The sequence below is a fragment of the Microbacterium sp. EST19A genome, assembly GCF_019969685.1.
Taxonomy (GTDB): Bacteria; Actinomycetota; Actinomycetes; order Actinomycetales; family Microbacteriaceae; genus Microbacterium.
In genome coordinates, this window is sequence record NZ_JAHXYZ010000006.1 from 1 (window position 1) to 56443 (window position 56443).

Consider the following 56443-nt stretch of genomic DNA (forward strand, 5'->3'; position numbering starts at 1 on the left):
GTTTCGGCGGCCATAGCGTGAGGGAAACGCCCGGTTACATTCCGAACCCGGAAGCTAAGCCTCACAGCGCCGATGGTACTGCAGGGGGGACCCTGTGGGAGAGTAGGACACCGCCGGACTTCTTTTAGACAAGAAAGCCACCCAATGCTGGGTGGCTTTCTTGCGTTAACAGCCGATATCGCCGCGCGAGGCAGCGAGTGCGTCAGCGCCGGATGGGCAGCCGGAGCGTCACGAGCGTGCCGGACCCCTCGACGGAGCGGATTGACACGTCACCGCCGTGCTGACGCATCACCGTCGCGACGAGCGTCAACCCGATCCCCGACCCGGCGACGTCTCGGGCGTTCTGTGCTCGCGCCAGCTCATCGAAGACCTGAGACACCTCGTTCGCCGGAATACCTCGGCCGGCATCCGCGACATCGATCACCGCCCACCCGTCCTGTTCGCGCAGGCGCACCTCGATGGGGCCTGCACTAGAGTACTTCGCGGCGTTCCCGAGCACGTTGTCGATCGCCAGTGACAGCAGATCGACGTCCGCGGTGAGCGGCGGAACGGCCCACGGCACTCGCGTGACAGAGAACTCGAGCCGCGCCCCTGCAGCGGGGTCCTGTTGGCGCAGCGCCGTGATGGCTTCGGCGATCAGGTGCTCGACGTCGACGAGCTCGAGCTCGAGCGGCCGGGTCTCCAGATCGGCGAGCTTCCGAAGGTCGCGCACGAGCGTGCTGAGCTTCGTCGCCTGCGCGTCGACGGTGCGCCAGGCCGGACTCTGCCCACTGTCCGGCGCGGCGACCGCCGTGGCGCGGATGGCCGTGAGCGGGTTCTTCAGCTCATGGTCGAGCCTGGCCAGGAAGCGCTGGTGGCGGGTCCGTTCCTGCAGCGCGGCAGCTTTCCCTGCCGCCTCCACGGCCGCCGCTTCACGCCGACGCGATCGCGCGCCGGCCGCTCGCCACAGCAGCAGCGCACCGGGGATGGCCGAGACCAGGGCGCCCGCGATCAGCACCGCGCCGGGGAGCGCCAGTTCCATCGCGAGCACGCGGTGGTCGCCGGCGATCACCATCCCGCCCGCGGCCAGGGCGCACAGTCCGACCGGCGCGGCGGCCAGCACGCCGAGTGCGACGCTCCGCCGATCGCTCACCCCGCCACCACCGGTGCGAGGAAGCGGTACCCGAGGCTCTGGACCGTCTCGATGAACTGCACCTCGGCGACGTTGTCGCCCAGGACGCGACGCAACTCCGCGATGCGATGATCCACGGCGCGACTCGACGAGGCGAAGTCGAATCCCCACAGCGCGGACAGCAGTCGGTCCCGCGAGTGGACCTCTTCCGGATGAAGCATCAGATACTCCAGCAGCATCAGGGCCTTCGGCGTCACCGTCAGCTCATTCTCGCCGCGCCACACGCGGCGTGCGGTGCGATCGAGCGTCAGATCGAGCGAACGGAGCCGTTCGGCAGCCCGGAGCGGCACGGCCCCCCTCGCTGTGCGCCGGAGCACGGCCCGGATGCGGGAGATGAGCTCGTGCGGATCGAACGGCTTGTTCAGATAGTCGTCGGCACCCTCATCGAGCGCGGCGCTGCGCTCCCATGATTCGCCGACCTGGGTGAGCAGGATGATGGGAAGCCAGAGCTGGCGCGCCCGAACGCGTCGCACGAACTCGCGGCCGTCGACGTGCGGCATCAGGACGTCGCAGACCACGAGATCGGGCACCTCTCGCTCCACCTCGCCGAGGCCCGCGCGGCCGTCCGCAGCCACGCGGACGTCGAAGCCGCTGCGACCGAGGAAGGCCGCCAGCGCGACGGTGATCGCCTCGTCGTCGTCGACGATGAGGATCTTCGGCCGCTCGCCGGCATCCATCCGCGTCAGCCTCGCCTCAGGACGTTGGCCGTGCCGGTATCCGTGACCTGTGGGGTCTCGCCGGTCCAGTAGATCTCGTTCGCGCTTCCGCTCACTCGCACCTCGCCGAGCGTGCCCGCGTAGATGACCGTCCCGGATCCGCTCAGCAGGATCGTCGTGACGTCGTCGACGATCACGGCACCGGCGTCGAGGTCGATCCGCACCTCCGCGCACGCTCCCTCGATGCGGATGATCGAGCCGTCCTGCTGGAGCGGACCGGTCGGGCACGGCATCGTCGTCGTCACGGAGTCCAGCAGACGCTGGCGGTGCTCGGCATGTTCGGCATCCAGCCCGTCGTGTTCCGTCGCCTCGGGCGTCTTCGTGGGCGGCCGCTCGGCGGCAGGTGTCTCGGCGGCGGGTGTCTCGGTGTCGGTCGAGCCGCTCGTCGCGCCGGGACTCTCTGCGGCGGGATCGATGATCCGCACGGTGCATCCGCTGAGGAGGACGGCGAGGATGATCGCCGCGGCCGCAGTGGCGGATGGACGGGGAGTGCGCATGTGTCTCATCCTCTCGTGTCAGAGAGCGGCCGGGATGAAGATCTCGACGCGGCGGTTGAGCTGTCGGCCGGCCGGGTTGTCGGCGCCGTCGATCTCGTTCGCCGCCACGGGACGGCTCTCACCATATCCTTCGGCGGAGAGGTCGGTGCGGACCCCGCGATCCTCCAAGCCCTTCACGACGGCGTCGGCCCGATCCTCCGACAGCGACAGGTTGTACGAGTCGGAGCCGATCGAGTCGGTGTGCCCGGAGACGGACGCCTGGGCGACATCGAGCGATGTGAGCACGTCGGCGACGGCATCGAGTGTCGCTCCGGCATCCGCGCGGATGTCGCTGCGATCGAAGTCGAAGAGAACCCCGTCCTGGAAGGTGAGCGTCGTTCCGCAGGACTCGAGCGGCGCGAGCGTTCGGAGAGGCGGGAACACGCCGAGGACCGGGACGACGGGCAGCGGTTCGGCATCCACCCGTTCACCGTCGACCTGCGCCGTGCCGTCACCGAAGTTCTGAATGGTGATGTCCTCGCTGCGGTAGTTGCCGGATCCGTCGCCGAAGTTCTGGATGCTGACCTCGCCGTTCTCGAAGGTGCCCGACCCGTCGCCGAAGTTCTGGATGGTCGCGGTCTGGTCCGCGTAGTTGCCGGATCCGTCGCCGAAGATCTGCACCGTCTTCGTCGCGTCGGCGTAGTTGCCGGATCCGTCGCCGAAGTTCTGGATCGTCACCACGCCGTCGCTGTAGGTGCCGGACCCGTCGCCGAAGTTCTGGATGGTGACGCCGTTGATCGTCGAGTTGCCCGATCCGTCGCCGAAGTTCTGCACGGTCCCGTCGGGGCCGGTGAAGGATCCGGAGCCATCGCCGTACAGCAGCGCGGTGCCGTTCCCCGAGATGACGGTCCCGGTCGCATCGCAGTGCGCGGGCGATGCCGTGACACCGGGGATGTCGGCCAGTGCGGCGTTCACCTCGATCGCGAACGCCGACGCCGAGGAGTCGAGGAGCGACAGGTCGGGGAGCACGAACAGCGGAATCGGCGGGAACTGTCCCACGTCGTATCCCGGCACCGTGGCCACGTCGGCGACGGGCACTGCCGACGCCGTCGCCGGTGCCTTCGCGGTCTGCTCCGGTGTGACGGCGGACCCGCTCGCACACCCGGTGAGGACGACGGATGCCGCCAGGCCGAGGACGAGGCCGCGGCGGACCTGTCGGGCGCTCAGGGCGGTTCGTGGGATGCTCATGACTCGAGCGTATCCAGCCGTTGTCGCGGGGGTGTCGCAGCGATGTCGCAGCTCTGCGACATGTGCGCTCATCGCTTCAGCCGGGACTCCAGGACCGCCGCCGTGTCGATCACGGCATCCGCCAGGTCGCGCTCCTGGACTCCGTCGCCCGCCCAGGTCACCGCGACCGCGGCGACCGGCCACCCCGCATGGTCCTTCACGACCGATCCGACGGACCGGAGCCCGTCGGCGACCTCGCTGTCTTCCGTGGCGTAGCCGCGCGACCGTACCTCGCGGAGCAGCTCGCGCAGCTCCGACGGGCGGCGAGGCCCGAGACCCGTGCGATCCGGGAACGCCGAGGCGTGGGGGTACAGCGCACGCACCTGCTCACGGGGGAGTGCCGCGAGCATGGCCCGTCCGCTCGCCGTGAGGTGCGCGGGGAGCCGCACGCCGACGTCGGTCACCAGCGCCTGCCGCCGCGGTGCGCGCTCCTCGACGATGTAGAGGACATCGCCGCCGCTCATCACCGCGAGGTGCGCGCTCTCCCCGAGCCGATCGGAGAGGGCGGCGACCAGAGGGCGCCCCAGCCGGGCGAGTGGCTGTTGCCGCGCGTACCCGCCGGCGAGTTCGAACGCCGACGTGCCGAGCCCCCAGCGCTGCTCCTCCCGGAAGTGGAGCACGAACCCGTGCGCCGAGAGTGTCGTCAGCAGGTGATAGACCGTCGACCGAGGGAGCGCGAGCTCACGGGCGATCGCCGACGCCGCGACCGGCGCCGGCCTCCCGGCGAGGTAGCTCAGGATGCGCAGCGTGTTCTCCGCCGCAGGCACCTGCGGTTCGCCGCGCCCTCCGGCCTCCGAGTTGTCTGGGATCACAGACACAGCCTGTCATGATCCGGTGTCGACGGCGACCCCGCGGGTGTGGAATCGGAACATGGTCGATCTCGCTCCCGTTCTCGTCGGTACATCGCCGCTGACTCCCGCCGAGGTGGTCGCCGTCGCACGGCACGGCGCTCCCGTCGTCCTCGACACCGAAGCGCTCACCCGCGTCGCCGCGACCCGACAGGTGATCGACGGGCTCGCCGCCGACCCGCACCCGCACTACGGAGTGTCCACCGGATTCGGGGCCCTGGCGACCACGTTCATCGCTCCGGATCGGCGGCTGCAGCTGCAGGCCAGCCTCATCCGCTCGCATGCCGCCGGGACCGGCGCCGAGGTCGAGGTCGAGGTCACTCGCGGGCTCCAGCTCCTGCGTCTGCAGACCCTGGCGTCCGGCCGCACGGGCGTGCGACCGATCGTCGTCGAGACCTACGCGGCGATGCTCAACAACGGCATCACCCCCGTCGTGCGCGAGTACGGCTCGCTCGGATGCTCCGGCGACCTCGCGCCCCTCGCGCACATCGCCCTCGCCGCCATGGGCGAGGGGGAGGTCCGCGACGCTGAGGCTTCTCTTCTTCCTGCCGCGGAGGCGCTCGCCGCCGCGGGGATCGAGCCTCTCACGCTCGTCGAGAAGGAGGGGCTCGCGCTGATCAACGGCACCGACGGCATGCTCGGGATGCTCGTCCTGGCACTGCACGATCTCGACACCCTGCTCCTCACCGCCGACGTCGCCGCCGCCATGTCGGTCGAGTCGCAGCTGGGCACCGATGCCGTCTTCGCCGCCGACCTGATGGCCCTGCGCCCGCAGACCGGGCAGACCGAGTCCGCGGCGAACCTGCGGGCTTTCCTCGCCTCCTCGCCGATGGTCGCCAGCCACAAGGGGCCGGATGACGGTCGCGTGCAGGACGCGTACTCGCTGCGGTGCTCGCCGCAGGTGCACGGCACCGCGCGCGACACGATGGCCCACGCGGGCATGATCGCCGGACGCGAACTCGCCAGCGTCATCGACAACCCGGTGATCACGATCGACGGCCGCATCGAGTCGAACGGCAACTTCCACGGAGCGCCGGTGGCTGCCGTGCTCGACTTCCTCGCCATCTCGGTCGCCGACGTCGCCTCGGTGTCGGAGCGCCGGACCGACCGGGCACTCGACCCCGCTCGCAGCCACGGCCTGCCGCCCTTCCTGGCGGACGAGGTCGGCGTCGATTCCGGCCTCATGATCGCGCAGTACGCAGCGGCGGGAATCGTGTCCGAGCTCAAGCGCCTCGCCGTGCCGGCATCCGTCGACTCGATCCCGTCCTCCGCGATGCAGGAAGACCACGTCTCGATGGGCTGGGCGGCGGCACGCAAGCTCCGCCGTGCGATCGACGGACTCGGTCGCGTGCTGGCGATCGAGATCCTCACCGCAGCCCGCGCGCTCGATCTGCGCGCCCCGCTGCAGGCGGGACCCGCCACCGGCGCCGTGCGCGACCTCGTGCGCACCGTCGTCGCCGGCCCCGGACCCGATCGGTTCCTCTCGCCCGAGATGGAAGCCGTCACCGCACTCGTCCAGTCGGGCGACGTCGCCCGCATCGCGAAGGAGCACATTCATGGCTGACAACACCGCATCAGGACCCCGCGTCGTCCGCGCCGCTCGAGGCGACCAGCGCACCGCGAAGAGCTGGGGCGCGGAAGCGGCCAAGCGGATGCTGATGAACAATCTCGATCCCGAGGTCGCCGAGCACCCCGAGGATCTCGTCGTCTACGGCGGCACGGGAAAGGCCGCCCGGAGCTGGGAGGCGTACGACGCGATCGTGCGCACCCTCGACGAGCTCGAGCCCGACGAGACGCTGCTCGTGCAGTCCGGCAAGCCCGTCGGCGTCTTCCGCACCCACGAGTGGGCGCCGCGAGTGCTCATCGCCAACTCGAACCTCGTCGGGGACTGGGCGACGTGGCCGGAGTTCCGCAAGCTCGAGGAGCTCGGGCTGATCATGTACGGCCAGATGACCGCCGGATCCTGGATCTACATCGGCACTCAGGGGATCCTCCAGGGGACGTACGAGACCTTCGCCGCCGTCGCCCGCTCGCTCGGACGGGACTCGCTGCGGGGCACCCTCACGCTCACCGGTGGGGCCGGAGGGATGGGCGGGGCGCAGCCGCTCGCCGTCACCATGAACGACGGGGTGGTCCTCATCGTCGACGTCGACGAGTCACGGCTCGCGCGGCGGGTCGATCACGGCTACCTCGACGAGTACACGACCGACCTCGACGCGGCTGTCGCGCGTGTGCTCGCGGCGAAGGATGCCGGTGAGGCCCTCTCGGTCGGCGTGGTCGGCAACGCGGCGGAGGTCTTCCCCGAGCTGCTGCGCCGTGGTGTGCCGATCGACATCGTCACCGATCAGACCAGCGCGCACGATCCGCTGGCGTACCTGCCGCTCGGCATCGCCGTCGCCGACTGGAAGGCCGAAGCCGAGCGCGACCCGGAGGACTTCACCCGCCGCTCCCGCGAATCCATGGCCGCGCACGTCGCTGCGATGGTGGCCTTCCAGGATGCCGGTGCTGCGGTCTTCGATTACGGCAACTCCATCCGTCGTGAGGCCGAGCTGGGCGGCTTCGAGCGGGCCTTCGAGTTCCCCGGCTTCGTGCCCGCGTACATCCGCCCGCAGTTCGAGGAAGGGCGCGGACCGTTCCGCTGGGCCGCGCTCTCCGGCGACCCCGAGGACATCTACAAGACCGACCGGGCGATCGCCGAGCTGTTCCCCGAGGATGCCGCCCTGCACCGCTGGCTGGAGAAGGCGGCGGAGAAGGTGCACTTCGAGGGCCTGCCCGCGCGCATCTGCTGGCTCGGCTACAAGGAGCGCCACCTCGCCGGCCTGAAGTTCAACGAGATGGTGGCATCCGGCGAGCTGTCCGCCCCGATCGTGATCGGTCGTGACCACCTCGACTCCGGTTCCGTGGCGTCGCCGTATCGCGAGACCGAGGCCATGAAGGACGGCTCCGACGCGATCGCGGACTGGCCCCTGCTGAACGCGCTGCTGAACACGTCGTCCGGTGCCTCCTGGGTGTCGCTGCACCACGGCGGCGGCGTCGGCATCGGCCGCTCCATCCACGCGGGGCAGGTCTCCGTCGCCGACGGCAGCGATCTCGCGGCCGAGAAGCTGGAGCGGGTGCTCACGAACGACCCCGGCACCGGCGTGATGCGTCACGTGGATGCCGGCTACGAACACGCCCGTGACGTGGCCCGTGATCGCGGTCTCAAGATCCCGATGCTCTGAGACACTGCTGCCATGACGACGCTCCTCACGAACATCGCCGAGCTGACGACCAACGATCCGTCGCACACCGGCGACCCGACGGGCACCCTGCTCGACGCGGCAGTGCTGATCGACGACGGACGCGTCGCGTGGGTCGGACCGGCCGGTGAAGCCCCGGACGCCGACGAGGTCATCGACGCGGGTCGACGAGCGGTGATCCCGGGCTTCGTCGACAGCCACAGCCACCTCGTGTTCGGTGGCGACCGCGCCCCGGAGTTCGAGGCGCGGATGGCGGGGCAGAAGTATGCCGCGGGCGGCATCCGCTCGACTGTCGCCGCCACTCGCGCGGCGAGCGACGACGACCTGCGGGCCCGGTTGCGCGGATTCCTCGACGAGATGGTCGCGCAGGGCACCACGACCGTCGAGATCAAGAGCGGGTACGGCCTGAGCGTCGCCGACGAGGAGCGACTGGTGCGCCTGGCTTCCGAGGTGACACCCGAGGTGACGTTCCTCGGCGCGCATGTCGTTCCCGCCGAGTACGCCGACCGCGCCGACGACTACGTCGACCTCGTGGTCGGTCCGATGCTCGACGCCTGCGCTCCGCACGCGAGGTGGATCGACGTGTTCTGCGAGACGGGCGCCTTCACGGTGCCGCAGTCGCGCCGAGTGCTCGAAGCCGGCATCGCCCGGGGGCTCGCGCCCCGCTTGCACGCGAGCCAGCTGGGCCCGGGCGACGGCGTGGGCCTGGCAGTCGAGCTCGGAGCGGCATCCGTCGACCACGGCACGTACCTGACCGACGACGACGTCACGGCGCTCGCCGCATCCGACACCGTGCTCACGCTGCTGCCCGGCGTGGAGTTCTCGACCCGGCAGCCCTACCCGGACGCGCGTCGGCTGATCGACGCCGGCGTGACGGTCGCACTCGCCTGCGACACGAACCCGGGATCGAGCTTCACCTCGTCGATGCCGTTCTGCATCGCGATCGCCGTGCGTGACATGGGGATGACGCCGGCCGAGGCGGTCTGGGCGGCGACGGCCGGCGGGGCCGCGGCGCTCCGCCGCGACGATGTCGGGATCATCGCACCGGGCGCCCGTGCCGATCTCGTGCTGCTCGATGCGCCCACCCGCATCCACCTCGCCTACCGCCCGGGGGTGCCGCTCGTCCGCAGCGTCTGGAAGGACGGCGTTCTCGTCGTCTGAGCGTCGCGGGGCGTCATGCCAGAGCCTGCGCGCAGACGACGGCGGCGGCGGCCGACCAGGCCTGCGGGCGGCACGCGGCGGGGTAGGGGACCGGCCGTCCGCCGGGAATGCGCGCGTCACCCGCGTGGAGCTCGGGCACCCGGTAGTCGAAACCCTCTGCGACATCGAGCAGCTGTCGTGCGATCGCCCTGGCGTCGTCGTCGAGCCCCGAACGGAGCATGCCGTGCACGGCGATCGCGGTGTCGTGGGTCCAGACGCTTCCGCCGTGGTAGCTGAGCGGCCAGTAGCCGGCGGCTCCCGTCGACATCGTGCGGATGCCGTATCCGCTCGACATGCTGTCGCCGGCGAGCAGGTCGGCGCAGACGCGCTCCTCCTCGGGGTCGAGGATGCCGGTGCCGAAGAGGTGCCCGATGTTGCTGGTCAGAGTGTCGACGGCGGCGCCGTGCGCGTCGAGGGCGATCGCCGGGTAGCGGCCCTCCGCGGTCGTCACCCAGAAGGCATGCCGGAAGCGAGCGCGCAGGTCGGCCGCCCAGGCGCGCAGCTCCTCGGCCCCGGATTCGCCGAGCCTGTCGAGCAGGTCGGCGCCGCGCACGGCGGCCTCGTAGGCGTAGGCCTGCACCTCGCTCAGGGCGATCGGCCCTTCGGCCAACCGTCCGTCGCGCCACTGGATCGAGTCGCCGGAGTCCTTCCAGCCCTGATTCGCGAGGCCGTGTCCGGATTCGTCGGCGTAGTCGATGAAGCCGCTGCCCGACGCGTCGCCGTGCTCGATCATCCAGTCGAGGGCACCGCGGAGAGCGGGAAGGAAGCCGCGGAGCTCGTCATCGGGCATCCCCGCGTCGTGCGCGTCGGCGAGCAGGCAGACCCAGAGCGGCGTCGCATCGACCGTGCCGTAGTAGAGCGGCGGGAGATGCACGCCCTCGCCCGGAAGGATCAACGCGCCGCTGCGGAGTTCATGGGGGATCTTGCCGGGCGCCTCCGCCGTCGACGCGTCATGCTTCGTGCCCTGCAGTCGCCCGAGCACCCGCAGCGTCGAGGCGGCGATGCCGGGGTCGGCGGCGAGTCCGAGCCGAGCCGCCCAGATCGAGTCCCGGCCGAACAGCGTGAAGAACCAGGGCGCTCCCGCGGCGTAGAACGCGTCATCCGGGTGCTCCGGTGTCGCCAGGCGCAGCGCGGCGAGGTCGGCCGAGGCGCGGGCGAGCCAGCGTGCGGCGCGCGGGTCCGCGGCATCCGGGAGCAGGACAGCGGCGGGCTGCGCGGGCGCGGTCACCACGAGGGTCGTGTCGGCGAGCTCGAGCGACCAGCCGACCGTCTCCGCACCGCGCGCCGCGAGATCGAGCTCCCACCGCAGCGTCAGCCGCTCGTCGTCCGAGCTGACGTCCGCTCCGGGGGCGACCAGTGTGAAGGAGGCGTCGCCGGCTCGGCAGGTGCGTCCGTCCCACGTCCACTCCGCGTCCGCGCTCAGGCCGGCCTTCACCAGCTGCATCGGCGCGAAATCCGGCGTGAGATGCACGGTGATCCCGACGGCCGTCGTGCCGCGGAGATGACTGGACACGCGGATCCGCTCCGTGAACGAGCCCGCCGCGACCTCGCGGTCGCGGTCCAGGCGCACCTTCGGGTCCGCCGACGCGTCGTCCAGGCCGCGCAGCACATCCGTGAAGACCACCCGCTGCGGGCTCGGAGACGACCAGCCGATCGACTCGAGCCTCGTCGCGTCGACGGTCACCTCCAGCGCACGGATCTGACGGACGTCGCCGTGGTAGATGCCGTGGATGGGATCTGCTCCCATCGCGCCGGTGTCGTCCGACCACACCTGGGTCGGCGCCTCGAGCACGATCACGGCAGCGTCCAGCAGCGGCTGGAGAGGTGCGGTGGTGGTCATTCCTTGACGGCTCCTTCGGTGGAATTCATGATGCGGCGCTGGAAGACGAAGAACATCACCGCGACGGGGATCGTCATGATGAGCGCGGCGGCCAGCTTGAGAGGATACTGCGTGCCCTGGCTCAGCTGTCCGCTGGCCAGAGAGGCGACGCCCTTGGTCAGCGTGGTCAGCGCCGGGTCGTTCGTCGACACGATGAAGTGACTGAGCTCGTTCCACGATCCCTGGAACGACAGGATGATGATCGTCACCAGCGCGGGCGTGGCCATCGGCAGCACCACGGACCAGAAGATGCGGAAGGTTCCGGCTCCGTCGATCCGCGCCTGCTCCTCCACCGATTCCGGGATCGACTCGAAGAAGTTCTTCATGATGAAGACGCCGGCGGCGTCGACGAGCAGGGGCAGGATCATCCCCGCGTAGGAGTTGAACATCCCGAGCTGGTTGATCACGAGGAACTTCGGGATGAGCAGCACGACCGTCGGAACCGACATGACCGCGACGAGTGCCGCGAACACGACGCCGCGGCCGCGGAAGCGGAGCCGGGCGAGCGCGTAGCCGGCGAGCGAGTTGAAGAACACCCGGCCGATCGTGACGAACACGGTCACGATCGCGCTGTTGACGAACCAGGAGGGGAAGTCCGAACGGGCGAACAGTCGTTCGTAGGCCGCGAAGCTCCACACCTCGGGGATCAGCGAGATGCCCGAGCTCGCCGCCTCCTCATCGGTCTTGAAGCTCGTGGCGACCTGCACCAGGAACGGGTAGATGTAGATCACCGCGAGGATGATCAGCACCGCGTAAAGCACGATCTGCCACGTGAGCTGCTTGGGGGAGAGTCTCATGATGCCTTCCCCTTCCCGGCGATCTCGTAGGCACGGATGCGGCGGCGCGACACGGGCTTGTCACGGAGCACCCAGCGCTGCAGGAGGGTGAAGACCACGATGATGACGAACAGGATGAAGGCGATCGCCGCACCCTGACCCCACTCCTGGTTCTGGAAGGCGGTCTGGTACGACAGGTACGCGGGGGTGAGGGTGGTCTTGCTCGGCGCACCCCGGGTACCGGTGTAGATCTGATCGAAGACCTGCCAGCATCCGATCAGACCGAGGGTGAGGACGGTGAACAGGGTCGGTCGCAGCTGCGGAAGCGTGATGCGCCAGAACCGCTGCCATCCGTTCGCGCCGTCCATCATCGCGGCCTCGTCGACGTCGCCGCCGAGGTTCTGCAGACCCGCGAGGAAGATGAGCATGAACGTGCCCGAGGTCGTGAACACGGCCATGAAGATGAAGGCGCTCATCGCGACGGAGGGTCCGGCGAGCCAGTCCCACCAGGAGATGCCCAGCGCGCCCGACTGCGTCAGCGCGGCGGGACCGCTGTCGACGCCGAACACCCCGAGGAACAGCTGGAGGACGCCGCGGGGGTCGTTGAACCAGTTCGGGCCGTTGATCCCGAACCACGAGAGCACGTCGTTGACAGCGCCGCTCGCGGAGAAGAGGAACAGCCAGAGCACCGTGATGGCGACCGAACTGGTGACCGAGGGGAAGTAGTACGCGGTGCGGAAGAAGCCGCGGCCGCGCAGCATGGCCCGGTTGACGAGCACTGCGAGGAAGAGCGCCAGCGCCGTCTGCAGGGGGACCACGAGCAGCACGTACCAGGCGTTGTTGCGCAGCGCCGTGCCGAAGTCCTTGGTCGCGAGACCGCCGTCGGCGAGCACGGCCGAGTAGTTCTCGCCGCCGACGAACGACACCGATCCCGACAGCGGGCTGCCGCGACCGGCCCAGTCCGACATGCTGACCCACAGCGCCATGAGCACCGGGACCAGGAGGAAGACGCCGAGGATGGCGATCACCGGGGCGGTGAACAGCCACCCGGCGGCGGCCTCGCCGCGGCGGAGCCCGGAGGCACCCCCGCGACGAGGCGTCGACCGCTGGGCCATGACTACTCGACGATCGCTTCGAGGTTGGTCTGCACCGATCCGAGGATCGTGGCCGGGTCGCCGCTCTTCAGCGTCTCGAGCTGGGCGTTGAAGTCCGCGATCACGTCGGTCGCGCCGTCCTGGTTCGGCGGGAACTGGGCGTACTCGGCGCCGGCGAGGAACGGAGCGAGATCCGGGTTGTCCGCGGTCCACGCCTCCGATGCGGACTGGATCGACGGCATGGGTCCGAACGCCGTCGAGAACGCGAGCTGGCTGTCGGCGCTGGTCAGGTACTCGACGAGGTCGAGTGCGGCCTGCTGGTTGGGGCTGTCGGCGGCCATTCCCCAGCAGTTCGTGAACTGCAGGGTGCCCTTGCCGCCGGGGCCTTCGGGGAGCTCCGCGACCGTGTAGCCGACCGAGCTGTAGTCGTTCGACATCGCACCGGTGATCCAGTTGCCCTCGATCACCATCGCGGCCGCGCCCTTGCCGAGGGCCTCGCCGCCCCATCCGGCGCCCACATCCTTCGCGAAGGCGAAGGTGCCGTCCTCGAGGTGCGACTTCACGTACGCGAGCGCTTCCACGTTCGCGTCGTCGTCGGCGACCGCGGTGCCGTCGGAGACCAGGCCTCCGCCGGCTTCCGCCATGAACGTGCCGATGCGCTGGTACTCCGCGCCGAAGGCGAGGCCGACGTGGTCTGCGGTCGTCAGCGTCTGGGCGACGGCGGCGAGGTCGTCCCACGTCTTCGGGATGTCGGCGTCGGTCAGGCCGGCATCCGTCCACATCTGCGTGTTGATCACGAGCGCGAGCGTCGAGAAGTCCTTCGGGGCGCAGTAGAACGTGTCGTCGATCGTGAAGTTCTCGACGAGGGAGGGGTAGAAGTCGTCCTTGTTCGACAGCTGGTCGCCGTAGGCCTGGAGAGAGCCGTTGGAGGCGAACCCGGCGATCTGGTCCGTGGACAGGTAGAACAGGTCGGCCGGCTCGCCCGCAGCGAATCCCTGCGAGAGCTCCTGCCCGAGGTCGCTCGCGACCTGGAGGGAGACGTCGGTGCCGGATTCCTCGGACCACGCGTCCACCGCGGCCTGCACCGCCTCGGTCTCAGCATCACCGGATGAGCCGATGAGGACGGTGAGCCCGTCATCGGAGGACGTGAGGCCTTCCGAATCGGTCGCTGCGTCGTCATCGCCGGAGAATCCGGAGCCGCAGCCTGCGAGGACGAGCGTGCTGGCCAGCAGCACGGCCCCCGTGCCGAGGACTGCCCGAGTGGTGTGCCGTGTCATGGTCTCTCTCCTTTGATGAGTCATTGAGTCCGACGAGTCGTCGAGGCGTAATTTGAACGATCAAACTCTGCGTGGAATAGGCTAAGCGGGAGGTGCGGGACTGTCAAGCCCGCCACAGACGAGCGGGTGCGAGGAGGTGCCGTGGCGAAGGCTCCGACCGTCGAGGATGTCGCCGAGCGCGCAGGCGTCTCTCGGCAGACCGTCTCGAACGTGCTCAACACCCCGGACATCGTGCGACCCGCGACCAGGGAGCGCGTGCTCACCGCGATCCGCGAGCTGGGATATCGGCGTCATGCCGCGGCGCGCCAACTGCGTCTGCGCCGCAGCTCGACGATCGGCATCCGTCTGGATCCCTACCTCGGCGGCGTCTCCGGCGTCGTGCTCGATCGCTTCGTGCACGCGATCACCGAGCGCGCGAGCGAGCGCGGGATGCGGATGCTCGTCTACGCGGCCCGCACCCCGGAGGAGGAGATCACCCGTCTCTCGGAGCTCTGGGAGGGATCGGAGATCGACGCGGCCATCCTCACCGGCACGATCCGCGACGACGCGCGCGTGCACAGCCTCGACGAAGCGGGCCTGCCGTTCATCTCGTTCGGGCGGCCGTGGGGAGAGGACGACATCGCCGACCCCCGCCACCTCTGGGTCGACGTGGACGGTGCCGCGGGGACCCGCGCCGCGACCGAGCATGCGCTGACCTTCGGGTCGAACGTCGCCTTCCTCGGCTGGCCGGCCGGGTCGGGAACCGGCGACGACCGGGAGCGGGGCTGGCGAGAGGCGATGGATGCCGCGGGCGTGCACGGCCCACGCCTGATCGCCGAGGAAGGCGTGCCGTTCGCGCGGGCGAGCGTCGACGCCGCGCTCACGGTCGGCGACGCGCCGGACGCCGTCGTGTGCGCCAGCGATTCCCTCGCGGTCGGTGCACTGCTCGCCGTGAACGCCGCCGGACGACGGCTTCCGGTGATCGGCTTCGACAACACCCCGACCGCGGCGGCCCTGGGGTTCTCCAGCGTCGAGCAGCGTCCCGAAGACGTCGCCACGGCGATCCTCGAACTGCTCATGGGGCCGACGGGGGAGATCGTCGCACCGCGCCGGCTGCAGGCCGGGACGGCGCACGCCCTGATCACTCCGGAGCTGGTCGTCCGCTGACGGAGCGGGAGGCGAGACCCGCCAGCAGCTCGAGCACGCACAGTGCCGCGAGGCGGATCGTCCGGTCGTCCTCCGCGTCGGCAGTGGCATCCACCTCGGCGAGGTCCGCGCTCACGACGCGGTTGTCCGAGGCGACGGCCCGCGTCAGGGCGCGCAGCTCCCATGCCTGAAGTCCGCCGGGCACGCTCGCCGGACACCCCGGTGCCACGGAGCGGTCGCACACGTCGACGTCGATGTCGAGATGGACGCGAGGGTCGGCACCCGCACCGGCGATCTCGAGGGCTTCGGCCACCACATCATCGATGCCCCGGCGACGCAGCTCGTCGAGCGTGATGACACGGATGCCCCAGTCCGAGGCGCGCTGGGCGTAGGCGGCGGAGTTCGCGAAGTCGGCGATGCCGATCTGCACGATCCGCGCGGGGTCGATCCGTGACGTGTCGAGCGTCGAGGCAGCAGGCGCGTCTTCCACGAGCCGGCGCACCGGCGTGCCGTTGGAGATGCCGTCGCGCAGGTCGAAGTGCGCGTCGAAGGTGATCAGTCCGGTCGCCTCGGCACCGAGCGCCACCGGGTAGGTGAGGGAGTTGTCGCCGCCGAGGGCCACCACGAGGCCGGCCGCATCGGCGAGTTCGCGGACGCGCGCGATCACCTCCGCCTCGCCGGCATCGCCGTCGGGCTCCTCGACGTCACCGGCATCCGCGAGCCGCAGCAGGGCGTTCAGATCGCGGATCGGGGGGCCCATCAGCGTGGTGCCGTAGCGGGAAAGGGCATCGCGGATCGCCGCGGGCGTCGCGTGTGCTCCGGTCGGAGACAGCGAGGTGCGCCAGGTCGGCACGCCGAGGATCACGGCGTCGGCCGCACCGTCGAAGGCAGGCCAGGCGCCGGCGCGCGGCCAGAGAGGATCGTGCGACAAGGCCATGTCAGACTCCGGGGATCAGGGCGTGGGCGATGGTGAAGATCGCGAGACCCGCGAGGGCGCCGACGAAGGTGCCGTTCAGGCGGATGTACTGCAGGTCGCGGCCCACCATGAGCTCGATCTTCTCGGTCGTCTCGGCCGGATCCCAGCGCTCGACCGTGTCGGTGATGATCGAGGCGATGTCGTGACGGTAGCGGTCGACGAGGAATACCGCGGCATCCGAGACCCAGGTGTCGACACGGTGCTGCAGCGCGGCATCCGTCGTCAGGCGCTGGCCGACCTCCTGCAGCGCCTGCACCGCGCGCCGTCGCAGCCCGCTCTGGGGATCGGCGAGGGCGGTGAGCAGACCGTTCTTCGCGGTGTTCCACGCCTCGGCGGCGAGGGCTCCGACCCGCGGACTGTCGAACAGCGACGCCTTCGCGTTCTCGAGCTTCGCCCGGGTGTCGGGATCGTTCTGCAGGTTGTCGGCGAGCCGTGAGAGGTACCCGTCGATCGCGATCCGGGCCGGATGCCGCGGGTCGGCCTGCACGGCGTGGATGAACTTGATCGCCTCGTTGTAGACCGTGTCGTCGACGAAACGATGGGCGAGCTTGGGCACCCAGCCGGGCAGGCGACGCGAGACCAGGCCGGAGAAGGACTCCGCGTTGGCTTCGAGCCACCGTCCGATGTTGTCCACCGCGAGGTCGACGGCTCCGTGATGTGCGTCGGCCTCGACGATCTTCTCCAGCCACACGCCCGCAGGAGGACCCCATTCCGGTTCGACGAGGTGCTCCCGGGCGAGGTCGGTGATGAGGTCGCGGACATCGTCGTCGCTCAGCGCGTTGAGCACGGCCGTCGCGATCGTCGCGCCTTCGGCGCCGACCCGCTCGGCGTGCGCCTCGTCGCGCAGCCATTCGCCGGCGCGCAGCGCGATGGCGGTGCTCGAGAGCTTGGTGCGCACGACGTCGGCCGCGAGGAAGTTGGTCTCGACGAACTCGCCGAGTGTGCGGCCGATCTCGTCCTTGCGGCTCGGGATGATCGCGGTGTGCGGGATCGGGATTCCCAGCGGATGCCGGAAAAGCGCGGTGACGGCGAACCAGTCTGCGAGCGCGCCGACCATCCCGCCCTCGGCCGCGGCGCGGACATACGAGAGCCACGGCTGCCGCTCCTGGAACATGAACGCGATGACGAACGCGATCGCCATGAAGATCAGGGCCCCGAGCGCCACCGCCTTCATCCGGCGCAGCGCGCGCAGTCGGACCTGGTCGGAGGGAGACAGCATCGCCATCGGTGTTCGCGGCATGACGCCATCCTCGCACGCTGATGCGACGGCCCGGCCGACATCCGTGGCCGCCCGTCTCGCCGGCCAGACAGGTCGATCCTCGGCGTGCGGCGCGGAGTACCCTCGGGAGGGTGATCGAAGACATCAAGAAGCGTGCTCTGCACCGCACCAGCATCCTCGAGGGGCAGATGCGCGGTGTCGCGCGGATGATCGAGAACGAGGAGTACTGCATGGACATCATCACGCAGTCCCGCGCGATCCAGCGCTCCCTGGAGTCCCTGAACCGGCTGCTGCTCGAGAACCATCTGCGCACCCACGTGACCGACATGTTCGAGGCGGGCGGCGAGGAACGCGACAAAGCGGTGGTCGAACTGCTGAAGGCGTTCGACTTCGACCGCAAGTAGACACGACGCAGCGCCCCGACGAAGACGTCGGGGCGCTGCGCTGCGGCTCACCTGCTGCCGTCGAAGACCTCGCCCTCCATCGCGTCGTACCCCTCGGTCTGCGGGTCGCCGTGCGATCCGCCGGACAGCGCGTACTCCTCCTCGGGCGAGAGCACCAGGCGGTGGCGGAAGAAGAGCCCGAAGCCGAGCAGAATCACGACGTACACGATCGCGATCGCGATGATCGCCGGACCGAACGTCGGGTTGAGCAGGAAACCGACGAAGATGAGCGCGGCGATGACGAGCGCGACGGCCGCCCCGGGGATGCCCCACGGGCTGCGGTAAGGACGGTCGACGTTCGGGTACTTCCTGCGCAGGATCATGAACGAGACGAGCTGGAGGCCGTACGCGAGCACCGCGCCCCAGACCGCGATGTTCAGCACGATCGCACCCGCCACGGATCCGGCGCCTTCCGCATCGACGGCGGCGAGCACGTCGAGGACGATGAGGGCGATGAAGCCGACGGCCGCACCGACGACGAGCGCCACCCAGGGCGTCTGCCGCTTGCCGGTGAGGGAGAGGAACCGCGGGTAGTAGCCGGCGCGGGAGAGCGAGTACATGTTGCGGCCGTACGCGAACATGATGCCCTGCAGCGAGGCGAGAAGGCCGATCAGCGCGAACAGGGCGAGCACGGCGGCGAGCTGGTCGCCGACGATCGCGCGGAAGCCGTCGAGCAGAGGCTCGCCGGCGGTGCCCGTGGCCTCGGCGCCGATCACGCCGGTGTTGAGGAACAGCACCAGGAGTCCGGTCACGATGAGCGTGCCGCGAGCCCAGAATCCGGCCTTCGGGATGTCGCGGGTCGGGTTGTGCGACTCCTCGGCGGCGAGCGGAAGCTCTTCGATGCCCAGGAAGAACCACATCGCGAAGGGAAGGGCGAACAGGATCGGCAGCACGCCGTGCGGCAGGAAGGTCGTCTGACCCTCGTCGGGGACGATGTCCCACAGGGCGCCCCAGCTGAAGGCGCCGGAGAAGAGAGCCATCACGGAGAACACCAGGATGATGCCGATCGAGATGATCGACACGACGATCGCGAAGCGGAAGGAGATCGCCGCTCCGGCGGAGTTCAGGGCGATGAAGACCACGTAGAGGATCAGATACCAGAGCCATCCCGGCAGCTCGAGGCCCAGCAGCTCGCTGGTGATGCCGTTCGCATACGACGCCGAGAAGTAGACGATCACCGCCGTCGTCGCCACGTACTCGATCGTCTCCGCGGCTCCGGTGACGAGGCCGCCCCACGGGCCCATCGCGGATCGGGCGAAGGAGTAGGCGCCACCGGTGTGCGGCATCATCGCGGCCATCTCGCCGATCGCGAAGATCATCCCGTAGTACATCAGCACGAGGATCGCGAACGCGATCAGCATGCCGCCGAAGCCGGCGAAGTCGATGCCGAAGTTCCAGCCGGAGAAGTCGCCGGAGATGACGGCGGCGACCGCGAGACCCCACAGGCCCCAGACGCCCGCCGATCTCTTCAGGGTGCGTTTCTCGAAGTACTCGCTCCCGGCACGTGTATAGGTCGCCCCAGCGACCTTGCGGGACCCACTGCTCTGCTCAGACATCCGCTCTCCGTTCGCATGCATACCGGCGCCGGGTGCACCTTGCGGATGATTGTGACAGTCAATGGTGGTTTCGTCTACCTTTAGACGTCGAGGTGATCTACTCTGAGGGCGAAGCCGGTCGGTCGATCGCTTCACCACGACGACGGGAGCGAGAAGATGTCGGGAAACCTGAGCATCGAGCAGCTGGATGCCGGCATCGCCGCCGGCGAGATCGACACGGTGATCGTGGCCTTCGCCGATGCGCAAGGACGACTGGTCGGCAAACGGGTCTCCGCGCGCCTGTTCCAGGAGGACATCCTGCATCACGGCGCCGAGGCCTGCGACTACCTGCTGTCGGTCGATGTCGACATGAACACGGTCGACGGCTACGCGATGTCCGGTTGGAACCGCGGCTACGGCGACATGGTGCTGCGGCCGGATGTCGTCACGCTCCGCCGGATGCCGTGGCTCGAGGGCACCGTCCTGATCATGGCCGACCTGGTCTGGCAGAACGGCGAACCGGTCGGACCGTCACCGCGCGCGATCCTCGACCGGCAGCGCGATCGCCTCGCGGAGCGGGGCTGGACCGCGTTCTCGGGCACCGAGCTCGAGTTCATCGTGTTCGAGAACACGTACCGCGACGCCTGGGCCCGCAAGTACGAGGGCCTGACGCCGGCGACCGACTACAACGTCGACTACAACCTGCAGGCCTCGACCCGCATGGAGCCCCTGCTGCGCGACATCCGCAACGGGATGGACGGCGCGGGCATGTACTGCGAGGGCGTCAAGGGCGAATGCAACTTCGGCCAGCAGGAGATCGCGTTCCGCTACGCCGAGGTGCGCGAGACCGCCGACCAGCACGTGATCTACAAGAACGGCGCCAAGGAGATCGCAGAGCAGCACGGCCAGGCGCTCACCTTCATGGCGAAGTTCAACGAACGGGAGGGCAACAGCTGCCACATCCACCTCTCCCTGCGGGCGGACGACGGGACCCCGGTGATGGCGGGCGACGGCGAGCACGGGTTCAGCCCGGTCATGGAGCACTGGATCGCCGGCATCCTGGCGACGCTCCGCGAGTTCACGCTGCTCTATGCGCCCAACATCAACTCCTACAAGCGCTTCGCGAAGGGCAGCTTCGCGCCCACCGGAGTCGCCTGGGGCATCGACAACCGCACTTGCGCGCTGCGCGTGATCGGCAGCGGCTCAGGGCTGCGCGTCGAGAACCGGGTGCCCGGCGGAGACGTGAACCCGTACATGGGCATCTCGGCGATCATCGCGGGCGGACTGTACGGGATCGAGAACGAGCTGCCGCTTCCCGAGCGCTTCACCGGCAACGCCTACGAAGCCGGCGTCGACCATCTGCCGACGACCCTCCGCGAAGCGGCGCAGCTGTTCAGCGAGTCGACCATCGCGAGAGCGGCGTTCGGCGACGACGTCGTCGACCACTACCTGAACCAGGCGCGCATCGAGCTCGAGGCCTACGACGCCGCCGTCACCGACTGGGAGCGCATCCGTGGTTTCGAGCGGCTCTGACCGGGCACCGCTGATCGGTGTCACGACGTACCTGGAGCGGGCGCAGCAGGGGGTGTGGGATGTGCGGGCGGCGTTCCTGCCCGAGCAGTATCTGACCGGGGTGACCGCGTCGGGCGGCATCGCCCTGCTGCTGCCGCCGCAGGATCCGGAGACCGCGGATGCGGCCATCGCCGGGATGGACGGACTGATCCTCTCGGGGGGCGCCGACGTCGCGCCCGAGCTCTACGGCGCGGAGCGGCATCCGCTCACCGATCCCGCCCGCGTCGATCGCGACGCGTGGGAGCTCGCGCTGTTCCGGGCGGCGGAGCGCCGGCGCATCCCGGTGCTCGCGATCTGCCGGGGCCTGCAGCTCGTCAACGTCGCCCGCGGCGGCACCCTGCAGCAGCACCTGCCCGAGTCGCTCGGCACCGAGCGGTACCGCCTCGGCGGCGGCGTCTTCGCCGAGAACCACATCGAGGTGTCGGACGACACCGCGCTCGCCGGAGTCCTCGGCGCGGGCGATGCGCGGGTGCACAGCTACCACCACCAGGGCATCGAACGGCTCGGGGAGGGACTGGTCGCGGCCGCGCGCTCCGATGACGGACTCGTGCAGGCATTCGTCGACACCGTGGACGGTCATGTCGTCGGCATCCAGTGGCACCCGGAGGAGAACGCCGACGACCGGCGCCTCTTCGAAGATCTCGTCTCACAGGCTCGTGCGTTCGCCGCGCGGCGGAAGGAGGACGCCCGATGAGCGCGTTCACAGTCATCAACCCGTCGACCGGTGCCGCGATCCGCGATGTCACCCGTGCCGACGTCGGAGAGACGGATGCCGCGATCGCCCGCGCCGTCTCCGCGCAGCGCCGGTGGGCGGCACTGGCGCCGGTCGCACGGGCGGATGCGCTCCGGTCGTTCGCCCGCGCCGTCGAGGGTGCGGTCGAAGAGCTGGCCCAGCTGGAGGTGCTCAACTCCGGGCATCCGATCGGCTCCGCCCGCTGGGAGGCCGGGCACGTCGCCCAAGTGCTCAACTACTACTCCGCCGACCCGGAGCGCCTCTCGGGGCGGCAGATCCCGGTGGCCGGGGGCCTCGACGTGACCTTCCACGACCCGTACGGAGTGGTCGGGATCATCGTGCCGTGGAACTTCCCGATGACGATCGCCTCGTGGGCGTTCGCGCCGGCGCTCGCCGCGGGCAACGCCGTCGTGCTGAAGCCTGCCGAGCTGACCCCGCTCACCGCGATCCGCCTCGGCGAGCTCGCGCTCGAGGCAGGGCTCCCGGAGGGGCTGTTCGAGGTCGTCACCGGCTCGGGGTCGGTCGTCGGTCAGCGTCTGGTCGAGCACCCCGACGTGCGCAAGGTCGTGTTCACCGGCTCGACCGAGGTCGGCATCGAGGTCGCGGCGGGGTGCGCCCGCGCGCTCAAGCCGGTCACCCTCGAACTCGGCGGCAAGAGCGCGAACATCGTCTTCGCCGACGCCGACCTCGAGCGGGCGGCGGCAGCCGTCCCCGGTTCGGTCTTCGACAACGCGGGTCAGGACTGCTGCGCGCGCAGCCGCCTCCTCGTGCAGCGCTCGGTGTACGACCGCTTCCTCGAGCTGCTCGAACCGGCCGTGGCGGCGTGGCGCGTGGGCGACCCCGGCAGCGCCGACACCGACATGGGGCCGCTGATCTCGGCCGGGCACCGCGACACCGTCGCCTCGTTCCTCGACGGCGCCGACATCGCGTTCCGCGGCACCGCGCCCGAGGGGGACGGGTTCTGGTTCGCTCCCGCCGTCGTGCTCGCCGACCCCGCCGACCGCATCGCGCAGCAGGAGATCTTCGGTCCCGTCGTCGCCGTGATGCCGTTCGAGGACGAAGCCGACGCGATCCGCCTGGCGAACGACACGGTCTACGGACTCGCCGGCTCCGTGTGGACCGAGAGCCTGGGGCGCGGTGTGCGCGTGGCGCGCGGAGTGCGCAGCGGGGTGCTCTCGGTGAACTCGCACTCCTCGGTGCGCTACGCCACGCCATTCGGCGGCATGAAGGCCTCGGGCCTGGGGCGAGAGCTCGGCCCCGACGCGGCCGAGCACTTCACCGAGACCAAGAACGTCTTCTTCGCGACCGATGACCTCTGAGCACGTCGCACCCCATCCCATCCGGAACGGAGAACCCACATGAGCATCGATCTGACCCAGCGACTGAAGGACCGCGTCGCCATCATCACCGGCGGCGCGAGCGGCATCGGGTTCGCGACCGCGAAGCGCTTCGCGGACGAAGGCGCCTTCGTCGTGATCGCCGACGTCGACCCGGCGTCGGGTGAAGCGGCGGCGGCGGAGGTCGGAGGCGCGTTCCGTCCGGTCGACGTCGCCGACGAAGCCAAGGTCGATGCGCTCTTCAACGGCGTCGCCGAGGAGTTCGGGCGCATCGACATCGCCTTCAACAACGCCGGGATCTCTCCGGCCGACGACGACTCGATCGAGACGACCGAGCTGCCGGCGTGGGACCGGGTGCAGGACGTGAACCTCAAGAGCGTGTACCTGTGCAGCCGCGCGGCTCTGCGCCACATGGTGCCGGCCGGGCGCGGTTCGATCATCAACACCGCGTCGTTCGTCGCGCTGCTGGGCTCGGCGACCTCGCAGATCAGCTACACCGCATCGAAGGGCGGCGTGCTGGCGATGTCGCGCGAACTGGGCGTGCAGTTCGCGCGGCAGGGGGTGCGGGTGAACGCGCTGTGCCCCGGGCCGGTGAACACCCCGCTGCTGCAGGAGCTGTTCGCCAAGGATCCGGAGCGCGCGCAACGGCGACTCGTGCACGTGCCGATGGGGCGCTTCGCGGAACCGGAGGAGCTGGCGGCAGCCGTGGCCTTCCTCGCCTCCGACGACTCGTCGTTCATCACCGCCAGCGCGTTCGTCGTCGACGGCGGCATCACCAACGCCTACGTCACCCCGCTGTGAACGACCACGACGGCGACCTCGTCGAGGTGCGGAAGGCGGTCTATCGGCCGCTGCGACGCGGCAATGCGCTCGAGGACGCCGTCGCCCGGCTCGTGCAGACCATCCGTCTCGGCGTGGTCGCCCCGGGGGAGTCGCTGCCCCCGGAGCGCGAGCTCGCGGCGTCGTTCGGCGTGAGCCGTGACACCGTGCGCGAGGCGATCCGCGAGCTGGCCGACACCGGCTACCTCCTTGCCCGGCGAGGTCGGTACGGAGGCACCTTCGTGGCGGACCCGTTGCCGCATCCGTCGGTTCCCGGTGCCGTGACAGCGGAGAAGATCGACGACGTCCTGGGTCTGCGTCGCGTGCTCGAGACCGGATCCGCGCGCGCGGCCGCGAGCCGGTCTCTGGATGCCGCGACCCGCGCCGACCTCTGGGCGCGGCACGAGGCGGCACTTCCCGCGGGCCCGGACGAATACCGACGACTCGACACGCTCCTGCATCTGGCGATCGCCGAGGCCGCCGGCATCCCCTCGCTCGTCGCCCTCGTGGCGGAGAACCGCGCCGACGTCAATGCGTGGCTCGACACGTTCCCGCTGATGCCGCGGAACATCCAGCACTCCGGAGAGCAGCACGAGAGCATCGTCTCCGCGATCCTCGCCGGGCGCCCCGATGCGGCGGAGGAGGCGATGCGCGATCACCTCGCCGGATCCGAGGCGCTGCTGCGCGGCTTCCTGCTGTAGGCCCGGCGCAGCGGGTCGTGCCGCCGGATCAGCGGTCGTCGTAGCCCCACCGGATGCCGAGCGCACCGGGACCGAAATCGCGACGGGTCTGATGCACGGACGCCTGCGGCCGCAGCGGGCGGTACACCGCCTCCTCGGTGGCCTCCGTGCGTTCGAGCTCGTCGATCCAGTCCGGGATCGCGTCCTCGTGGAACCGCGTCCACAGCACGAGGTCGCGGATCGGACGCACGACGAAGGCCCCGGTCTCGGGCTGCGACGTGTAGTCGTCATGACCCTCCATCGTGACCTCGATCATCGTCGTCACCCCGAGGGAGAGGGGCTGATCCAGCTGCAGGACGTACGCGTACACGCGCTCGCTCGCGTGCAGATGATCGCGGACCATCCGCGCACCGTGGACCGTCATCTGCGGGCGGTCGATGGGGTCCTCCGCCGACAGCAGCGTGTAGGTCACGAACTCGACCGTGCCGGGCGAGACGGATTGGAGGAGCGTCCTCGACGTGCGGCGGCGGAGATAGCCGTCGGCGGTGACGTCTCCCACGACATGCGTCGAGATCTCCCGGGTGATGTCGAGCGGTGGCGCATCGAGGATCTCGAGGGTCTCGTTCAGCGCCTGAGTGATCTGCTCTTCGGTGAACGGATTGCGCGGGTCGTGGAGCACGCCGAGCCGCACCCTCTCGGTCACCAGGGCGAGCAGGGCGCCGGGCGGCAGGTCGAGCAGGCGCTCGATGTCCTCGACCGCAGCCAGGGATGCCGCGCCCTCCGGTGCGCGCAGGCCGGAACGCCAGTAGCTCAACGTCGCCATCGAGACGGGGTTGGCACGATCGACCAGTCGGCGCCGCAGCCAGGACAGCGAGACTCCGCTCGCGCGGAGGGCTTCGGCGAAGACCTCGCCGAATGACCCGCCGTCCTCGCGCTCCAGCGACGTCATCTCACCCTCCTCATCCGGAACCATAGCCCGTCATCGGTCGTAGCCCCAGCGGAGGCCGAGGATGCCCGGGCCGAAGTCCCGCCGCGACAGATGGATCGAGTCGAGCGGGGTCAGCGCCGTCGACACGAGACCGTCGGTCGCGGGAGACCGCTCGAACTCATGGATCCAGTCGGGAACGGCATCCGGATGGAATCGGGTCCACAGGAGCAGATTGCGGATCGGGCGCATCACGAACGCCGCGGTCTCGTCCTCGACGAGAAGCGCTCCGGTGCTCGGCGGAGGGACCTCCATGCTGATCTCCAGCATCGTCGTGGCGCCGATCAGCAGCGGCCGGTCCAGGCGCAGGACGCAGGCGTAGACGTGCTCGCTCTCGTGGAGATGCTCTCGTATCAGCGTCGCGCCGCGGAGCGTGGATCGGGGGCGACGGACGATGTTCTCGGCGGACATCAGCGCGTAGGTCATCTCGTGGACGAACGGTGCGACGGCCTGGATGAGCACGTGCGCGGTGCGGCTGCGCAGCATCCCGTTCTCGTCGACCGTCGACACGACGTGGGCGCTCAGCGCTCGGGTGAGCTCGATCGGGGGCGCGTCGAGCAGGCGCAGGGTCTCCTCCGACGCCTCGGCGACCTGGGTCTCGGTGAACGGGTTCTGTGCCGGCGCGAGTGCGCCGAGCCGCGTGCGGGTTCCCACCAGGTGGAGGAGCGCGCCCGGGTCGAGTCCCAGCAGCTGCTCGATGTCCTCCAGGGCGGTCAGCGACCGCAGCCCCTCGGGATGCCGTTCGCCGGCGCGCCAGTAGCTGAGCGTCGCGACGGAGATCGGATTCGCTCGATCCCGAAGCCTCCGGTGCAGCCAGGAGAGCGAGACCTGACGCGCCGTGATGGCTGCCGAGAAGGCCTGTGCGAATGCCGTCGGACTTTCGTCCCCCATGTCGAGCATGATGTCTCCCGGGCGACACCATATCGCCGGGATCGGGGGTCCCGAGGGCGCGAACCGATATGCTGGCTCGCCTCCTGGGAGGGGTCAGAGCACGGACTGCGCGCGCGTCAGGACATCGCGCAGGATCTGCTCGATCTCGCGGAATTCGGCCGGCCCCACGGTGAGTGGAGGAGCGAGCTGGATGACGGGGTCGCCGCGATCGTCGGCGCGGCAGTAGAGCCCGGCGGAGAAGAGCGCGGGGGAGAGGAAGCCGCGCAGCAGCCGCTCGGACTCGGCGTCGTCGAAGGTCTCCTTGGTGCCCTTGTCCTTCACGAGCTCGATGCCGAAGAAGTAGCCGTCGCCGCGGACGTCCCCGACCAGGGGCAGATCGAGCAGCTTCTCGAGCTCGGCGCGGAACAGCGGAGAGTTCTCGCGCACCCGCGCGTTCAGCCCCTCCTCGTCGAAGATCGCCAGGTTCTCCAGTGCCACGGCCGCCGAGACGGGGTGACCGCCGAACGTGTAGCCGTGGGGGAAGGAGACATCGCCGTGCGAGAACGGCTCGTAGATGCGGTCGCTGATGATCGTGGCGCCGATGGGCGAGTAGCCGCTCGTCATCCCCTTCGCGCACGTGATCATGTCGGGCACGTAGCCGAGTCCCGTACAGGCGAACGTGTGGCCGAGCCTGCCGAAGGCGCAAATGACCTCGTCCGAGACGAGCAGCACGTCATGGCGGTCGCAGATCTCCCGCACGCGGGCGAAGTAGCCGGGAGGCGGCGGGAAGCACCCGCCCGAGTTCTGCACCGGCTCGAGGAAGACCGCGGCGACGGTGTCGGCGCCCTCGAAGAGGATCATCTCCTCGATGCGGTCGGCCGCCCATCGTCCGAAGGCCTCGAGGTCCTCGGCGGGCGCGCCCATCTCGGCGGCACGGTAGAAGTTCGTGTTCGGCACGCGGAATCCTCCGGGGGCCACCGGTTCGAACATCGCCTTCATCGCCGGGATGCCGGTGATCGCGAGGGCTCCGTGCGGGGTGCCGTGATAGGCGACCGCTCGCGAGACGACCTTGTGCTTGGTGGGCTTGCCCTGCAGCTTCCAGTAGTGCTTCGCCAGCTTCAGCGCCGTCTCGACGGCCTCGCCGCCTCCGGTGGAGAAGAAGACCCTGTTCAGGTCGCCCGGTGCTTCGTCGGCGAGCCGGTCCGCGAGCTCGATCGCCGCCGGATGCGCGTACGACCAGAGCGGGAAGAAGGAGAGCTCGGATGCCTGGGCGGCGGCGGCCTCCGCGAGTCGGCGCCGTCCATGCCCGGCGTTGACGACGAAGAGGCCCGACAATCCGTCGAAGTACTCCTTGCCGGAGGAGTCCCAGATGCGGTGGCCGTCGCCCTTGACGATGATCGGCACACCGGACTCGGCCATCGTGGACTGCCGCGTGAAGTGCATCCAGAGATGGTCTTTCGCCATCCTCTGCAGTTCCGATTCGGACGGGATGGTGCGCGGCGTGCTCATCTGGTCCCCCAGTTGTAGAGCTGCTTCTGCAGCTTGGCGTAGATGAAGGTCTCGGTGGAGACCACACCCGGGATCGGGCGGATGACGTCGTTGATGAGTGCGAGCAGCTGATCGTCGTCCTCGCACACGACCTCGGCGAGAACGTCGAACGCTCCGACCGTGATCACCACGTAGTCGATCGCCTCGACCTTCGCGATCGCCTCGGCGACGACGCGCGTGTCGCCGGACACGCGGATCCCGATCATGGCCTGACGGTGGAAGCCGAGCTGCATCGGATCGGTCACGGCGACGATCTGCATCACGCCCGACTCGGTGAGCCGCTGCACGCGCTGGCGGACGGCGGCCTCGCTCAGGCCGACGACGCGGCCGATGTCGGAGTAGGAGCGGCGGCCGTCTTCCTGGAGCAACTCGATGATCGTCTTGGAGACCGCATCGAGCGATGAATGCTTCTTCACCGAACTCATGGTGCGATCTTCGCACTCAGAGGCTCGATCGGCAACCGATTCCGCGGTCGCCATCGAGCGCGGCGCACGATATGCGCAGGATCCGCGATCAGTCCGCGATCGGCCCGAGCCAGAAGCCCGCTGCGGTCGCGTGGGCCGATTCCGGGTCTGACGGGTGGAAGGCTCCGGCGAGGACGTCACGGTACAGGCGCGACAGCTCGTTCGCCGAGAAGTAGGAGCCGCCGCCTCCGACGAGCATGGCCTCGTCGACGACCTGCTTCGCCATCGTGATCGCGCGGTGCTTCACGCCGGAGAGGAGCGAGAACCAGCGGGCGCCGTTGTCGACGCGCTCGTCGACGTCGCGGGCGAGCGCGGCGATCTGCGGCGGCAGGGCATCGTAGGCGAGCGCCATGTCGGCGATCCGCCAGCGGATGTCGGGGTCCTGGCTGTACGCGGCGCCGGTCTTCTTCGACCGGCGCTTCCCGGCGGAGAGCACGGCCAGCTCGAGAGCGCGTCGCGCGATGCCCGTGTAGACCGACGCCAGCAGGATCTCGAACACGGAGAAGATGCCGAAGACGATGGGGTCGGGGTTCGGGCCGGGATCGATGCGGCGCACCACATGCGCGGCATCCGCCAACGCGCCGTCGAGGCGGGTCGTCCTGCTCTGCGTCGCACGCATTCCGAGGGTGTCCCAGTCGTCGCCCGTCGTGACGGCATCCGTCCGCTCCACGAAGGCGAACACGAGCTTCGGCGCATCCGCGCTCGTCGTGTCGAGGCCGTGCAGACCGAGCCGCGTCCAGACCGGGGCGAGAGACGTGAAGATCTTGGTGCCGGTGAAGGCGTAGCCGCCGTCCGCGTCGGGGACGGCCTCGGTGTCGCTGCCGAAGAGCACCAGGTCGTTGCCGCCCTCGCTGATGCCGAACGCGAAGACCTCGCCGGCGACGGCGCCGTCCTGCACGAATTCCAGGCCCGGCACGCCGCGATCGGAGAAGACCTTGGCGACGCCGGTCCAGACGAGGTGCATGTTGATCGCGAGTGCGGTCGCGGGAGCGGCGCCGGCGAGGCGCTGCTGCAGGATCGCGGCGTCGGCGAGCGACAGTCCGGCGCCGCCGCGTTCGGCCGGCACCAGGATCGACAGGTATCCGGTGGCACGGAGCTCGTCGAGATCCTGCTGCGGGAAGGTGTTGTCGCGGTCGTGGAGGGGCGCGCGCTCACGGATCCGCTCGAGCAGTTCGTCGGGGAGGAACACCGTCGGGTCGAAGTCGGTCACTTCAGGGCCTCCAGGAGCTGGCGGATGGATTCCTCCGGCTTGTCGCGATGCAGGGAGTGGCCGGCGTCCGAGACGACCGACATCGTGATCCGGGGATTGGCGGCCAGCACCTCGGCGGCCAGGTCCCCGGTGAAGATGCTGTACACCGCGGGATCGGCGGCGATCACATGCGTCGGAACGGTCAGTCGCGCCGCCTGCGCACGCACGTCCCACGGCTGGTTCTGCACGCTGGTCTGCTCGACGGCCCACGCGCTCGCCCGCAGCACGGCGTCGACCTTCAGCTCCTGATCCTGCGGGTGCCAGTGCGGGTGCTCCTGCTGCACGATCTCGATGCGGGGGTCGGCGAACGCGCGCTCCTGGCTCTTGCGGACGATCGACGCATCGCGCCCGCCCACGTGGATCGCGGGGTCGATGAGCACGAGCCGTCGGGTCCACTCCGGCTCGGATGCCGCGGCGACCGTAGCGGACGCGCCGCCCAGGGAGTGACCGATGACGGCGTCCCACGTGCCGCCGCCGTCCGTCCGCGTCGCGATGAGGTCGGAGGCGAAGGCGGCGACCGTGTAGTCGAGCGACCGCGGGGCGTCGCCGTGACCGCGCAGATCGATCGCGGTGGCGTGCCACCCGGCACCGGCGAGGGCGTCGCCGAGCCGCCACATCAGGGCCCCGGACGAGCCGAGACCGTGCACGAGGAGCGCGCGGCGGGTCGCCGACGGGTCGCCCCAGGCGATGCGGGGGAGCCGGAGCGGTGCGGTCATGGTTCCAGCCTAGAACCGCGGGCGACGAGCGGCGTCGGTGCGCTTCGAGAGGAAATGTGCGCCAGCGAAGGACGGATGCCGACGACTCGTCCTTCTCCGGCGCACATGTCCTTGCCGGGTTCGGGCCCCGGTCAGTCGATCGGCGGCATGTCCGCGTGCGTCACGAGCACCCGGGCGGCGGCGGCGTGTCCGGCCGACAGGCGCTCTCCGATCGAACGTTCCTCGAGGGTCGCGGCCAGGAACCCCGACGCGAACGCGTCGCCCGCGCCGACCGGCTCGACCACTTCGACGCGCGGCGCGGCGACGAAGACCGGGTCGGCGCCGTGCGCGAACGCGGTGGCTCCGACGTCGCCGTCCTTCACGACGAGCAGCGCGCAACTCGGCAGGAACGCGCGGATCTCGTCGGGCGTCGCGGTGCCCCAGATGCGCTCGGCCTCGTCGCGGCCGACGAACGTGATGTCCGCGGCGTCCGCGAGGCGCGCGAGGGTCGCAGCGGCGTGCTCGCGAGACCAGAGCGGACGCCGGTCGTTGACGTCGAACGACACCGTGGCGCCCGCCGCGCGCGCGTCGGCGAACAGCTGGTCGACCATGTCGAGGCAGGTCGGGGAGAGTGCCGGGGTGATGCCGGTCGTGTGCACGATGCGCACACCCGCGAGACGCTCCGCCGAGAGGAAGCCCGGCGCCATCGCCGATGCGGCCGAGCCGCGCCGGTAGTAGTAGACGTCGGAGGATTCGATGCCGGGGTCCTTGAACATCATCCCGGTCGGCGCTGTCGCGTCGCGTTCGACCCAGAGCTGCACGCGTCGGCGTTCGAGCTCCGAGCTGAGTCGGTCGCCGAGCGGGTCATCGCCGAGCCTCGACGCCCACGCGGCGCGGTGACCGGCGGCCACGAGGCCCACGGCGACGTTGGCCTCTGCGCCCGCATGGCCGATCGCGGCCGTCTCGGCCTCGGCGAGCCGGGAGGCGACCGGGGTGATCAGCACCATGGATTCGCCGATGCAGACGACCTCGGGAGCGGGGGAGTTCTGTGGGACAGGAGAGCTCATGAAGGGGTGACCGCCACGGGTTCGGTATCGGGAGAGGGACTCGCGTCACGATGACGCAGATCGGGGAACGCCCGCACGAACACCACGGCGACGATCAGGCCGACCGCGGCGAACACGGTCGCGGCGAAGTACGCGCCGCGCCAGTCGCCGCTGTCGACCAGGAACCCGGCGACGGCGGAACCGGCGGCGGCGCCGATGAGCTGGCCGGTGCCGGCCCAGCCGAACGCCTCGGCGGTCTCGGAGAACTTGACGCTCGCGGAGGTGATCGCGAAGAGCACGGCGAGGGCCGGAGCGATGCCGATGCCCGCCAGCACGAGAGTGCCGCCGAGCCAGAACACGTTGAGCATGACCATCGTCAGGGCGAGGCCCACCGTCACGATCAGGAGCCGGCGCGCCATGGCCCACGGCCCGATCGGGATGTGGCCGAAGGCGAGGCCGCCGACGAGGCTGCCGACCGAGAACACGGCGAGCACGAGGCCGGCGGTCAGGCTTCCGTGCTCGAACGTCGCCACGACGCCGACCTCGACGGCCGCGCAGGCGCCGATCAGGAGGAAGCCGATCACGGTCGCGAGCAGCACGGGCGGCTTGAGCACGACCTTGCCCAGTGCGTTGCGACTGCGGGGGATGCGCACACGCCCCACCTCGGGGGAGAGGATGAACCACGCGCCGCCGCCGACGAGGATGATCGCGACGAGGAGCAGGCCCTCGACCGTGCCGATCTGCGTGGAGACGAGAGTGATGACGACCGGTGCGAGGATCCAGATGATCTCCTGCAGGGACGCGTCGAGGGAGAAGAGCGGAGTGAGCTGCGAGGAGTTGACGAGCTTCGGGTAGATGGTGCGCACGGCGGCCTGGATCGGCGGCGTCGACAGGCCGGCGATCATTCCGAGGACCATGTAGCCGGGCACGTTCAGCGGAAGGAACGCCAGCCCGAGCACGGCGAGCACGCAGACGCTGAGCGTCAGCGTGATGACCCGGCGCATGCCCCACACGCCCATCCAGCGGCTCGTGATGGGGCCGGCGATCGCCTGTCCCACGCTGGTCGCGGCGAGCACGAGGCCGGCGGAGCCGTAGGAGCCGGTCTGCTGCTCGACATGCAGCAGGATCGCCAGCGAGGACATGCCGTTGGGGAAGCGCGCGGTCAGCTGTGCGGCGATCATGCGCGCCACTCCCGGCGTGCGAAGAAGATCCCGATATCCCGCCACCTGACCACGGTAGCGGGCCCGGACCGCGCGCGTCGAAGCGGCGTCCGACGCGACACGCCGACGACACGCCGAAAGGCGAATTCCACAGGCGATCGGATGTCGGATGCCCCGCGTAGCGTCCCACCTGTGGATAGATCCCTCACAGGTGTCTCCCAGCCGCGGATTCTCGGGCTTCGAGGTCGTCTCGAGCGGGCCTCTGCCTGTGGAAGAAACGGTGGAGAACCTGTGTTGTAACAGGGGAGAGCGGTGGAAAACTACACGGATGTAACTACTAGCCCTTGTGGTCGCCCCCAATGTCGGCACCCATATGTAGTATTGAACTCCCGGCGGGGGGCCTGCCAGGAAAACCAAGATTTGAGGGGATGACAATGTCGATCACGGTCTACACCAAGCCTGCTTGCGTTCAGTGCAACGCGACGTACCGCGCGCTGGATGCCAAGGGCATCGAGTACGAGATCCACGACCTTTCGGAGGATCCGACGGCGCTCGAGCAGGTCAAGGCGCTCGGCTACATGCAGGCGCCGGTCGTCGTCACCGACGAGGACCACTGGTCGGGCTTCCGTCCCGACAAGATCGCCGAACTCGCGACCCGCCTGGCCTGACAAACAGCTCCGAAGGAGAGAACATGAGCGCCGCCGTCGCAACCGCTGCGCCGCTCCTGGTCTACTTCTCCAGCGCGTCGGGCAATACGGCGCGCTTCGTAGAGAAGCTCGGGCTCCCCGCTCGACGCATCCCGCTCCACCGGCAGGAAGAAGATCTCGTCATCGACGAGCCCTTCGTGCTGGTCACCCCCACCTACGGCGGGGGCGAGGGGCGCGGCGTCGAACGCGGGGCCGTGCCCAAGCAGGTGATCCGGTTCCTCAACGACGAGGCCAACCGGCGTCACATCCGCGGAGTCATCTCCGCAGGAAACACGAATTTCGGCGACTCCTTCTGTCTCGCCGGTGACATCATCAGCCGCAAGTGTCAGGTGCCCCACTTGTATCGGCTCGAAATCTTCGGCACACAAGACGATGTTGATCGCGTGAGCGACGGATTGGAGCGACGGTGGGTAGCGCAGTTGAAGAGCAGGCAATGACCGAGCAGGTGGCGTTCAAGATCAACCCCGGGTACGAGGGGCTCGACTATCACGCCCTGAACGCGATGCTGAACCTGTACGACGCGAACGGCAAGATCCAGTTCGACGCCGACAAGCGCGCGGCGCGGGAGTACTTCCTGCAGCACGTGAACCAGAACACGGTGTTCTTCCACTCCCTCAAGGAGCGCCTGGACTACCTCGTCGAGAAGGAGTACTACGAGGGCGCCGTCATCGACAAGTACTCGATGGAGTTCATCCAGAAGCTCAACGATCTCGCCTACGGCAAGAAGTTCCGCTTCGAGACCTTCCTCGGCGCGTTCAAGTACTACACGAGCTACACGCTGAAGACCTTCGACGGCAAGCGCTACCTCGAGCGGTTCGAGGACCGCGTCGTGATGACCGCCCTCGGCCTCGCAGACGGCGACGAGAAGCTCGCGGTCGCCCTCGTCGAGGAGATCATCTCCGGGCGCTTCCAGCCCGCCACCCCGACCTTCCTCAACGCCGGCAAGGCGCAGCGCGGCGAGCTCGTCAGCTGCTTCCTGCTGCGCATCGAAGACAACATGGAGTCGATCGCCCGCGGCATCAACTCCGCCCTCCAGCTCTCCAAGCGCGGCGGAGGCGTCGCTCTGCTGCTGTCGAACATCCGCGAGGCGGGTGCGCCGATCAAGCAGATCGAGAACCAGTCGTCGGGCATCATCCCCGTGATGAAGCTTCTCGAAGACAGCTTCAGCTACGCGAACCAGCTGGGTGCCCGTCAGGGCGCGGGCGCGGTCTACCTGAACGCGCACCACCCCGACATCATGCGCTTCCTCGACACCAAGCGTGAGAACGCCGACGAGAAGATCCGCATCAAGACGCTGTCGCTCGGCGTCGTCGTCCCCGACATCACGTTCGAGCTCGCGAAGAACGACGAGGACATGTACCTGTTCTCGCCGTACGACGTCGAGAAGGTCTACGGAGTGCCGTTCGGCGACATCTCGGTCACCGAGAAGTACCGCGAGATGGTCGACGACCCGCGCATCAAGAAGACGAAGATCAACGCGCGCGAGTTCTTCCAGACCGTCGCCGAGATCCAGTTCGAGTCGGGCTACCCATACGTCATGTTCGAAGACACGGTGAACAAGGCCAACCCGATCAAGGGCCGCATCAACATGTCGAACCTCTGCAGCGAGATCCTGCAGGTGAACACCCCGACGACGTACAACGACGACCTGTCGTACGACAACATCGGCAAGGACATCTCCTGCAACCTCGGCTCGATGAACATCGCGCTGTCGATGGATGCCGACGACCTCGGCCAGACGGTCGAGACGGCCATTCGCGCTCTCTCGGCGGTCAGCGACCAGAGCCACATCGGCTCGGTGCGCTCGATCGAAGACGGCAACGACCGCTCGCACGCCATCGGCCTCGGTCAGATGAACCTGCACGGCTACCTGGCTCGCGAGCACGTCTACTACGGCTCCGAAGAGGGCATCGACTTCACGAACATCTACTTCTACACGGTGCTGTTCCACGCGCTGCGCGCGTCGAACAACCTCGCGATCGAGCGCGGCACGACCTTCGACGGCTTCGAGGACTCCACCTACGCGAGCGGTGCGTTCTTCGACAAGTACATCGAGCGCGCCTGGGTTCCCGAGACCGAAAAGGTCAAGGAGCTCTTCGCCGGCAAGCACATCCCGACCCAGGAGGACTGGACCGCGCTGAAGGCTTCCATCCAGGAGCACGGCATCTACAACCAGAACCTGCAGGCGGTGCCGCCGACCGGCTCGATCTCGTACATCAACAACTCGACGTCGTCGATCCACCCGATCGCGTCGAAGATCGAGATCCGCAAGGAAGGCAAGCTCGGCCGCGTCTACTACCCGGCGGCGTTCATGACGAACGACAACCTGGAGTACTACCAGGACGCGTACGAGATCGGCTACGAGAAGGTCATCGACACCTACGCGGCTGCCACGCAGCACGTCGACCAGGGCCTGTCGCTGACGCTGTTCTTCAAGGACACCGCCACCACGCGCGACATCAACAAGGCGCAGATCTACGCATGGCGCAAGGGCATCAAGACGATCTACTACATCCGTCTGCGGCAGATGGCGCTCGAGGGCACCGACATGGCCGAGTGCGTCTCGTGCATGCTCTGACCGGCACGCCTTTCGTCTCGCTTCGCTCGCTCAACGACCGACTCTAGGAAAATCATGACTCCCTCACCGCTCAAGCTGGTCGACCACGTGCAGGCGATCAACTGGAACCGCATCCAGGACGATAAAGACGTCGAGGTGTGGAACCGGCTCGTCAACAACTTCTGGTTGCCCGAGAAGATCCCGCTGTCCAACGACATCCAGTCGTGGAACACGCTGACCGCCGACGAGCAGCTGCTCACGATGCGCGTCTTCACCGGCCTCACGCTGCTCGACACGGTGCAGGCGACCGTCGGTGCCGTCTCGCTGATCCCCGATGCGATCACCCCGCACGAGGAGGCCGTCTACACGAACATCGCGTTCATGGAGTCGGTGCACGCGAAGAGCTACTCCTCGATCTTCTCGACGCTCGCGTCGACCAAGGAGATCGATGAGGCGTTCCGCTGGTCGGTCGAGAACCCGAACCTGCAGAAGAAGGCGCAGATTGTCACCGAGTACTACCGCGGCGACGATCCCCTCAAGCGCAAGATCGCCTCGACCCTGCTGGAGAGCTTCCTGTTCTACTCGGGGTTCTATCTGCCGATGCACTGGTCGAGCCGGGCGAAGCTCACCAACACGGCCGACCTCATCCGCCTCATCATCCGTGACGAGGCCGTGCACGGGTACTACATCGGCTACAAGTTCCAGAAGGGCCTCGAGACGGTCGACCAGGCCAAGCGGGACGAGCTGAAGGACTACACTTTCTCGCTGCTGTACGAGCTGTACGACAACGAGGTGCAGTACACGCAGGACCTCTACGACGGCGTCGGTCTCACCGAAGACGTCAAGAAGTTCCTGCACTACAACGCCAACAAGGCGCTGATGAACCTGGGCTACGAGGCGATGTTCCCGTCGAGCGTGACCAACGTGAACCCGGCGATCCTCTCGGCGCTCTCGCCCAACGCCGACGAGAACCACGACTTCTTCTCGGGGTCCGGCTCGTCGTACGTCATCGGCAAGGCCGAGGCCACGGAAGACGACGACTGGGACTTCTGAGAGCTTCTCTCTGAGGTCCCGGCGAAACAGCCGGTCAGAGGCCCGGATCCGCGAAATCTCGCGGGTTCGGGCCTCTTTCGTGCCCTCTTCGAAATGACAGAGGAGGACAGAGATGACCAGGAATACCCGTTCGGTGAGGCACGCCGGTGGCACGCGCACACCTCCCTCGCGGAGGCGAGAGAGTCCGGCACCCGAAATTTTGGCTTGGCAAGCGGCTGGGGGCGTGCCACTTCGTGCCACAGGTGACCTACGGAACTCCTCACGATCCGCGGAAGTATGCGGATCCTGGGTCTCGTGGGCGTCGAGTGGCACGGAGTGGCACGCCGGTCCACGCTCGTCCGTTCGAGTCCACGGGAGGGCACGATGAGTGCATCGAAGCGAGAGTCGTGGGGCAGCCTGCGCAAGCTCCCTTCTGGCCGCTGGCAAGCGCGCTATCCCGGACCTGACGGAGCGACGTACACGGCTCGGACCGAGGGCGACAAAGCACTGACGTTCCTCACGAAGACGGACGCGCGGACATGGCTTGCCGCCGTGCACACCAAGATCTCGCTCGGCCAGTGGTACCCACCAGCGGCAGTAGCGGCACAGAATCGCGCCGAAGCCGCTGCTGAGAAAGCGCGGTCGATGGGGTTCGAGGAGTACTCGGAGCGATGGGTGCAGACGATCAAGACAGAGCGCAATCGCAGCGGCAAGATGCGGGCAATCGCAACCGTCCGCTCGTATCAGAGCAAGGTCAGCGGTTACCTCATTCCGGAGTTCGGTGACACTCCGGTGAGGGAGATCGACGTGGGCCGGATCCGAGCGATGACGCAGCGACTCGACCGGATCCCTGCGCCATTGAATCCGAAGTCGAAATTCAACGGGATCACGCGGCCGGTGCTGATTGTGCTCATGATGATCTTGCGCCAGGCGGCCCGTGACGGGATCATCCCTGCGGCACCGAGCGTCTCCATTCCGCGTCAGGAGTCGGTGCGTCACGATTCTGACCACGACGAAGGTGAGGATGTCGTGGCGCCCAGGCAGGTCGAGGCGCTCTACGCGGCGGTTCCCGAGCAGTGGGCGATCATGGTGCCGCTTGCCGCCTGGTGCCAGCTGCGTCGCGGGGAGTGCCTCGGACTCCAACGGCGCGACATCGAGTGGCACGATGACGGCAGCGCAACCCTGCACGTGCGTCGTCAGCTGAACGCCAACACCGGCGACTACACCGACACCAAGAGCGATGCAGGCAAACGGTCGCTCAGCATCCCGAGGCTCATGACCGTTCGGCTCAAGCAACACCTGGATGACAACGTCGCCGCCGAAGCCAAAGCGCCGGTCGTTCCGGCGAGCGTCAGGGGCAGTGTGCCGCTCTCGAATACTCGCTGGGGCTACGTCTGGGCCGACGCGCGAGATTGCGTCGACGGCTTGCCGCATCGCTTCCGCTTTCACGACCTGCGGCACACGGGCTTGACACTCTTTGCTCAGGAAGGTGCGACGCTTGCTGAGCTGATGCGTCGGGGCGGGCACGCGGATATTCGAATCGTACTGCGGTACCAGCACGCCACCATGGACCGTGATCGCGAGCTGGCGAATCGAATGAGCGACCGGGTCGCCGATGACATCGCCTGCGCGCTGAAGGAGGATGAGGAGACCTAGGCGGACAGCCGCGGACACCTGTGAAGTGACACGAGTCCACCCACAGGGAGGTAGCGCCATGACTGTTCGAACTCGCTCCGAGGAGCACGACACCGGGTTGGTCTCCCTGGCGATCGCGGCTGAGAGCTTGGGCGTCTCGGTCAAGACGATCCGACGTCGAATCTCCGACGGCACCGTCCGGGGATACCGGGTGGGACGCCTCATCCGCGTCGACCTGGTCGAGCTGCGGCGGAGTCTCGTTGTAAAGATCCCAACGGCGGGATGACCGCTACAACACTCGAGTGTTTGGCGAGACGACATGAGGCGCCCCCTGGCGGATCACATTCCGCTCGGGGTCGCTCGTGCTCTCCCCTAGCATTCGCACGACATCGGGTCCGCAGGTGACGACGCGGGCGCGACCGTCTTGAAGGAGATGGTTCGTGCCGGCGCTGGCAGCGCTCGTCACCGGTCCCGGAACGGCGCCGACGAACCGTCCGAGGAGTGAAGCCTCTCTCGCCGTCTGCAATGTGCCCGAGCGGAATCCCGCTTCAACGATGACGGTCGCTCCCGACATCGCGGCGAGGATGCGTGAACGATCGAGAAACCGCTGCCGTGTGGGAGCGGAGGCAGGTGGCGCCTCAGTGAGCACAAGCCCTCGGTGTGCGATGCTCTCGATCAGGTCTGCGTGACCAACGGGGTAGGCGCGGTCGAGGCCAGAAGCGAGAACCGCGATTGTGTTGTCTCCGTGCGTGAGTGCCGCGCGATGTGCGGATCCCTCGATTCCGTAAGCACCACCGGCGACGAGGAGTCTGTCGCTCTCGGCGAGGTTTCCGGAGAGTTCCTCGGCGACGTGAACACCATAGCCAGTTGCCGCCCGTGCACCCGTCACCGTAATGCGCTGGGCGAGCGGTGCGGTGAGGAGTTCAGTACGTCCCCGCGTCCAAAGCGCGTACGGGGTCCGTGCCCCGAGATCGTTGAGAGCCGTTGGCCATTCGGAATCCTCGGGGATCAGCACCCGGTAGTCGCCTCCTGAGCCCATGCGCGATTCGAAATGATCAGGGTTCGCAGTCAATCGCAAGCGATGTCGCCACGCCGCGGCCTCCACCCGATCCAGACCCGGGATCGACGAGTCGCGCTCGATGAGGGAGATCAGCTCCACCGCGCCGACTTTCATGAGGAGACCACCGGTCACGGTGTCGTTGGGAGCGTCGATCAGCGCGAGCACCATACGGGCAGCCCGCTCATCCTTGGCGAGGTGCGAGAGCGTGGGCATGACGGCCTCCTGGGCATTGAGATCTCGATAGGAAGGTGAGCAGGATCAGCCCTTTTGGTTCCTGAAGAGCAGGCGTACCCTGGAACGCGAAGCAGGTTCACAACTCTGCAGGCCTTTCGGGGCGGCCCTCCACGGGCACTCGACACACATGCTGCTTCCTCGACGGAGAACGACGTGTGACGAGGGGCCCATCATGATTCGTTCGATCTGGACGGTTTGTACCTTCATCCATGCTGTCCTGCAGCGGTGCGCACCTACGAACATCGTTCTTGGCCGCATCCGGCGTCGCCGCGGACTCAAGTGGGGCGTACCCGCGATGCTCCTCGCGGTGCCTTACTTGATCGCGGCCAGCCTGTGTTCCGCGGCGATCAGTGATGGCGCCCCAGGGTGGCTGAACCTCATCATCCTGTTGTGCCTGTGGAACGCGATGAAGTTCATCGTGACGGGACCCGTCGCCGTGGTGCTCCTGCTCCGTGCTCGGCGTCGCGAGGCCGTCGCGAGGCGCGTGTCCGGGCGAACGCAGCCGTCGAGCTTGTCGCGGCCTGAACGCCCGACCGATCTCAGTCAGGGATCTCGCCGGTGCGTTCGTCGATGGTGGCGAAGAACGCATCCTCTGCGGCCTGGCGCGCTTCGACCTGTTCGATGACGAACTCGACGAAGTCGGCGTCTCGGTCAGCGATGACATGCTCGACGATGTCGACGGTGCGGGTTTCCCCCGGCCAGACAGCCTGCCGCGTCGGACGGTCCCGATCGAGGCGGGTGCCACTGACCGTGACCCAATCGCGCAAACGCTGGCGAGCATCCGCGAAGTCGCGATGCCAGCCCAGCGGTGCCGATCCGTCTTGTTCGGCGTCGTAGGCGCAGAGCCAGTGCAGGTGGAGCGCTGACAGTTCCCAGATCAGCTCTGGATGGCGGTGCCAAAGCGGCGGAATCACTGCCGCCGGGATGCCATACTCCAGCCGGAGCCAGTTCACCCAGCGGTTGAGCTCGAGGAGTTCTGGCTCAAGGTCGTGCGAGGTGAGCAAGTTCCAGTTGATCGGGTGCGGTGGCTCCGCAACGAGATCGGGCTCAAACGGCTCAGCGTGCATGCTCTCAGGGCCCACGTTGAGGGTGTTGTCGTCGTTCATGGTTTACGTTCCCGTTGGATTAGCGACCGAGGGACGGGGCGTTGCTCACGGCTGGCTGCGCTCGGGGGTCGAACGCACGACTAGGCTCGCTGGCAGCGCGGTTCCGGTCGGCACCTCGAGGTGACCGGTCGACGTCGTACCGGGTGCGTGCGGTGTCGTGACCAATGCGCTTCGCGACGAACTCTTCGCTTTCGACTGTCTGGCCTTCGCGCTCGTAGCTCACAGGCCGCTGGTATCCCTCGGCGAGGAAGTTGTCGCCCTTGGCGAACTTCGCGGATGTGCGTTCGGCCGAGCGTCCGAACAGGACGAGGTGGTGGTAGCTCGTCTCCAACTGTGTGAAGGTACCGTCCTCTTCGCGACGAAAGTGCTCCTGTCCGAAGCGGAAGTAGAGGCGCGGGTTCCCGCTGGTGGAGTTCGTCAGTTGCGGCTCTGAGGCGACGAAGCCCGAGACGGACTCTTGCGTGTGGATCGACATGATTAACTCCCTATCTGGTCAGGTGGCCGGGTTTGTTCGGCCACTGCGTCAGGTAGGTGCGCGTCCCTCCCCGGAGCGGTCTGATTCGTCGTGGGGCCCTCCATGAGCGCTTCCACGGCCGCGCGATCGAGCCGGAGCTTCTCGCCGTCAGCGCGCTTTGGCCATGGATGCAGGTCTGCAATGATCGGTGGAGCCGATCGGAGCAAGATGACGCCGGCGCCGAACGGGAGCGTGCGGACGCGGTCGGGCGGCAGGATCGGGACACGGCGGACGGAGCGCTGGTTGGAGCGTGAGCCGTGGTCGCCTAGCGTCACGGAGTCGGTGAACTCGTCCCGCTCGCCGATCAACGTGGAAAGGTCCTGGAGGTCGCGTGAATTGGATGCGCCGCCGAGGATAATCTTCGAGATGCTGGCGTCCCAGATCGCGGCAGCCTGGTTCTCCGACCACTTGTCTCTCGCTTGAGCGAGTGACTGAAGCACGGGCATCGTTGTGATGCCGGTGCCGCCACCTTCAGCCATGAGTGTGGGTAGTGATGGCAGGGGAGCGAGGTTCCCAATCTCATCGAGTGCGAGCAAGAGCGGTGGATCAAGCCGTGCGCCAGGTGATCGCGCAGCCATCCGACGTGCGGTTTCGACGACGTCTTCGACGAACGCAGCGACGAGCGCAGCGCTGTTTCCGGCGCCAGCTCCGGTAGCGAGCAGGTACAGCGTGCCGCGGCTGAGGAGGAACTGCTCAGGGTCGAAGTGTTCGTCTTCGGACGGGCTGACGGCATCCAGCACTCTGGGATCGGCGAGTGCGGCAAGCGCGAGAGATACGCCTTGCCAGATACTGTCACGCGTGCGTGGGTCGGCATCAAGCATGGCCTCCAGCGATTCGGCCCACCCGGTCGCAGCCAGCGGCGAGCCGGTCAGGATCGCGACAGCTTCGGCCGCTGCGGCGGGGTCGAGTGTCCACCGGAACAGCTCCCTCGGGCTTCGATGATCGAGCGCCGCGGCGTGCAGGAGGCCCTGGAGCGCGATACGGGTCTTGCCCTCCCAAAACCCTCCACCCTCAACGCCGCCAGACGAGAGCTCGGTGGCGGCAGCGAGGCCAGTGGCACGGATCATCGCGGTGAGCGGATTCTCACACCCGCGGATAGGTGACCATCTCAGACCTGCGGGGATGCCTGCGGCCAGGTGCTGGGGGTCGAAGACCGCGACAGGACCGATCCGCTGGCGCGCTTTGAGAGTCACGGTGAGGTTGTCGGGTCTGGTTGACGTCGTGACGACCGCTCCGGGCGCATCGAGGATCGCCGGGATGACGATGTGCAGACCCTTGCCAGATCGAGGTGGCCCGATCAGCAGGATAGAGTCCTCAACACTCGCCCAGATCTGCTTGCCATGCGATCGTCCGAGCAGATAGCCCACATCCTCGGGCCTGGGATGGTCAAGGGACGGGCGCAGCGCGCCAGCACGGCTGAGGAGCGCCTTAACGGATGCACTGGACGCGACCTCGTGCACGCTGGCGGTGCCCCGCAGCCGACGCGGGTCAGCATTGTTGTCGTTCGAGTGGCGTCGTAGCATCACCCAGGCCGACCCGAATGCAGCGGCGGTTAGCACGAGCATGAGCGCTGCGACGGCCCAGAAGAGGACCGCATTGAGCCCCGGCGCCTCGAGCGCCGCGGCGGGATCGGTAGGGTCGAACAAAACACTGACGCCGCCACTGATCCCGACTCGCGGTTGCTCGATTCCAGCGAGCGCAGCAGCCACGGACCCCGCGCCACGAAAGACCGCGGCGACGCCGAACAACGCGACCAGCCCGATTATCAGGGCGTTGGTGAGTTCGTCTCCGAGGCCCCGGCCTGGCGCATGCGGGGTACTCATGACGAGACGAACTCCGAGATGATGACGCCCGAGACCCGGCCGATGAGGAGGACCTCCGACCGGTGGCCAACCAGCTGGCTCAGATCGAAGACGGCACGAGCGGTCCCATCGGCCGAGGCTTCCGCGCCGGAGATTGAGAGAGCAACGGTGATGTCCTCGCCGGGGATGAACCCGGATCCTCGGACCTCGAAGAGTTGGTGGGTCGGACGATGTCGCGCTCGCCGCGTCACACCAGGCGCCGGGAAATCGACGTCTGTGTGCTCGCGTCTTGTGGCGTGGATGATGTCGGTGAAGACGGAACCGTCGTGCTCTGTTACCTCGACGCGGATGGTGCGAGTGCGGTGGTCAGAGAGCGCATCGAGTAGTTCACCGAACTGCGCCCGACTCCATTCGGTGCCTGCGTTCGGAGGCGGGAAGTTGCGTCCGTCATAGGTGACGCGCATCAGGCCTCCCTCGTCAACGCGGATGCTGGCGAGTGGAAAGTTGACGAACGCTTCGGACGGGAATCCTCCTGCGCTGCGTTTGCTCATGCCACGCAGGTGCGCGAGCGGCTCCTCGTGTCGGGTCAGCCGGTCATGCGCGCCGTCGTGTCGAAGAGCTCAAGCTCGGCTGGATGGAGCTGGTGCTGGCACACAAAGGATCGGTCCTTTATGCGCCACAGCCCCTGGCCGACCCCGAGGCTCGGAAGGAGCTTCTGTTCGGTGCCGGTGAGCCCAAGCGCTCGCGCGGTGGCGCCGAGCTGGTCGGATTCCTGACGGTAAATGATCCTCGTCTCGGCGTTGGCCAGCAAGCTATTCGCCAGGGAGCGCATCGCGGAGCCTTGATCTCCGACGTTCTCTAGGTCTGTCAGCTTGTGGAAGATCAGCATGTTCGCGATCCCGTAGTGGCGTGCAAGTCGCCAGTGCGCGTCCATTCGACGGAGTAGTGCCGGGTGGGACATGAGGCGCCATGCTTCGTCGTAGATGCACCAGCGCTGACCACCGTTAGGATCGAGCAGCGCGGACTCCATCCACGCTGAGGAGCAGGTCATGAGGACCGAGATCAGCGTCGAGTTCTCCGTCACTCGCGACAAATCGAGCGAGATCATCGGCAGGGTCGGGTCGAAGGCCATGGTCGACGGGCCATCGAACAGCCCGGCGAGGTCACCGGCGACCAGGCGTCGGAGAGCGTGACCGACAAGGCGCCCGTCCTCGGCGAGACGTCCGTCGGGGTCGGCGTACGAGGTCGGGTTGAGGATGTGTTCGACAATCATCGGCAGGATCGGGATGTCGTTGCTGCGTACGACCTCGGTCAGGGCGGTATCGATAGCAGTGTGTTCCAGCGGTGTGAGCTGTCGAGTGAGCACCGTCTCCGCGAGTGCTCCGATCAAGTCCCGGCGACGGGAAGCAACCGTGGACGCCCAGCTCACGTCGCTCATGCCCGCGGGCCGGTATCCCTCGTCAAGGGGATTCAGTCGCGTCGTGAGCCCGTGCCCGAGCACGATGGCCTGTCCGCCCACGGCCTCGGCGACAGCAGTGTGTTCGCCCTTCGGATCGCCGGGCACGTAGACGCGGCGCCCGAACGGGAGTGATCTCGTGTAGAGGCTTTTGGCCAGGCTGGATTTGCCAGATCCGACGATGCCCGCGAGCACGACGTTCGGAGCGGTGATGATGCCGCGGGCGTACAGCACCCACGGGTCGTAGACGAAGGATCCACCGGAGTACAGATCCTGCCCGACGAAGACTCCGTCGGGTCCGAGCCCACCTTCAGCAAGAAATGGATAAGCACGAGCGAGGGTCGCTGACGTGTCTTGATGCCGAGGCAAGCGGAATCTCCCCGGTGATCGGAGCTGCGCTGGGCCGGGCTCACCGGCGGCAGGAAGGTACGTGGTGGCCCGGCGTTCGGCCAGCTCTGCGAGGTGCTTCGTGTGGGCTTCGTGTCGTTCAGCGTGCTGCTGGTCAGTCCGCAGTTTCACGGCGGCTCGTTGGCGCTGCTTGCGCAGTCGAGGCTTCTCGTACTCCGGAGCGACGAGCACCGAGGTATGGAGTCGCGCGGCGTCATCCCGATTCACAGTCCCAAACTCCGCTGCTGCTTGAGAGCCGCGATGTTCGCCGGTTCGAACCACGACGCCGGCTGCTGCTGGGTCGCTGAACGTCCGCCGAGCCGGCGGGAATCGTCCTGCAGCGCGTCTATCGGCTCGACGTGATGGAGCCGATAGAGCGCGACGTGCTCGAAGCTGTGACTGTACGCAAGGTGATAATCGCCCTCGCGGGTCTCGTTCTCCAGCGGGCCGCTCGGGGGTACGTCGTAGACGTAGCCGTTCTCCATCGCGGCGCTCGTGGTTTCGTCGCCATGGTCCCAGCTCTTCAGAAGATTCAGCCCCGCGGCGGCACCGTCGGCGTCGATCATGTCGAGCACCTCGTCAGCTTCTTCGCCTTGCAGGAAGATGACACTGAGCCAACGCTGCGCTGAGGCGTTGGCTGGCGCGGGAGAATCGAGCCAGGCGACACGACTTGCTGCGGATGCTGCGACGTTTAGTCGGTCTTCGGCTTGGTCGATGAAGCTCGCGGCCTGGTGCAGTTCATCAGCAGCCGCCAGTGCGTTCCTCGACCCGGCCGCGTGGTCTCCGTGGTCATTGAACGCGCGAAAGCGGTTGTCGCCATGTACGGCAGCTAGCTGATCGAGAACCTGCCGCAGTGACCGCACGCCCGATAGGAGGTCGCCGAGCACGCCGTAAATGTCTTGCGGATTCTCGAACGTGCGCGTCGCATACGCGAGCCTGCGCAACGCCTCGGATACCTCGCCGGCGTCGGCGCCGGGATCGTAGAACGTTGGCATCTCGGCCTCCAAGGATGTGTCGGGCTGAATTGAGAAGGAGGTGGGCACCCCGCTCCGGGCCGTTGTCGGGGGCGCCCAATACCTTTGGAGGTATGAGCTTTACCGCCTGCGTTCTCCGAGTCATGATCGCTTCACCTTCCGATGTCCCCGATGCGCGTGATGCCGTCGAAGCGGCCATCAACGACTGGAACAACGCGAACGCCAAGAACAAGCTGCTGATGATGCTGCCGTGGAGGTGGGAAACGTCCTCAGTGCCCGTGCTGGGCGGCCACCCTCAGTCGCTCATCAACTCACAGGGAGTCGATGAGTCAGATATCGTTTTCGCGATCTTTGGAAGCCGCCTTGGCTCTCCAACTCCGGACGCAGTCTCCGGGACTGTTGAGGAGATCGAACGAGCTGTGAGTAGCGGTAAGCCAGTGCACCTCTACTTCTCTACGGCCGCGCTTCCCAACGACGTAGACACGCGTCAGCTGGACGGGCTTCGTGAATTCCGTGCACAGATCAGTCAGCGCGGATTGCTCGGTGAGTTCGCTACTACAGCGCAGTTGGGCCATGAGGTCTGGAAAGCGATCGAGTTCGACATCGCTCAGCTCGATCTTGGAGTGCCGGTTTTGTTGTCAACGAAGCGCGGCGTACGGTTCTCGGCCCAGCCGATGCAGGAGCGGGAGATTAGCAGCTACGACAATAAGGGCAAGCCGCGATACTCGAATCGTCATTGGATCGAGGTGACCAACTCTGGCGACGAAGACGCAACTGATGTCCTCTTCGAGGTCGTGGGCGAACATTCCAGCATGATGTTGGTCAATGGCGATACGCCCACAGTGATCCATGCGGGCCAGACTCGACGCCTCAACGTGTTCCACCATATGGGCGGCGGCGCCCCAGACGTCCTTCGCATTCGGTGGAGTGAGCACGGCGAGCCGAAGGATTTCGACTTCCACGTCGGTTGATGCTCACACGACCCGGCAGAGGGGCAGCGCCGCCGCGGTGAACGCCTGCGCCTGCTGGCCGACGAGGAGCCGCGTCTCGCAGGAAGCCTGAATCGCGGCCTGCTCGATCGCGGCGACCGCGGCGTCGAGGTCGTCCGCGGTGCGCGCTGAGACCGAGATGAGCCCCGTGTAGCGGAGCACGCCGTGTCCGGCGGTGAGATCGGCTTCCTGTTGCAATACGTCCTGGAACTCCGCCGTCTGCGCTGCATCTTCGATCTGGCCGATCCGCTGGCGCTGGGCTGCGTCCGAGATGTACTCGGTCTTCTTCTTCCTGATGTCGCGTGCTGCCTGATCAGAACGCATCGGCGTGCACAGCAGCGAGAAAGACCGCTGGATTCCCGTCGACAGCAACAGCGGTGCGAGGAAGCCCGGGTAGACCATCGACCGCGGCCACTCCGAGATCCACAACACCGCGTGGAACGCCGAGTCAGTGCGAAGCCTCGACCACGACTCGTTCACAGCCACTGGTCCCGCGGCCGCGAGCGACTGCCCGAGCTCACCGTGGCGTTCGAGTGTCGCTGCGACTGCGGGGTCGTATGCGGAGCGCAGGATCACCGCGATCTCCCCGCACGAGAGCCATGAAGATGGCGAGAGGTCGGCGGAGCGCAGCGCGGCCACCAGCGTGGACATCTCTTGGCGAAGCACTGCAGCGGCACCGCGGATGCCGCCACCGGCCGTGCGGATCTGCCGTGACGCTGCGCGCATGTCGAGGGAGAGGGACAGTGTGGTGGCGTGCCGTTCTCCGGCAGGCCCGGCACGTTCGATCAGTTCGGCATACGTGGTCGAGGCCCACGATACATCCGCCGTGCCATGTGAGGCCCACCATTCGGCGAGGCCCGTCCCGGAGTCGGGCAGGGTGCGCTCCAGAACCTGGAGCATCGAGATTCGACCGGACCGGCACACGGTCGCGAGCACACGTCCCCAACAACTGACTCGACGTTCCTGCTCACCAGGGTCGAGGAGCACGAAAGCAGGATGCGAGAGCGAAACGATCGCCGTGAGCGTTGCGGCGGTCGGGTCATGCACCATCCCGGCACCGGTGGCGGGATCATCGTACTCACGCAATCGCGACATGTCGCCAGGAAGCGCGAGCGATCCGGCAGGGCGCGGCTTCACGACGCGTCGACGATAGAGCAGCTGCCCGCCCGTGGTCTTCCACAACCACCAGAAGACGACGGGGATCCACTCGACGATCGCGCGCCCGGCGATACGGATCCATGCCACCGAGGCCGCGGCGGCCCAGACCGGAGCGGAGAAGGCGATGAGGATGCCGCCTCCTGCGTAGAACGCCCACACGAGCGTGCCGATGCCGATTCCGAGGGCGATTAGCTGTGAGAGCGACAGGCCCAAGAGGACACCCCGTCGCGTCAATCGAGAGAACTTCACCGGGACGAGGTCTCCGGCTCGTCGGTCGTCGAGATCATTCGGCATGATGCGTCATTCCTTCCCGGGAGGCTGCGGTCGCGGCCGACTGGGCGGAGCGGGATCTGCGCTCGGGGCCGACGGCTGCGGTGTGGAAGGCGACACAGGGGTCGCGGATGCTGCGGGGGCCGGAGTCCCCGGGTCTCCCGCGCTCGCCGCAACTGTCTCGGCGGTGCCACCGATGCCCTGACCGATCTTCGGTCCAGCAGTAGCAGCGCCCTTGACGGCTTCGGCGCCAATGACGACGGCTGCAGCGGGCCCCGCAGCCGCACCAGCTCCGGCACCTACTCCAGCTCCGGCTCCAGCGCCCGCACTCGGGCCGGCCGCAGTGCCGCTGGGGGTGGCGCCAGCCGACGCCGTCGTGCTCGGTGCAGTGTTCGCGGGGGGAGTGGTGCTCGGACCGCCGCCGGACCCGCCGTCGAGAACCTTCTTGACACCATCGCCCTGCGGGTTCGACGGCACCGGGACGGGCCGGTTGATGGCGTTCTTGGCTTCCTGTTCGCTCCCCATCGCGTGGTAGAGGTCAAAGCCAAGGAACGAGATGAACCGGTAGACCATGTATGGCGCGAAGGCAGCGATGAACAACAGAACGATGCCTGAGATCGGCTCGGTGACGGAAGCGAGGTCTGCCTCGATGGGGGTCGAGATCTGCGTGATCGCGATGAGGAATACGACGACGAGTACGAGCTTCGAGATGATCAGCGCGACGACGAACGCCGCCCACTTCCCGATCCATCCGCGGGTGACATCCCACGCCGCGCCCGCGAACGCGATGGGCGCGAGCACGATGGCCACCAACAGCAGGGCTTTGCGAATCAGGAGTGAGAACCACACGATGGCGACCGCGCAGATCATGAGTCCTGCGAGGAAGATCGTGATGATCGCGCCGACGCCGGGAGCCGCGATGTTGATGGTGGTGAGGCCTGCGGTTAGGAGCGCGATCTTGTCGCCCATGGTCTCTGTCGTTTCCCCTGCGGCGTGGACGATGCCGACGCAGAGTTGGTCGACGATCTCCAGCGCAGTCGCGGTGAGCGTGACGACAACGAAGGAACCGAGTACTGCTTTGGCAGCTCCGAGCGCGGCGCGGGAAAGCGCAGCGGGTTCGCGCCGGATGAGTCCCAGGATCAGCTGGAAGCAGAAGAACAGCAGGACGATGAAGACGCTGATGCCGAAGAGCAGGTTGTAGACGTCGAGGTAACTGGAGGATTGGACGTCGACGAGAGTGGTGCTGTCGAAGACGGTCCACATGGCTTCGATGAGCCATCCGGCAGCTTGTCCCATTGTGGCGGCGAGCCAATCGAACGGGGCAGACACCAGCGAAGCCGCGCCTTCGCCGACGGCATCGCACACGGTGGAGATGACGGGGATATCGCAGACACTCATCGCGGGGCTCCCAACGGGTTGCGACCGAGTGGCCTCAGACCTGCTGTCCGACGTTCCAGAAGAAGTTGATCAACGTCACGGACGCGCCACAGATGACCGCAGCACCACAGGAGATGAGCACGCCGGCTTTGCCTCGTGAGGCAAGGTGCGGGTTCGACGAGTTCGACCCGAATCCCCAGACGATCGCGGCCACGATCAGCGCGAGCACGGACAGGACGAGCCCGACCGTCATGACCGCGCCGACGATCATGCGTAATTGCGCGATCCCGGGGAGACCGGAGTCGTTGGGAGTGATGTCGATGTCCATCGGCAGGGCGGTCGCGATGAGTTCGAACACGGTGGCTCCTTGGCATGAACACCGCCACGGGCGGTAGGGGAAAGATGGGCGAGAGCCAGGTGCGCAGCGCCTCACCACCAGTCGCATGCCGAGCCGCACACGGGGCGATGAGGTCACAGCTGTTCGCCGACGCTGATGAGCCAGTTCACCCAGGACACGCCCCCGCCAGCGAGTACCGCTGCACCGACCGCGACGAAGACCCCGGCGCGCGCTTTCGCCGCAAGCGCGGGGTTGCCGGTGGAAGTAGCGATCGCCCAGACGATCCCGCAGATCATGATCATGAGCACGGCGACAATCAGGATGATCGTGAGTGCAGCACCGATGGCGACGTTGAGGTCATCGATACCGCCGAGACCACCGAAGTCGGGGAACACGTTCATCACTGGCCCCCTCCCAGTGCCGAGCACCCGACGCCTGCGGTGGGCTCTGGGAGGTCTGCGGCGCCGTGGTCGTTGAGCCACTTTGCGGCGTCGACTGCTTCGGCGTTCGTGCCACCTGGACGGACTTCGAAGTGCAGGTGTGCGCCGGTCGAGCGCCCGGAGGAGCCGACGTCGCCGATGTGTTGACCGGCGATGACGTGCTCGCCGACGGTGACATGGATGCCGCTCTGCCACATGTGCGCATACGCGGTCGCAACGGTGACGCCGTCGATGCGGTGCTCGATCACAATGAGCCCGCCGTACCCGCCGGAGGACTCGGCGACTGTGACGACTCCGTCCGCGGCCGCGAGGATCGGCGTTCCATCCGGCGCAGCGAGGTCGGTGCCGGAGTGGAAGGCGCTCTCTCCGGTAAACGGGTCGACTCGCGGGCCGAAGTTGCCGGTGAGTACCCAGGTGTCCTCCGGCAATGGAAACACGACGCGAGCCGACTCCGCAGCGCTCGCGGTCGGCGCAGGAGTGCTCCCGGCAAGTTGCGAGGTGACGCTAGTGAGAGTCGCGAGGATCTTTTCGGCGACCGGCTCGTAGTTGTTGTACCGGTCGGGGAATCCGGCTACCTCAACCGCTTGCGCGGCTTCGCCCTTGCTCAAGTTCTGCCAGTCGGGGATATCGAGCAGGCCACGCGGGGAGGGATAGTTCGGTCCCGTCGGTCCGCCGAAGAACGCCGCAGCTTGATACTCCGGATCCATCAACTCGGCGACCGATCCCCATCCGGATTGCGGGCGCATTTGGAACAGACCGAGCGAATCGTGATCGGATCCGTTTCCATCGTTCGGATAGTCGCCGGACTCTGGGTAGGTGCTCGTGTTCGCCAGCTGCCGCAGCGTTGACTCGGTGAGCGCAGCCATGAGCGCGATCTGGACGCCATCGGGCGTGACGCCATCGATCCGCGACCCAACAGAGATGATCGTAGCCGCGTGAGTGAGCTGCTGCCGATTGAGTGTGAAGGTCCCTCCGTTCGCCGTCGTCACCACAAGCGAATCCGGAATGGGGCCGACGGTGAGACCCGTCGAGGCGAGGCACGCAATGACGGCGAGGTTTGTGACCAGACCGACCGCGACGAGTCCGAGTGTCGGCGCGAGGAACACAAGTCCGATGAGTGCGATCGCGAGCTTCTTCAGCATGAGTCGGCCGTCCTATCGGAGCGGGTTGTTCAGCTCGGACAGCCGCAGAACGTAGCAATTGTCATCGGTCGGGCAAGCGATGAAAACGGTGAGCGCCACCTCTTGCTGAGCGGTGATCGGATCGCCGTTCCAGGTGCCAGCGCGGTGACGGATGCCCTCGATCGTGTACGCAGTCGCGCCTTCGGGGAGTTGTCCGGGCCGTGCCTGCGAGCGCGCCTCAGGCCAGGCATCCGCCACGTACATCGACGTGATCTCCAGACGTTGTGTCGTCGCGTACTGACGCAGCTGCACCCATGCGTTCTGCGTCGGCAGGTAGGTGGCGATGTCGGCCGCGAGCCCCGGCTGCTCGGCACCGGTCGGATCGGCGACGTCGAGGATGACGTCGGTGTAGTTGAGCGGGACGAAACCGATGCCGGTGTCCCACGTGAACAGCGCCGTCGCGACGCTGCCTGCGAACGTCTCTGCATCTCGAGAGGGCAGGATCGTCGGAAGTCGCGGTGCCGTGGTGGCAGGTCGACGAGACTGCTCGGTGGTCGGCGCGGCGCTCGACGAGGTCGGCTCCGGCGAGTCCTCCGGCTCGGGTGATCCGGTGATGAGTCCGTAGGTGCCGACAGCGACGACGAGAACGGCCATCACCGCGACGGCGATCTGTGCGACCAGGGTGCGGCGTGAACGGGGAGCCTTCAGGTGCTTCATGCCGGGTAGGTGCGCAGCCCTGACCCCCGGTCAGATCGCGCGAAGGCTCCGCGCTGTCGTCTCGGTGTCTGAGCCGGCGTCGTTTCGAAATGCTCGGAGCTGCGCAGCGACGTCGACCGTGGCATCAACGACGTGGAGGAAGAGGTCGACCTCGGCGTCGCTGAGCTGTTGAGCCAGGTCGTCGACGGTGAAGTGCCGCCACCAGCCGTCGAGCTCCGTCCACGTCACGACGAACGCGCGCACGGGCCACGGATCATCACCGTCCGTACGTGCAGCGGGGCTTGGCGACGGGCGTCGCTTGGGCATCCGCTTGCCTTTGATGCGAGCCAGGGCTTCCTCGGCGAGTTTCGCCACGTTCGCCCCGCTCGCGCCGGGCTGCGCCGCAGCGACGAGTTGGCGTGCCCGCTCGTAGCTCGGGTGCACGGCTGACCCGGATCCGATGAGCTCCAGCTCGGCTGCGACGCCCTCGCGCACGGACTGGGGCTGGGTCTCATCGTCGATTAGGCGCTGGAGGTAATTGATCTTCTCGAGCGTGGTGTGGGAGGGGCCATCTGGGATCATCGCAGCGGCCTGTTCGCGTGCGTCGCCCACAGCCTCTGACGGTGCCGCAAAATTTGCGGCACCGTCATCTCCGGGCTGGTTCTCCCTGCTGAAGCGCGACGCTTCCTGGCGGCGAGCGGCATCTTCTGCCATCAGCGTCTTGATCTCTCGGTACAGAGTCGCGTTCTCCAGTTGAGTGAGCGGCTTGTGGAGCACATTGTCGTTTTGCTCGGCAAGCAGGTACCCAAGGTCTCCCGAGATCCCCGAACGCACCCACACTTTGACGTGCAGCCACCCGAGTTGCTTGATCGCGGCCAGTCGCCGTGCACCGCAGACGAGGATCCCTTCTGGCGTGACGGTTATTGGTTGCAGCAGGCCGTCCCGCTCGATTGACGCGGCAAGCGAGGCGAGGTCGCCGAGTTCCGTCCGGTGGCGTCGCCCGACGCGAATGGAGTCGACCGACCGTTCCAGTTCGATATGCCCGTGGTCCGTGCTCATCGCCTGCCCCCGTGCGTGGGCGTGGACATCGCGATCGTCATCACCAAGTCGTCGTCATTGAGCAATGCGGGCAGCGAGTCGCCGACGATCAGACGGAACAGGATGCCGCGACCGGTGCTGGTCGACCGGTATGCAGGATGTGGATGCCCGAGCAGCACACGCAGCAGTGCCGCCCATGAGTCGGCAGGCAGATCGAGCAGCGCTCGGGCGTGCTTGTCGCGGCGCAGCAGCTCGCAGGCGCTCTGTCGAGACCCGGCCCTCGCGACTGCGGCGCAGACGTACTCGATCGCTGCGCGCGCAGTGCTCTCCGGCCACCCCAATGTCGTGAACAGGACGATCGACAGTTCGATCGCACGCTGGGCAGTGTCCACGTCCTCGGGTGCATCGGAGGCGTCGTCGTCTTGAGTGCTCGGATAGTCGTCTCGGACGTGGAAAGCCGGATGGTAATCGGCCAGCGGAGTCTCTCGATCGGCGAACCGTTCGGGGTCGTGAAACGCGGAGACGTGCGGGCGGCGAGCTTGGTGAGTCGCGCACAGCAAGCCTTGCCCGCGCTCCTCGGCGATGCAGGTGATTTGAACACCGCGAGTGACGACGGCCCACGGATCGTCTGCTTCTCGTGCGGAGCGGGTTCGCATGACATCGAATGCTGCCGACGCTGCCTCCCAGGGGTCGAGGCCGTGCTTACGTGCCAAGGCGCCGTACTTTTCGGCCGAGAACACGGCCAGATCAGCGGCAACGCGGTCGTGCGCCCAGGCGCGAGCACCCGCGTGATGCAGGCGATTGAGCAGGGCGCGCAGCCCTTCGCTCGTTCTGTAATCCTCGCGCGCCGGTGAGCTGTGATGGGTCATGTCGAAGGCACCTCCTGACACGCAGGTGCGCACGGGCTCCCCAGCTGCGGGGTCTTGGATGCCGGTGAAGTGCCCATCAGGTCGTTTCACGCTTTGTTGTTCAGGCTGCGCCGACCGCGCCGCGCTCTGCTCCGCGTCGCGAGGAACCGTGTTCGAACGCGGACACGGGCGGGAGCCGTCGCGCCCGCTCCGCAATGCCGCGGATGCTGGTCGTCGTCGCCGCACGGGTGCGTCGATGTAGCTCAGCTTGGAAGGTGATGCCCGCTCCTGCCATGCGGGAACCGCCGTGTGCGATCAGATCTGTCGGGCGCACCCACTCGACGCCGCGGCCGCGGTATGACGCAGGATCCAGTGTCGCGGCGCGATGGTGACGGCGGACGCTTGTTGCTTCGACGGTCTCGGGCACGGTCGCGACGCTGTCGCCATCTCGATCAGCGATGCGCGTCGTTTCGTTCTCGATCTCGCTCATGGCGGTCCCTCCTCGGATGTGGCGGATGCGGCGTCCATCCGTTCCTGCTCGATAGGTGCGCTGGCGAACCAGCGGCCCACCGTCGACGGGTGAACGTCAAGTTCGCGGGCGATCCGCTTGTTCGACCATCCCTCCGCCCGAAATGCCGTTGCGCGCTCCTGCGGCGAGACCGACGTCACCGACTCGCTCGGACCTACGGTTTCTGGCGCGCGGATCAGGAGCACCGTCAGATGAGTGATCGCAAGCAAGACCACCGGTGGCACGGCTGCGACGGCCGCGGCGAGGAAGCCGGGCACGTCTGAATCGGCGGCGACGACGGCATGAAGCGAGTTCGCGGTCACGGATACTGCCGCAGCGCCCGCGAGGAGCGTCCATGGATACCAGGCGGCTCGTGCATCGGCGAGGGCGACGACGGCGACAGTCGAGACGACGATGACCCCGTCGACGATGAGCGGCCATGCCCACGCCTGCCCGTCGCCGATTCCTGAGCGCGCGGCAAGGTCCGCAAGCGAGGTGAATGACAGCCAGAACGCTCCGGCGGCGATGAATACCGTGCCCGCGACGGCTGTCATGACGGCCACCCGTCGCCCCCCGATATTCCTCATGCCAGTGCCCGTGACTCTGTGCCACTTGATGGCCTGTGTGGTGTCGCCGACGACGCAGGAGCTAGCTGCCTGGCCGGTGCGCCCTGAACACTTCGGTAGGCAGAGCGGACGGTCGTCGTCACCTCGCGCTCAGTGAGCCCGGCCTGCGCACCGGCCGCCGTCAGCGCATCGAGCGCTTCGAACGGGGGAACACTCTGCTCCGCCATCCGGCAAGCGGCCCAGAAGACGCCGTGATTACGTTCGCCTTCCTGCCTCCGAGTAACCCACTCGGCGAGACGCTGCACATCGCCCGATCGGATCGCCGACTCGCCGCTACGGGCCTGATCCAGCCTGTGGGGAGGATCGAGGAAGCCGCGAAGTCGCTCCGCGTTGAACCCATGCACGCTTTCACTGGCGAGCCGAAGGACCTCATACCACCGCGGACGCCCGTCGATCACTCGACTTGACGGCGGAACGATGATGTAACCGCCGTCGCCGCGGAAGTCGATGCCCGCTCGTGCGCACTGCCAGGACCGCTGCTCCGACCCGCTCGCCGCGGGGAAGTACAGATGCAAACCGTCAGCCGGGGTTCTCACCGCCGCAGTCCAGCCGTCCACGAGACCTTCGGCTCGCGCGCGATCCAACGCTTCGTAGCCATCGACGGGGCCGTGCACGTCAACGTCAACCACGACGAGGCCCGATGCGGCGCCGGTCGGGATTCCGATGTTCGCGCTGGGTACCGCCGTCCACCATCGCCGCACCAGCACAGAGTTCGTGCTGGCGGCGTGAAATCCTCCAGCCACCGCGGGGCGCTTCCCGCGCGCAGCGCACGGGAACACGGGGATGCCGTGAGCCGCGTAAGCGAGCGCGCTCTCAGCTGTCGAGAGCCCGCGGCCCGAGCCATCGAGTGTCTGAGCGAACGCGGCGGCGTTCATCGCAGCGTCCGCGATTCGGTCAGAGCCGCACGCTGCGCGTCCGTCGAGGTCACCGGTACATGGCTCGCGCGGTTCGAGATGGGCGCACCGGTCCGCGTCGACGCACGTTCAAGTCCTGGCGGGGTACCGTCGCCGAGCATCTCGGTGTCGAGCTGGTCCAGAATTCTCATGGCAGCGGCGCGGACCCGTTCGCCCGTTGCGCGGACGATCTCGGCTGGCTCCTGCCCGTCCACCTGCGCTGCCCAGGTCGACACGTACGGAATCGTGTAGCCACTGG

At 67.7% G+C, this 56443-nt stretch carries 55 protein-coding genes, 1 rRNA gene and 1 pseudogene (1 of these 57 cut by a window edge); 18 read left to right on the forward strand and 39 right to left on the reverse strand.

The window, feature by feature from the left end; translation table 11 throughout:
* Positions 1-2 precede the first annotated feature (2 nt).
* Positions 3-119: ribosomal RNA gene (gene rrf, locus LC452_RS21195) — 5S ribosomal RNA — on the forward strand.
* An 83-nt stretch (positions 120-202) separates the two neighbouring features.
* Here the strand turns inward: rrf and LC452_RS21200 are convergent.
* From LC452_RS21200 to LC452_RS21220, 5 genes are all read right to left on the reverse strand, one after another.
* Positions 203-1132 carry a sensor histidine kinase KdpD gene (locus LC452_RS21200; RefSeq protein WP_223628862.1) on the reverse strand — a complete coding sequence of 310 codons (930 nt, stop codon included), beginning with the start codon at positions 1130-1132 and terminating at the stop codon, positions 203-205.
* Complete coding sequence (locus LC452_RS21205; RefSeq protein WP_223628864.1) at positions 1129-1848, reverse strand: response regulator transcription factor; 720 nt, start codon at positions 1846-1848, stop codon at positions 1129-1131. Before LC452_RS21205 ends, LC452_RS21200 begins: the two co-directional genes overlap by 4 nt.
* A gap of 5 nt (positions 1849-1853) precedes the next feature.
* Entirely contained in the window at positions 1854-2384 is a 531-nt protein-coding gene (locus tag LC452_RS21210; protein WP_223628866.1) for a DUF3060 domain-containing protein, read from the reverse strand.
* Between the two features lie 18 nt (positions 2385-2402).
* Positions 2403-3611, reverse strand: coding sequence for an OmpA family protein (locus LC452_RS21215; RefSeq protein ID WP_223628867.1), 1209 nt, complete (start codon positions 3609-3611; stop codon positions 2403-2405).
* A 68-nt stretch (positions 3612-3679) separates the two neighbouring features.
* Entirely contained in the window at positions 3680-4462 is a 783-nt protein-coding gene (locus LC452_RS21220; RefSeq protein WP_223628868.1) for an IclR family transcriptional regulator, read from the reverse strand.
* A gap of 58 nt (positions 4463-4520) precedes the next feature.
* Between LC452_RS21220 and hutH the strand changes: the two genes are divergently transcribed.
* The 3 genes from hutH to hutI are packed head-to-tail and all read left to right on the forward strand — an operon-like array spanning position 4521 to position 8898.
* Positions 4521-6062, forward strand: a complete 1542-nt coding sequence (gene hutH, locus LC452_RS21225) for a histidine ammonia-lyase (RefSeq protein ID WP_223628869.1) — start codon at positions 4521-4523, stop codon at positions 6060-6062.
* Positions 6055-7719 (forward strand): urocanate hydratase, encoded by a 1665-nt coding sequence (gene hutU / locus LC452_RS21230; protein ID WP_223628871.1) that lies wholly within the window; start codon positions 6055-6057, stop codon positions 7717-7719. The genes hutH and hutU overlap by 8 nt, the downstream gene beginning before the upstream one ends.
* 12 nt (positions 7720-7731) lie before the next feature.
* The gene (gene hutI / locus LC452_RS21235) at positions 7732-8898 is read left to right on the forward strand and encodes an imidazolonepropionase (protein WP_223628872.1); all 1167 of its coding nucleotides are present in this window, start codon (positions 7732-7734) and stop codon (positions 8896-8898) included.
* 13 nt (positions 8899-8911) lie between these two features.
* Here the strand turns inward: hutI and LC452_RS21240 are convergent, their stop codons facing one another.
* From LC452_RS21240 to LC452_RS21255, 4 genes are read right to left on the reverse strand one after another with little or no spacing between them, the layout of a single operon-like run.
* The gene (locus tag LC452_RS21240) at positions 8912-10777 is read right to left on the reverse strand and encodes a glycogen debranching N-terminal domain-containing protein (RefSeq protein ID WP_223628873.1); all 1866 of its coding nucleotides are present in this window, start codon (positions 10775-10777) and stop codon (positions 8912-8914) included.
* The gene (locus LC452_RS21245) at positions 10774-11613 is read right to left on the reverse strand and encodes a carbohydrate ABC transporter permease (protein WP_223628874.1); all 840 of its coding nucleotides are present in this window, start codon (positions 11611-11613) and stop codon (positions 10774-10776) included. Before LC452_RS21245 ends, LC452_RS21240 begins: the two co-directional genes overlap by 4 nt.
* A complete protein-coding gene (locus LC452_RS21250) occupies positions 11610-12707 on the reverse strand; it encodes a carbohydrate ABC transporter permease (protein ID WP_223628876.1) in 1098 nt (365 codons plus the stop codon). The genes LC452_RS21245 and LC452_RS21250 overlap by 4 nt, the downstream gene beginning before the upstream one ends.
* A 2-nt stretch (positions 12708-12709) precedes the next feature.
* Positions 12710-13963: an extracellular solute-binding protein gene (locus LC452_RS21255; protein ID WP_223628877.1), complete on the reverse strand. Its 1254-nt coding sequence runs from the start codon at positions 13961-13963 to the stop codon at positions 12710-12712.
* Between the two features lie 141 nt (positions 13964-14104).
* On the opposite strand from LC452_RS21255, the gene LC452_RS21260 reads away from it, so the two are divergent.
* Positions 14105-15109 carry a LacI family DNA-binding transcriptional regulator gene (locus tag LC452_RS21260; protein ID WP_223628878.1) on the forward strand — a complete coding sequence of 335 codons (1005 nt, stop codon included), beginning with the start codon at positions 14105-14107 and terminating at the stop codon, positions 15107-15109.
* Here the strand turns inward: LC452_RS21260 and LC452_RS21265 are convergent.
* Together LC452_RS21265 and LC452_RS21270 are read right to left on the reverse strand one after the other, a co-directional pair.
* Positions 15084-16025: an agmatinase family protein gene (locus tag LC452_RS21265; RefSeq protein ID WP_223628880.1), complete on the reverse strand. Its 942-nt coding sequence runs from the start codon at positions 16023-16025 to the stop codon at positions 15084-15086. The two genes, LC452_RS21260 and LC452_RS21265, sit on opposite strands and share 26 nt — an antisense overlap.
* Position 16026: 1 nt before the next feature.
* Entirely contained in the window at positions 16027-17304 is a 1278-nt protein-coding gene (locus tag LC452_RS21270; RefSeq protein ID WP_223628881.1) for a DUF445 domain-containing protein, read from the reverse strand.
* 110 nt (positions 17305-17414) lie between these two features.
* Between LC452_RS21270 and LC452_RS21275 the strand changes: the two genes are divergently transcribed.
* Entirely contained in the window at positions 17415-17687 is a 273-nt protein-coding gene (locus tag LC452_RS21275; protein WP_223628883.1) for a metal-sensitive transcriptional regulator, read from the forward strand.
* Positions 17688-17734: 47 nt separating this feature from the next.
* On the opposite strand, the gene LC452_RS21280 is transcribed toward LC452_RS21275, so the two are convergent.
* The gene (locus tag LC452_RS21280; protein ID WP_223628884.1) at positions 17735-19282 is read right to left on the reverse strand and encodes an amino acid permease; all 1548 of its coding nucleotides are present in this window, start codon (positions 19280-19282) and stop codon (positions 17735-17737) included.
* A gap of 156 nt (positions 19283-19438) precedes the next feature.
* Between LC452_RS21280 and LC452_RS21285 the strand changes: the two genes are divergently transcribed.
* Genes LC452_RS21285 through LC452_RS21305 form a run of 5 tightly spaced genes read left to right on the forward strand, consistent with a single transcriptional unit; the run spans position 19439 to position 24423 of the window.
* On the forward strand, positions 19439-20794 hold the full coding sequence (locus tag LC452_RS21285) for a glutamine synthetase family protein (RefSeq protein ID WP_223628885.1): 1356 nt from the start codon (positions 19439-19441) through the stop codon (positions 20792-20794).
* A complete protein-coding gene (locus LC452_RS21290; protein WP_223628887.1) occupies positions 20775-21527 on the forward strand; it encodes a gamma-glutamyl-gamma-aminobutyrate hydrolase family protein in 753 nt (250 codons plus the stop codon). Before LC452_RS21285 ends, LC452_RS21290 begins: the two co-directional genes overlap by 20 nt.
* A complete protein-coding gene (locus LC452_RS21295) occupies positions 21524-22885 on the forward strand; it encodes an aldehyde dehydrogenase (RefSeq protein WP_223628888.1) in 1362 nt (453 codons plus the stop codon). Before LC452_RS21290 ends, LC452_RS21295 begins: the two co-directional genes overlap by 4 nt.
* A gap of 39 nt (positions 22886-22924) precedes the next feature.
* Complete coding sequence (locus LC452_RS21300; RefSeq protein WP_223628890.1) at positions 22925-23704, forward strand: 3-oxoacyl-ACP reductase; 780 nt, start codon at positions 22925-22927, stop codon at positions 23702-23704.
* Positions 23701-24423 carry a FadR/GntR family transcriptional regulator gene (locus tag LC452_RS21305; protein WP_223628891.1) on the forward strand — a complete coding sequence of 241 codons (723 nt, stop codon included), beginning with the start codon at positions 23701-23703 and terminating at the stop codon, positions 24421-24423. The genes LC452_RS21300 and LC452_RS21305 overlap by 4 nt, the downstream gene beginning before the upstream one ends.
* 28 nt (positions 24424-24451) lie before the next feature.
* On the opposite strand, the gene LC452_RS21310 is transcribed toward LC452_RS21305, so the two are convergent.
* The 8 genes from LC452_RS21310 to LC452_RS21345 form a co-directional block, all read right to left on the reverse strand.
* Positions 24452-25351: a hypothetical protein gene (locus tag LC452_RS21310; protein WP_223628893.1), complete on the reverse strand. Its 900-nt coding sequence runs from the start codon at positions 25349-25351 to the stop codon at positions 24452-24454.
* 30 nt (positions 25352-25381) lie between these two features.
* Entirely contained in the window at positions 25382-26278 is an 897-nt protein-coding gene (locus LC452_RS21315; RefSeq protein ID WP_223628894.1) for a hypothetical protein, read from the reverse strand.
* A gap of 93 nt (positions 26279-26371) precedes the next feature.
* Positions 26372-27766 carry an aspartate aminotransferase family protein gene (locus tag LC452_RS21320; protein WP_223628895.1) on the reverse strand — a complete coding sequence of 465 codons (1395 nt, stop codon included), beginning with the start codon at positions 27764-27766 and terminating at the stop codon, positions 26372-26374.
* A complete protein-coding gene (locus LC452_RS21325) occupies positions 27763-28230 on the reverse strand; it encodes an Lrp/AsnC family transcriptional regulator (RefSeq protein WP_223628896.1) in 468 nt (155 codons plus the stop codon). Before LC452_RS21325 ends, LC452_RS21320 begins: the two co-directional genes overlap by 4 nt.
* Positions 28231-28318: 88 nt before the next feature.
* Positions 28319-29479 (reverse strand): acyl-CoA dehydrogenase family protein, encoded by a 1161-nt coding sequence (locus LC452_RS21330; protein WP_223628898.1) that lies wholly within the window; start codon positions 29477-29479, stop codon positions 28319-28321.
* A complete protein-coding gene (locus tag LC452_RS21335; protein ID WP_223628899.1) occupies positions 29476-30234 on the reverse strand; it encodes an alpha/beta fold hydrolase in 759 nt (252 codons plus the stop codon). The genes LC452_RS21330 and LC452_RS21335 overlap by 4 nt, the downstream gene beginning before the upstream one ends.
* Before the next feature lie 131 nt (positions 30235-30365).
* On the reverse strand, positions 30366-31280 hold the full coding sequence (locus LC452_RS21340; protein WP_223628900.1) for a sugar kinase: 915 nt from the start codon (positions 31278-31280) through the stop codon (positions 30366-30368).
* Positions 31277-32485: an MFS transporter gene (locus LC452_RS21345; protein ID WP_223628901.1), complete on the reverse strand. Its 1209-nt coding sequence runs from the start codon at positions 32483-32485 to the stop codon at positions 31277-31279. The genes LC452_RS21340 and LC452_RS21345 overlap by 4 nt, the downstream gene beginning before the upstream one ends.
* Before the next feature lie 368 nt (positions 32486-32853).
* On the opposite strand from LC452_RS21345, the gene nrdH reads away from it, so the two are divergent.
* The 6 genes from nrdH to LC452_RS21375 all read left to right on the forward strand — a co-directional run bounded on the left by nrdH (position 32854) and on the right by LC452_RS21375 (position 38636).
* Positions 32854-33087 (forward strand): glutaredoxin-like protein NrdH, encoded by a 234-nt coding sequence (nrdH, locus tag LC452_RS21350; RefSeq protein ID WP_223629005.1) that lies wholly within the window; start codon positions 32854-32856, stop codon positions 33085-33087.
* Between the two features lie 23 nt (positions 33088-33110).
* The gene (gene nrdI, locus LC452_RS21355) at positions 33111-33563 is read left to right on the forward strand and encodes a class Ib ribonucleoside-diphosphate reductase assembly flavoprotein NrdI (RefSeq protein WP_223628903.1); all 453 of its coding nucleotides are present in this window, start codon (positions 33111-33113) and stop codon (positions 33561-33563) included.
* Complete coding sequence (gene nrdE, locus LC452_RS21360) at positions 33560-35704, forward strand: class 1b ribonucleoside-diphosphate reductase subunit alpha (protein ID WP_223628905.1); 2145 nt, start codon at positions 33560-33562, stop codon at positions 35702-35704. The genes nrdI and nrdE overlap by 4 nt, the downstream gene beginning before the upstream one ends.
* 54 nt (positions 35705-35758) lie before the next feature.
* On the forward strand, positions 35759-36736 hold the full coding sequence (nrdF, locus tag LC452_RS21365; protein ID WP_223628906.1) for a class 1b ribonucleoside-diphosphate reductase subunit beta: 978 nt from the start codon (positions 35759-35761) through the stop codon (positions 36734-36736).
* 363 nt (positions 36737-37099) lie between these two features.
* Positions 37100-38371: a tyrosine-type recombinase/integrase gene (locus LC452_RS21370; protein WP_223628908.1), complete on the forward strand. Its 1272-nt coding sequence runs from the start codon at positions 37100-37102 to the stop codon at positions 38369-38371.
* Positions 38372-38429: 58 nt separating this feature from the next.
* Positions 38430-38636, forward strand: a complete 207-nt coding sequence (locus tag LC452_RS21375; RefSeq protein ID WP_223628910.1) for a helix-turn-helix domain-containing protein — start codon at positions 38430-38432, stop codon at positions 38634-38636.
* A gap of 3 nt (positions 38637-38639) precedes the next feature.
* Here the strand turns inward: LC452_RS21375 and LC452_RS21380 are convergent, their stop codons facing one another.
* From LC452_RS21380 to LC452_RS21410, 7 genes are all read right to left on the reverse strand, one after another.
* Complete coding sequence (locus LC452_RS21380; protein ID WP_223628911.1) at positions 38640-39623, reverse strand: DNA-processing protein DprA; 984 nt, start codon at positions 39621-39623, stop codon at positions 38640-38642.
* Between the two features lie 560 nt (positions 39624-40183).
* Positions 40184-40711: a DUF4913 domain-containing protein gene (locus LC452_RS21385; protein ID WP_223629007.1), complete on the reverse strand. Its 528-nt coding sequence runs from the start codon at positions 40709-40711 to the stop codon at positions 40184-40186.
* A 58-nt stretch (positions 40712-40769) separates the two neighbouring features.
* Entirely contained in the window at positions 40770-41225 is a 456-nt protein-coding gene (locus LC452_RS21390) for a single-stranded DNA-binding protein (RefSeq protein ID WP_223628913.1), read from the reverse strand.
* Between the two features lie 2 nt (positions 41226-41227).
* Entirely contained in the window at positions 41228-43087 is a 1860-nt protein-coding gene (locus tag LC452_RS21395) for a type IV secretory system conjugative DNA transfer family protein (protein WP_223628915.1), read from the reverse strand.
* A complete protein-coding gene (locus LC452_RS21400) occupies positions 43084-43530 on the reverse strand; it encodes a hypothetical protein (protein WP_223628917.1) in 447 nt (148 codons plus the stop codon). Before LC452_RS21400 ends, LC452_RS21395 begins: the two co-directional genes overlap by 4 nt.
* A 122-nt stretch (positions 43531-43652) precedes the next feature.
* A complete protein-coding gene (locus LC452_RS21405; RefSeq protein WP_223628918.1) occupies positions 43653-45137 on the reverse strand; it encodes a VirB4 family type IV secretion system protein in 1485 nt (494 codons plus the stop codon).
* Entirely contained in the window at positions 45134-45904 is a 771-nt protein-coding gene (locus LC452_RS21410) for a hypothetical protein (RefSeq protein WP_223628920.1), read from the reverse strand. The genes LC452_RS21405 and LC452_RS21410 overlap by 4 nt, the downstream gene beginning before the upstream one ends.
* A gap of 92 nt (positions 45905-45996) precedes the next feature.
* Here LC452_RS21410 and LC452_RS21415 point away from each other — a divergent pair, with 92 nt between their 5' ends.
* Positions 45997-46854 (forward strand): DUF4062 domain-containing protein, encoded by an 858-nt coding sequence (locus LC452_RS21415; protein WP_223628921.1) that lies wholly within the window; start codon positions 45997-45999, stop codon positions 46852-46854.
* Positions 46855-46857: 3 nt separating this feature from the next.
* Here the strand turns inward: LC452_RS21415 and LC452_RS21420 are convergent, their stop codons facing one another.
* The 12 genes and pseudogenes from LC452_RS21420 to LC452_RS21475 all read right to left on the reverse strand — a co-directional run.
* Positions 46858-48324, reverse strand: a complete 1467-nt coding sequence (locus LC452_RS21420; protein WP_223628923.1) for an SCO6880 family protein — start codon at positions 48322-48324, stop codon at positions 46858-46860.
* Positions 48325-48330: 6 nt separating this feature from the next.
* Complete coding sequence (locus LC452_RS21425) at positions 48331-49698, reverse strand: type IV secretion system protein (RefSeq protein ID WP_223628924.1); 1368 nt, start codon at positions 49696-49698, stop codon at positions 48331-48333.
* Positions 49699-49732: 34 nt separating this feature from the next.
* Positions 49733-50005 (reverse strand): DUF6112 family protein, encoded by a 273-nt coding sequence (locus LC452_RS21430; protein WP_223629009.1) that lies wholly within the window; start codon positions 50003-50005, stop codon positions 49733-49735.
* A 143-nt stretch (positions 50006-50148) separates the two neighbouring features.
* A complete protein-coding gene (locus LC452_RS21435; protein WP_223628926.1) occupies positions 50149-50415 on the reverse strand; it encodes a DUF6112 family protein in 267 nt (88 codons plus the stop codon).
* 23 nt (positions 50416-50438) lie between these two features.
* Positions 50439-51596: pseudogene (locus tag LC452_RS21440) on the reverse strand (M23 family metallopeptidase); the annotation flags it as partial.
* Positions 51597-51608: 12 nt separating this feature from the next.
* Positions 51609-52292, reverse strand: a complete 684-nt coding sequence (locus LC452_RS21445) for a hypothetical protein (RefSeq protein ID WP_223628927.1) — start codon at positions 52290-52292, stop codon at positions 51609-51611.
* Between the two features lie 30 nt (positions 52293-52322).
* Complete coding sequence (locus LC452_RS21450; protein WP_223628929.1) at positions 52323-53330, reverse strand: ParB N-terminal domain-containing protein; 1008 nt, start codon at positions 53328-53330, stop codon at positions 52323-52325.
* Positions 53327-54178 carry a hypothetical protein gene (locus LC452_RS21455; RefSeq protein WP_223628931.1) on the reverse strand — a complete coding sequence of 284 codons (852 nt, stop codon included), beginning with the start codon at positions 54176-54178 and terminating at the stop codon, positions 53327-53329. Before LC452_RS21455 ends, LC452_RS21450 begins: the two co-directional genes overlap by 4 nt.
* 100 nt (positions 54179-54278) lie before the next feature.
* Entirely contained in the window at positions 54279-54647 is a 369-nt protein-coding gene (locus LC452_RS21460; protein WP_223628932.1) for a hypothetical protein, read from the reverse strand.
* Complete coding sequence (locus LC452_RS21465; protein WP_223628934.1) at positions 54644-55219, reverse strand: helix-turn-helix domain-containing protein; 576 nt, start codon at positions 55217-55219, stop codon at positions 54644-54646. The genes LC452_RS21460 and LC452_RS21465 overlap by 4 nt, the downstream gene beginning before the upstream one ends.
* Before the next feature lie 29 nt (positions 55220-55248).
* A complete protein-coding gene (locus LC452_RS21470; RefSeq protein WP_223628936.1) occupies positions 55249-56166 on the reverse strand; it encodes a bifunctional DNA primase/polymerase in 918 nt (305 codons plus the stop codon).
* Positions 56163-56443, reverse strand: partial view of an ArdC-like ssDNA-binding domain-containing protein gene (locus tag LC452_RS21475; protein ID WP_223628938.1) — the 3' portion only. Its footprint extends 805 nt past the window's final position; the window shows 281 of its 1086 coding nt (coding positions 806-1086); its start codon lies off the right edge, out of view; the stop codon is at positions 56163-56165. Before LC452_RS21475 ends, LC452_RS21470 begins: the two co-directional genes overlap by 4 nt.

Coding starts and splice junctions, on each gene's coding strand:
- LC452_RS21335 (WP_223628899.1), bottom strand. CDS start 30,234: ATGACCGCACCGCTCCGGCTCCCCCGCATCGCCTGGGGCGACCCGTCG.
- LC452_RS21370 (WP_223628908.1), top strand. CDS start 37,100: ATGAGTGCATCGAAGCGAGAGTCGTGGGGCAGCCTGCGCAAGCTCCCT.
- nrdH (WP_223629005.1), top strand. CDS start 32,854: ATGTCGATCACGGTCTACACCAAGCCTGCTTGCGTTCAGTGCAACGCG.
- LC452_RS21465 (WP_223628934.1), bottom strand. CDS start 55,219: ATGACAGCCGTCGCGGGCACGGTATTCATCGCCGCCGGAGCGTTCTGG.
- nrdE (WP_223628905.1), top strand. CDS start 33,560: ATGACCGAGCAGGTGGCGTTCAAGATCAACCCCGGGTACGAGGGGCTC.
- nrdI (WP_223628903.1), top strand. CDS start 33,111: ATGAGCGCCGCCGTCGCAACCGCTGCGCCGCTCCTGGTCTACTTCTCC.
- LC452_RS21315 (WP_223628894.1), bottom strand. CDS start 26,278: ATGGGGGACGAAAGTCCGACGGCATTCGCACAGGCCTTCTCGGCAGCC.
- LC452_RS21250 (WP_223628876.1), bottom strand. CDS start 12,707: ATGGCCCAGCGGTCGACGCCTCGTCGCGGGGGTGCCTCCGGGCTCCGC.
- hutU (WP_223628871.1), top strand. CDS start 6,055: ATGGCTGACAACACCGCATCAGGACCCCGCGTCGTCCGCGCCGCTCGA.
- LC452_RS21395 (WP_223628915.1), bottom strand. CDS start 43,087: ATGAGTACCCCGCATGCGCCAGGCCGGGGCCTCGGAGACGAACTCACC.
- LC452_RS21380 (WP_223628911.1), bottom strand. CDS start 39,623: ATGCCCACGCTCTCGCACCTCGCCAAGGATGAGCGGGCTGCCCGTATG.
- LC452_RS21375 (WP_223628910.1), top strand. CDS start 38,430: ATGACTGTTCGAACTCGCTCCGAGGAGCACGACACCGGGTTGGTCTCC.
- LC452_RS21310 (WP_223628893.1), bottom strand. CDS start 25,351: ATGACGTCGCTGGAGCGCGAGGACGGCGGGTCATTCGGCGAGGTCTTC.
- LC452_RS21420 (WP_223628923.1), bottom strand. CDS start 48,324: ATGCCGAATGATCTCGACGACCGACGAGCCGGAGACCTCGTCCCGGTG.
- LC452_RS21425 (WP_223628924.1), bottom strand. CDS start 49,698: ATGAGTGTCTGCGATATCCCCGTCATCTCCACCGTGTGCGATGCCGTC.
- LC452_RS21255 (WP_223628877.1), bottom strand. CDS start 13,963: ATGACACGGCACACCACTCGGGCAGTCCTCGGCACGGGGGCCGTGCTG.
- LC452_RS21435 (WP_223628926.1), bottom strand. CDS start 50,415: ATGAACGTGTTCCCCGACTTCGGTGGTCTCGGCGGTATCGATGACCTC.
- LC452_RS21285 (WP_223628885.1), top strand. CDS start 19,439: ATGTCGGGAAACCTGAGCATCGAGCAGCTGGATGCCGGCATCGCCGCC.
- LC452_RS21400 (WP_223628917.1), bottom strand. CDS start 43,530: ATGCGCGTCACCTATGACGGACGCAACTTCCCGCCTCCGAACGCAGGC.
- LC452_RS21215 (WP_223628867.1), bottom strand. CDS start 3,611: ATGAGCATCCCACGAACCGCCCTGAGCGCCCGACAGGTCCGCCGCGGC.
- LC452_RS21455 (WP_223628931.1), bottom strand. CDS start 54,178: ATGACCCATCACAGCTCACCGGCGCGCGAGGATTACAGAACGAGCGAA.
- LC452_RS21210 (WP_223628866.1), bottom strand. CDS start 2,384: ATGCGCACTCCCCGTCCATCCGCCACTGCGGCCGCGGCGATCATCCTC.
- nrdF (WP_223628906.1), top strand. CDS start 35,759: ATGACTCCCTCACCGCTCAAGCTGGTCGACCACGTGCAGGCGATCAAC.
- LC452_RS21280 (WP_223628884.1), bottom strand. CDS start 19,282: ATGTCTGAGCAGAGCAGTGGGTCCCGCAAGGTCGCTGGGGCGACCTAT.
- LC452_RS21445 (WP_223628927.1), bottom strand. CDS start 52,292: ATGAAGCACCTGAAGGCTCCCCGTTCACGCCGCACCCTGGTCGCACAG.
- LC452_RS21265 (WP_223628880.1), bottom strand. CDS start 16,025: ATGGCCTTGTCGCACGATCCTCTCTGGCCGCGCGCCGGCGCCTGGCCT.
- LC452_RS21450 (WP_223628929.1), bottom strand. CDS start 53,330: ATGAGCACGGACCACGGGCATATCGAACTGGAACGGTCGGTCGACTCC.
- LC452_RS21385 (WP_223629007.1), bottom strand. CDS start 40,711: ATGCACGCTGAGCCGTTTGAGCCCGATCTCGTTGCGGAGCCACCGCAC.
- hutH (WP_223628869.1), top strand. CDS start 4,521: ATGGTCGATCTCGCTCCCGTTCTCGTCGGTACATCGCCGCTGACTCCC.
- LC452_RS21340 (WP_223628900.1), bottom strand. CDS start 31,280: ATGAGCTCTCCTGTCCCACAGAACTCCCCCGCTCCCGAGGTCGTCTGC.
- LC452_RS21325 (WP_223628896.1), bottom strand. CDS start 28,230: ATGAGTTCGGTGAAGAAGCATTCATCGCTCGATGCGGTCTCCAAGACG.
- LC452_RS21240 (WP_223628873.1), bottom strand. CDS start 10,777: ATGACCACCACCGCACCTCTCCAGCCGCTGCTGGACGCTGCCGTGATC.
- LC452_RS21390 (WP_223628913.1), bottom strand. CDS start 41,225: ATGTCGATCCACACGCAAGAGTCCGTCTCGGGCTTCGTCGCCTCAGAG.
- LC452_RS21430 (WP_223629009.1), bottom strand. CDS start 50,005: ATGGACATCGACATCACTCCCAACGACTCCGGTCTCCCCGGGATCGCG.
- LC452_RS21270 (WP_223628881.1), bottom strand. CDS start 17,304: ATGCCGCGAACACCGATGGCGATGCTGTCTCCCTCCGACCAGGTCCGA.
- LC452_RS21205 (WP_223628864.1), bottom strand. CDS start 1,848: ATGGATGCCGGCGAGCGGCCGAAGATCCTCATCGTCGACGACGACGAG.
- LC452_RS21300 (WP_223628890.1), top strand. CDS start 22,925: ATGAGCATCGATCTGACCCAGCGACTGAAGGACCGCGTCGCCATCATC.
- LC452_RS21410 (WP_223628920.1), bottom strand. CDS start 45,904: ATGCCAACGTTCTACGATCCCGGCGCCGACGCCGGCGAGGTATCCGAG.
- LC452_RS21415 (WP_223628921.1), top strand. CDS start 45,997: ATGAGCTTTACCGCCTGCGTTCTCCGAGTCATGATCGCTTCACCTTCC.
- LC452_RS21470 (WP_223628936.1), bottom strand. CDS start 56,166: ATGAACGCCGCCGCGTTCGCTCAGACACTCGATGGCTCGGGCCGCGGG.
- hutI (WP_223628872.1), top strand. CDS start 7,732: ATGACGACGCTCCTCACGAACATCGCCGAGCTGACGACCAACGATCCG.
- LC452_RS21295 (WP_223628888.1), top strand. CDS start 21,524: ATGAGCGCGTTCACAGTCATCAACCCGTCGACCGGTGCCGCGATCCGC.
- LC452_RS21245 (WP_223628874.1), bottom strand. CDS start 11,613: ATGAGACTCTCCCCCAAGCAGCTCACGTGGCAGATCGTGCTTTACGCG.
- LC452_RS21460 (WP_223628932.1), bottom strand. CDS start 54,647: ATGAGCGAGATCGAGAACGAAACGACGCGCATCGCTGATCGAGATGGC.
- LC452_RS21320 (WP_223628895.1), bottom strand. CDS start 27,766: ATGAGCACGCCGCGCACCATCCCGTCCGAATCGGAACTGCAGAGGATG.